The organism is Nocardiopsis algeriensis (assembly GCF_014203695.1).
GTDB classification, from domain to species: domain Bacteria; phylum Actinomycetota; class Actinomycetes; order Streptosporangiales; family Streptosporangiaceae; genus Nocardiopsis; species Nocardiopsis algeriensis.
This window is the reverse complement of the sequence record NZ_JACHJO010000012.1, coordinates 1-57,362: the sequence shown is the minus strand read 5'-3', so window position 1 is coordinate 57,362 and position 57,362 is coordinate 1. Positions and strand designations below refer to the sequence as shown.

General features: G+C 71.1%; 49 protein-coding genes, 1 tRNA gene and 1 riboswitch (1 of these 51 running past the window's edge). Of the genes, 19 read left to right on the top strand and 31 right to left on the bottom strand.

The genetic code is table 11. The features are described 5' to 3' along the window. The 4 genes in view from FHS13_RS18730 to FHS13_RS18715 are tightly spaced (each overlapping or abutting the next) and all read right to left on the bottom strand, a layout consistent with a single transcriptional unit that may run on beyond the window. On the bottom strand, positions 1–924 hold the 5' end (the start) of the coding sequence (locus FHS13_RS18730; protein WP_184293257.1) for a DUF5682 family protein. Its footprint begins 1,431 nt before the window's first position; only the first 924 of its 2,355 coding nucleotides appear in the window; the start codon lies at positions 922–924; its stop codon lies off the left edge, out of view. Continuing rightward, positions 924–2,045, bottom strand: a complete 1,122-nt coding sequence (locus FHS13_RS18725) for an AAA family ATPase (RefSeq protein ID WP_184293256.1) — start codon at positions 2,043–2,045, stop codon at positions 924–926. The genes FHS13_RS18730 and FHS13_RS18725 overlap by 1 nt, the downstream gene beginning before the upstream one ends. After that, positions 2,042–3,616: a DUF5691 domain-containing protein gene (locus FHS13_RS18720; protein WP_184293255.1), complete on the bottom strand. Its 1,575-nt coding sequence runs from the start codon at positions 3,614–3,616 to the stop codon at positions 2,042–2,044. Before FHS13_RS18720 ends, FHS13_RS18725 begins: the two co-directional genes overlap by 4 nt. Beyond that, positions 3,613–4,857 carry an SWIM zinc finger family protein gene (locus FHS13_RS18715; RefSeq protein ID WP_343065090.1) on the bottom strand — a complete coding sequence of 415 codons (1,245 nt, stop codon included), beginning with the start codon at positions 4,855–4,857 and terminating at the stop codon, positions 3,613–3,615. Before FHS13_RS18715 ends, FHS13_RS18720 begins: the two co-directional genes overlap by 4 nt. A gap of 492 nt (positions 4,858–5,349) precedes the next feature. Here FHS13_RS18715 and FHS13_RS18710 point away from each other — a divergent pair, with 492 nt between their 5' ends. Continuing rightward, positions 5,350–6,747, top strand: a complete 1,398-nt coding sequence (locus FHS13_RS18710; protein WP_184293253.1) for a cytochrome P450 — start codon at positions 5,350–5,352, stop codon at positions 6,745–6,747. A 77-nt stretch (positions 6,748–6,824) separates the two neighbouring features. Here FHS13_RS18710 and FHS13_RS18705 read toward each other — a convergent pair whose 3' ends face one another. Further along, complete coding sequence (locus FHS13_RS18705) at positions 6,825–7,181, bottom strand: ChaB family protein (RefSeq protein ID WP_184293252.1); 357 nt, start codon at positions 7,179–7,181, stop codon at positions 6,825–6,827. 308 nt (positions 7,182–7,489) lie between these two features. Between FHS13_RS18705 and FHS13_RS18700 the strand changes: the two genes are divergently transcribed. After that, positions 7,490–8,404 carry an alpha/beta hydrolase family protein gene (locus tag FHS13_RS18700; RefSeq protein WP_420221694.1) on the top strand — a complete coding sequence of 305 codons (915 nt, stop codon included), beginning with the start codon at positions 7,490–7,492 and terminating at the stop codon, positions 8,402–8,404. Between the two features lie 708 nt (positions 8,405–9,112). Here the strand turns inward: FHS13_RS18700 and FHS13_RS18695 are convergent. The 17 genes from FHS13_RS18695 to FHS13_RS18615 form a co-directional block, all read right to left on the bottom strand. After that, positions 9,113–10,423: an ABC transporter substrate-binding protein gene (locus tag FHS13_RS18695; protein WP_184293251.1), complete on the bottom strand. Its 1,311-nt coding sequence runs from the start codon at positions 10,421–10,423 to the stop codon at positions 9,113–9,115. Between the two features lie 14 nt (positions 10,424–10,437). Beyond that, on the bottom strand, positions 10,438–11,511 hold the full coding sequence (locus FHS13_RS18690) for a branched-chain amino acid ABC transporter permease (RefSeq protein ID WP_184293250.1): 1,074 nt from the start codon (positions 11,509–11,511) through the stop codon (positions 10,438–10,440). A 5-nt stretch (positions 11,512–11,516) separates the two neighbouring features. Next, positions 11,517–12,368, bottom strand: a complete 852-nt coding sequence (locus FHS13_RS18685) for a branched-chain amino acid ABC transporter permease (RefSeq protein WP_184293249.1) — start codon at positions 12,366–12,368, stop codon at positions 11,517–11,519. 12 nt (positions 12,369–12,380) lie between these two features. Continuing rightward, a complete protein-coding gene (locus FHS13_RS18680; RefSeq protein ID WP_184293248.1) occupies positions 12,381–13,085 on the bottom strand; it encodes an ABC transporter ATP-binding protein in 705 nt (234 codons plus the stop codon). After that, positions 13,082–13,870: an ABC transporter ATP-binding protein gene (locus FHS13_RS18675; RefSeq protein ID WP_184293247.1), complete on the bottom strand. Its 789-nt coding sequence runs from the start codon at positions 13,868–13,870 to the stop codon at positions 13,082–13,084. The genes FHS13_RS18680 and FHS13_RS18675 overlap by 4 nt, the downstream gene beginning before the upstream one ends. Before the next feature lie 75 nt (positions 13,871–13,945). Continuing rightward, complete coding sequence (locus FHS13_RS18670; protein WP_184293246.1) at positions 13,946–16,729, bottom strand: helix-turn-helix transcriptional regulator; 2,784 nt, start codon at positions 16,727–16,729, stop codon at positions 13,946–13,948. 407 nt (positions 16,730–17,136) lie between these two features. Beyond that, positions 17,137–18,087, bottom strand: a complete 951-nt coding sequence (locus tag FHS13_RS18665) for a carbohydrate kinase family protein (RefSeq protein ID WP_184293245.1) — start codon at positions 18,085–18,087, stop codon at positions 17,137–17,139. After that, positions 18,084–19,373 carry an AGE family epimerase/isomerase gene (locus FHS13_RS18660; RefSeq protein ID WP_184293244.1) on the bottom strand — a complete coding sequence of 430 codons (1,290 nt, stop codon included), beginning with the start codon at positions 19,371–19,373 and terminating at the stop codon, positions 18,084–18,086. The genes FHS13_RS18665 and FHS13_RS18660 overlap by 4 nt, the downstream gene beginning before the upstream one ends. Positions 19,374–19,451: 78 nt before the next feature. Beyond that, positions 19,452–20,261, bottom strand: coding sequence for an alpha/beta fold hydrolase (locus FHS13_RS18655; RefSeq protein ID WP_184293243.1), 810 nt, complete (start codon positions 20,259–20,261; stop codon positions 19,452–19,454). A gap of 79 nt (positions 20,262–20,340) precedes the next feature. After that, complete coding sequence (locus FHS13_RS18650) at positions 20,341–21,660, bottom strand: acyltransferase family protein (RefSeq protein ID WP_221443190.1); 1,320 nt, start codon at positions 21,658–21,660, stop codon at positions 20,341–20,343. 373 nt (positions 21,661–22,033) lie between these two features. Beyond that, complete coding sequence (gene nadE / locus FHS13_RS18645) at positions 22,034–22,864, bottom strand: ammonia-dependent NAD(+) synthetase (RefSeq protein WP_184293241.1); 831 nt, start codon at positions 22,862–22,864, stop codon at positions 22,034–22,036. Continuing rightward, positions 22,861–23,520 (bottom strand): putative glycolipid-binding domain-containing protein, encoded by a 660-nt coding sequence (locus FHS13_RS18640; protein ID WP_184293240.1) that lies wholly within the window; start codon positions 23,518–23,520, stop codon positions 22,861–22,863. The genes nadE and FHS13_RS18640 overlap by 4 nt, the downstream gene beginning before the upstream one ends. A gap of 152 nt (positions 23,521–23,672) precedes the next feature. After that, positions 23,673–25,211 carry a sodium/proline symporter PutP gene (gene putP, locus FHS13_RS18635; protein WP_184293359.1) on the bottom strand — a complete coding sequence of 513 codons (1,539 nt, stop codon included), beginning with the start codon at positions 25,209–25,211 and terminating at the stop codon, positions 23,673–23,675. A 323-nt stretch (positions 25,212–25,534) separates the two neighbouring features. Then, positions 25,535–26,617 carry a ribonucleotide-diphosphate reductase subunit beta gene (locus FHS13_RS18630; RefSeq protein ID WP_184293239.1) on the bottom strand — a complete coding sequence of 361 codons (1,083 nt, stop codon included), beginning with the start codon at positions 26,615–26,617 and terminating at the stop codon, positions 25,535–25,537. 84 nt (positions 26,618–26,701) lie between these two features. Further along, positions 26,702–29,164: a ribonucleoside-diphosphate reductase subunit alpha gene (locus FHS13_RS18625; protein WP_184293238.1), complete on the bottom strand. Its 2,463-nt coding sequence runs from the start codon at positions 29,162–29,164 to the stop codon at positions 26,702–26,704. Positions 29,165–29,318: 154 nt separating this feature from the next. Continuing rightward, positions 29,319–29,510: riboswitch (cobalamin riboswitch) on the bottom strand. Positions 29,511–29,617: 107 nt separating this feature from the next. After that, positions 29,618–30,181, bottom strand: a complete 564-nt coding sequence (locus FHS13_RS18620) for a hypothetical protein (protein ID WP_184293237.1) — start codon at positions 30,179–30,181, stop codon at positions 29,618–29,620. 35 nt (positions 30,182–30,216) lie between these two features. Next, positions 30,217–31,776, bottom strand: coding sequence for an NYN domain-containing protein (locus FHS13_RS18615; RefSeq protein WP_184293236.1), 1,560 nt, complete (start codon positions 31,774–31,776; stop codon positions 30,217–30,219). 927 nt (positions 31,777–32,703) lie between these two features. Here FHS13_RS18615 and FHS13_RS18610 point away from each other — a divergent pair. From FHS13_RS18610 to FHS13_RS18595, 4 genes are all read left to right on the top strand, one after another. Next, positions 32,704–33,492 carry an immunity 49 family protein gene (locus tag FHS13_RS18610; protein WP_184293235.1) on the top strand — a complete coding sequence of 263 codons (789 nt, stop codon included), beginning with the start codon at positions 32,704–32,706 and terminating at the stop codon, positions 33,490–33,492. Positions 33,493–33,674: 182 nt separating this feature from the next. Continuing rightward, the gene (locus FHS13_RS21570) at positions 33,675–34,130 is read left to right on the top strand and encodes an immunity protein YezG family protein (RefSeq protein ID WP_184293234.1); all 456 of its coding nucleotides are present in this window, start codon (positions 33,675–33,677) and stop codon (positions 34,128–34,130) included. Between the two features lie 132 nt (positions 34,131–34,262). Next, positions 34,263–34,919: a hypothetical protein gene (locus tag FHS13_RS18600; protein ID WP_184293233.1), complete on the top strand. Its 657-nt coding sequence runs from the start codon at positions 34,263–34,265 to the stop codon at positions 34,917–34,919. A 43-nt stretch (positions 34,920–34,962) separates the two neighbouring features. Next, positions 34,963–35,850 carry an immunity 49 family protein gene (locus FHS13_RS18595; protein ID WP_184293232.1) on the top strand — a complete coding sequence of 296 codons (888 nt, stop codon included), beginning with the start codon at positions 34,963–34,965 and terminating at the stop codon, positions 35,848–35,850. Between the two features lie 126 nt (positions 35,851–35,976). On the opposite strand, the gene FHS13_RS18590 is transcribed toward FHS13_RS18595, so the two are convergent. The 4 genes from FHS13_RS18590 to cutA all read right to left on the bottom strand — a co-directional run bounded on the left by FHS13_RS18590 (position 35,977) and on the right by cutA (position 37,957). Next, positions 35,977–36,231, bottom strand: a complete 255-nt coding sequence (locus FHS13_RS18590; RefSeq protein WP_184293231.1) for a hypothetical protein — start codon at positions 36,229–36,231, stop codon at positions 35,977–35,979. 87 nt (positions 36,232–36,318) lie between these two features. After that, complete coding sequence (locus FHS13_RS18585) at positions 36,319–36,978, bottom strand: GNAT family N-acetyltransferase (protein WP_184293230.1); 660 nt, start codon at positions 36,976–36,978, stop codon at positions 36,319–36,321. A 50-nt stretch (positions 36,979–37,028) separates the two neighbouring features. Further along, on the bottom strand, positions 37,029–37,619 hold the full coding sequence (locus tag FHS13_RS18580; protein ID WP_184293229.1) for a hypothetical protein: 591 nt from the start codon (positions 37,617–37,619) through the stop codon (positions 37,029–37,031). Next, positions 37,616–37,957 (bottom strand): divalent-cation tolerance protein CutA, encoded by a 342-nt coding sequence (cutA, locus tag FHS13_RS18575; protein ID WP_184293228.1) that lies wholly within the window; start codon positions 37,955–37,957, stop codon positions 37,616–37,618. Before cutA ends, FHS13_RS18580 begins: the two co-directional genes overlap by 4 nt. Positions 37,958–38,023: 66 nt before the next feature. On the opposite strand from cutA, the gene pyrE reads away from it, so the two are divergent. After that, positions 38,024–38,557, top strand: a complete 534-nt coding sequence (gene pyrE, locus FHS13_RS18570) for an orotate phosphoribosyltransferase (RefSeq protein WP_184293227.1) — start codon at positions 38,024–38,026, stop codon at positions 38,555–38,557. Between the two features lie 487 nt (positions 38,558–39,044). Here the strand turns inward: pyrE and FHS13_RS18565 are convergent, their stop codons facing one another. Continuing rightward, the gene (locus tag FHS13_RS18565; RefSeq protein WP_184293226.1) at positions 39,045–39,434 is read right to left on the bottom strand and encodes a DUF4115 domain-containing protein; all 390 of its coding nucleotides are present in this window, start codon (positions 39,432–39,434) and stop codon (positions 39,045–39,047) included. A 403-nt stretch (positions 39,435–39,837) separates the two neighbouring features. On the opposite strand from FHS13_RS18565, the gene fbaA reads away from it, so the two are divergent. The 8 genes from fbaA to FHS13_RS18525 all read left to right on the top strand — a co-directional run bounded on the left by fbaA (position 39,838) and on the right by FHS13_RS18525 (position 49,022). Next, positions 39,838–40,860 carry a class II fructose-bisphosphate aldolase gene (fbaA, locus tag FHS13_RS18560; RefSeq protein WP_184293225.1) on the top strand — a complete coding sequence of 341 codons (1,023 nt, stop codon included), beginning with the start codon at positions 39,838–39,840 and terminating at the stop codon, positions 40,858–40,860. 126 nt (positions 40,861–40,986) lie between these two features. Continuing rightward, a complete protein-coding gene (locus tag FHS13_RS18555; RefSeq protein ID WP_184293224.1) occupies positions 40,987–41,403 on the top strand; it encodes a DUF3151 domain-containing protein in 417 nt (138 codons plus the stop codon). Positions 41,404–41,710: 307 nt separating this feature from the next. Further along, entirely contained in the window at positions 41,711–42,994 is a 1,284-nt protein-coding gene (locus tag FHS13_RS18550) for an adenylosuccinate synthase (protein WP_184293223.1), read from the top strand. 53 nt (positions 42,995–43,047) lie between these two features. Next, positions 43,048–44,298, top strand: coding sequence for a phosphoribosylamine--glycine ligase (gene purD, locus FHS13_RS18545; RefSeq protein ID WP_184293222.1), 1,251 nt, complete (start codon positions 43,048–43,050; stop codon positions 44,296–44,298). Between the two features lie 25 nt (positions 44,299–44,323). Next, entirely contained in the window at positions 44,324–45,229 is a 906-nt protein-coding gene (locus FHS13_RS18540) for a phosphoribosylaminoimidazolesuccinocarboxamide synthase (RefSeq protein WP_184293221.1), read from the top strand. A 379-nt stretch (positions 45,230–45,608) separates the two neighbouring features. After that, the gene (murA, locus tag FHS13_RS18535) at positions 45,609–46,910 is read left to right on the top strand and encodes a UDP-N-acetylglucosamine 1-carboxyvinyltransferase (protein WP_246405439.1); all 1,302 of its coding nucleotides are present in this window, start codon (positions 45,609–45,611) and stop codon (positions 46,908–46,910) included. A gap of 271 nt (positions 46,911–47,181) precedes the next feature. Continuing rightward, entirely contained in the window at positions 47,182–48,432 is a 1,251-nt protein-coding gene (locus FHS13_RS18530; protein ID WP_221443189.1) for a transcriptional regulator, read from the top strand. A gap of 95 nt (positions 48,433–48,527) precedes the next feature. Beyond that, positions 48,528–49,022 carry a hypothetical protein gene (locus FHS13_RS18525; protein WP_184293219.1) on the top strand — a complete coding sequence of 165 codons (495 nt, stop codon included), beginning with the start codon at positions 48,528–48,530 and terminating at the stop codon, positions 49,020–49,022. 61 nt (positions 49,023–49,083) lie between these two features. Here the strand turns inward: FHS13_RS18525 and hisC are convergent, their stop codons facing one another. Next, positions 49,084–50,163, bottom strand: a complete 1,080-nt coding sequence (gene hisC, locus FHS13_RS18520) for a histidinol-phosphate transaminase (protein ID WP_184293218.1) — start codon at positions 50,161–50,163, stop codon at positions 49,084–49,086. Between the two features lie 211 nt (positions 50,164–50,374). On the opposite strand from hisC, the gene FHS13_RS18515 reads away from it, so the two are divergent. Then, a complete protein-coding gene (locus FHS13_RS18515) occupies positions 50,375–51,076 on the top strand; it encodes a hypothetical protein (RefSeq protein ID WP_184293217.1) in 702 nt (233 codons plus the stop codon). A 35-nt stretch (positions 51,077–51,111) separates the two neighbouring features. On the opposite strand, the gene FHS13_RS18510 is transcribed toward FHS13_RS18515, so the two are convergent. Together FHS13_RS18510 and FHS13_RS18505 are read right to left on the bottom strand one after the other, a co-directional pair. Beyond that, positions 51,112–52,269 (bottom strand): MauE/DoxX family redox-associated membrane protein, encoded by a 1,158-nt coding sequence (locus tag FHS13_RS18510; protein WP_184293216.1) that lies wholly within the window; start codon positions 52,267–52,269, stop codon positions 51,112–51,114. Position 52,270: 1 nt separating this feature from the next. Then, the gene (locus FHS13_RS18505) at positions 52,271–53,233 is read right to left on the bottom strand and encodes a hypothetical protein (protein ID WP_184293215.1); all 963 of its coding nucleotides are present in this window, start codon (positions 53,231–53,233) and stop codon (positions 52,271–52,273) included. Positions 53,234–53,560: 327 nt separating this feature from the next. On the opposite strand from FHS13_RS18505, the gene FHS13_RS18500 reads away from it, so the two are divergent. Together FHS13_RS18500 and FHS13_RS18495 are read left to right on the top strand one after the other, a co-directional pair. Further along, on the top strand, positions 53,561–54,085 hold the full coding sequence (locus FHS13_RS18500) for a SigE family RNA polymerase sigma factor (RefSeq protein ID WP_184293214.1): 525 nt from the start codon (positions 53,561–53,563) through the stop codon (positions 54,083–54,085). Positions 54,086–54,162: 77 nt separating this feature from the next. Continuing rightward, positions 54,163–54,251: transfer RNA gene (locus FHS13_RS18495), tRNA-Ser, on the top strand. A gap of 726 nt (positions 54,252–54,977) precedes the next feature. Here the strand turns inward: FHS13_RS18495 and FHS13_RS18490 are convergent. Beyond that, positions 54,978–56,060 (bottom strand): Fic/DOC family N-terminal domain-containing protein, encoded by a 1,083-nt coding sequence (locus tag FHS13_RS18490; RefSeq protein WP_184293213.1) that lies wholly within the window; start codon positions 56,058–56,060, stop codon positions 54,978–54,980. A gap of 665 nt (positions 56,061–56,725) precedes the next feature. On the opposite strand from FHS13_RS18490, the gene FHS13_RS18485 reads away from it, so the two are divergent. Beyond that, positions 56,726–57,064: a histone-like nucleoid-structuring protein Lsr2 gene (locus tag FHS13_RS18485; RefSeq protein WP_184293212.1), complete on the top strand. Its 339-nt coding sequence runs from the start codon at positions 56,726–56,728 to the stop codon at positions 57,062–57,064. Positions 57,065–57,362: the final 298 nt, after the last annotated feature.

Sequence of the window (57,362 nt, the reverse complement as noted above, 5' to 3'; positions counted from 1 at the left end):
CCAGCCCGGCGCGCTCACCCCGGCGCCGTAGCCGCTGGAGGAGGCGAGTCTCCCGTGCGTCCACGGCACCCAGGTGACGTTGACCTTGGCCTTGGGCAGCCCCTTGAGCAGGGCATTGTCCGCACCTGCGGGATGGTCGGCCACGTCGCGCAGCGCAGGGGCGTGCCAGGCGCCGCAGACCACGGCCACCCGCTCGTGCCCCTTCCTGAGGGTGGCACGCAGGACCTTGCGCATGTAGGCCTCGCGGCGCGCCTCGCGCCCCTCGGCCGGCCCGGTCTCCTCGCGTACGGCCGCCATGGCGTCGGCGATCGCGGGGAAAGGGGAGGGCTCGCCGTCGCCGCGCTGCTCGACGACATCGTCCCACCAGCGTTCGGCATCGTCGTAGCCGGCGGCCTCGGCCAGGACCCCGAGGGGGTCCAGGCGCATGCGCTCGGTACCGGGGGCGGCAGGGCCGTCGATCTCCCCGGGGACCTCCGGGGGATCGGCTTCCCTGTCCTCGGCCGCCTGCTCCTCGGCCTCGGCGATGCGCTCGGCGAAGGTGTGGGCGGCCGGAAGGTCGCAGAAGCGCACTTCGGCGCCGTGGGCGACGGCGTAGCGCAGGGCCTCCCACTCGGGGGAGAAGGAGGCGAAGGGCCAGAACGCCCACCCGTCACCCGCCGCCCTCGAACGCCGGCCTTCGGCCGCAGCCCCCTCCTCACCCGCCGCGGCTTTCCCCTTCGGGGTGTCGGCGAGGTAGGCCAGCAGCGCCACCGGCGGCTCCAGCTCTCCCACCAGCGGGATGAGCGCGTCCGCCTCGGGAGGCCCCTCGATCAGCACCGCGTCGGGCTTGATCTCCTCCAGGGCCGCCCGCACGGCCCGGGCCGAGCCCGGGCCGTGGTGGCGCACGCCCAGGACGTGCAGCCCGCTCGTGTCCAGCTTGGCCATCAGGCTCCCACCTCGCGGCAGGCGCGGTAGAACTCGTCCCAGCCCTCGCGGCCGCGGGCGACCGTCTCCAGGTACTCGCGCCAGACCACGCCGTCGGACACGCGGTCCTGCACGACCGCACCCTGGATGCCGGCGGCCACGTCGGCGGGGCGCAGGACGCCGTCGCCGAAGTGCGCCGCCAGCGCGATGCCGTTGGTGATGACCGAGATCGCCTCGGCGGTGCTGAGGGTGCCGCTGGGCGACTTGACCTTGGTGCCGTTGTCCTCGGTCATGCCCGACCGCAGTTCGCGGAACACCGTCACCACGCGGCGGATCTCCGCCAGGCTCGCGGGGACCTCCGGCAGTTCCAGCGACCGGCCGAGCTGCTCCACCCGCTGGGTGACGATGCGGACCTCGTCCTCGGCGCTGTCGGGAACCGGCAGCACCACGGTGTTGAAGCGGCGCCGCAGCGCGCTCGACAGGTCGTTGACGCCCCGGTCGCGGTCGTTGGCGGTGGCGATGATGTTGAACCCGCGCCGGGCCTGGACCTCGATGCCCAGTTCGGAGACGGGAAGGGCCTTCTCCGACAGGACGGTGATGAGGCCGTCCTGGACGTCGGACGGCATGCGGGTGAGCTCCTCGATGCGGCCGATCGAGCCGCGGGCCATCGCCGTCATGACGGGGCTGGGCACCATGGCCGCCTCGGAGGGGCCCTCGGCGAGCAGCCGGGCGTAGTTCCAGCCGTAGCGGACGGCCTCCTCGGAGGTGCCCGCGGTGCCCTGGACCAGGAGGGTGGAGTCACCGGAGATCGCGGCGGCCAGGTGCTCCGACAACCACGTCTTGGCGGTGCCGGGAACGCCGATCAGCAGCAGCGCGCGGTCGGTGGCCAGGGTGGCGACGGCGATCTCGACGACACGGCGGGCGCCGATGTACTTGGGCGTGATCTCGGTGCCGTCGTCGAGCGTGGTGCCCAGGAGGTACTGGGTGACCGCCCACGGGGAGAGCTGCCAGCCCGGGGGGCGCTGACGGTCGTCGGCCTTGGCCAGGGCCTCGAGCTCGGCCGCGTAGGTCTGCTCGGCGTGCGGGCGCAGGGCCTGCGCGGCGTCGGTGGAGAGGGCCGGGGTGGAGGGGGAGGCGGTCACATGAACTCCCTGTGCATGTCGAGGCGGAAAAGAAGGGTGTCGCGAAGAGCGGCGTAGGAGGGCTCGGCGTTGCCGTACGAGCCCCGGATCTCGGGAAGGTCGGGAGGAAGGTCGTCGATGCCGTCCACGGGCATGCGCTCGGCGGCGATCTCGCAGACGGGGCCGTAGGCCCTGGCGTCCCTCTGCCACTTGGGGGCGCGCAGGCGTCCGGCCACCTCGGCGGAGAGCTCCCTCGTCCAGGGGCCGGCGGTACCGGCGAGCAGGTCGTACAGGTCCTGCATGCTGCTCTTCTCGGTGAGGGAGCCCAGGACCCAGGCGCAGCGCTCCTCGACCGGCAGGAGCGACAGCAGCGCGCGCAGAGGGAACGAGGGGTGCCGGCGCGCGAAGTCGTTCGTCCGGCCGAGGGCACCGTCCCTGAAGACGGTGAGGAGGGCACGGGCCCATTCCGCGTTGCCCTGGTGGGTGATGGCGTTGGCGAGCGCGTCGAACAGCGGTCCCTCGTGCTCCTCCGCGTACCGGAAGATCCCGGCGGGGTCGCGGCCGGTCAGCTCGGTCCAGACGTCCAGGGGCGTGTTGGTGACCAGTGCCCACCGGTGCTCGCGGTCGACCTGCGCCCCGGGCTTGTCTCCCGCCGGGACGAGGGCGAGGTCCCGGAGCGCCTGCGGTCCCAGGGAGGCGACCTCGGCGCCGTCCATGAGGCCCTGGGGGAACGTGGCGAGGTCGCGGACGTAGCCGCGCAGGCGGTGGGCGTGGGCGCTGTCGGGCAGGCGGACCAGGAGGGACAGCGCGAGGCCGCGGACGTTGCCGCCCTTGTCGTCGAGGGCCTTCTCGACGAACTCCTCGTCGGCGGGGCCGAGGCCGGTCGACAGCGCCTCCAGGAGGTGCCGGCGCAGCTCGGCCCTGCCCAGGTCCGGCCATGCGGCGGCCAGGAGTTCCCTGGCCCGGTCGGGGTCCACGGCGCGCAGTGCGGCGAGGGCGTGGGAGCGCTCGACGGCGGAGCCCCGCTCCCAGGTGTGTTCGTCGAAGACCCTGTCCCGGGGGTCGAGGGCGTTCACGTACCCCCACCCGGGGTTGACCCGGGCCAGCCACCGGCCCCGGGGGCCGGCGACCGCGGCGATGGCGGGGCGCAGGCTGCTGTTGTAGGCCCCCTTGGCCAGGAGGGCGGGCAGGGTGGAGGGGGCGACGTGCAGGCCTGCGGCGCCGGCGAGGCCGAGCCATTCGGGCAGAAGCTCGGAGGGCCCGGCGAGGATGCGCTCCAGGCGCCGGGTCACCTCCGGGCCGGCGACGGAGGCGTCGTCCTCACCGTCGGGGGCCACGACGGCCTCGGCGGCCACGGTGGCGGGGACATGTCCCGCCAAACGGCGTACGACGGCCAGGGCCGCCCGGTCGAGGAGGGCGGACGCACCTGCCTCGGCGTCCTCGTCCGCGGGGGTCGGGGGGAGGTCCGGGGTGGGGGGCGCCGGGCGGCGCGAGGTCCCGACGAGCGCGGCGGAGACCAGCTTGTCCCAGGAGGTGTTCGCCTCCAGGGGGTCGGCGGGGGAAGAGAAGCCTGCGGGGGACGGGGTGCTCACAGGGACACCGCCTTTCCGTTCCGGTCCCACACGGTGAGGGGGGACAGCCCCGTGCGGGGCGACCACTCCGCGGCGACCGTGGAGGGCCTGCCGCCGGTCACGGCGAGAAACTCCCAGGGGTCGCCGCTCTCCAGCGGCAGTGCGTTCCCGGAGGCGTCGGCCAGGAACCAGCCGCCGTCGCGGGCGGGGACCGCGTCGGCCAGCACCACGGGCCAGGCGTCCAGCCACGGGTCCTCGGCGAGCGCGGCGGCGAAGGCGTCGAGGGCCTCGGGGACCGAGCTTCCCGGGGGCGGGCCCGAGGGCCGCATCTCGGGCGGCTCCGCCGGGGCCGCGCGGTGACCGTCGGGGTAGAAGGCCAGTTCGGTGTCGGTCTCGCACGCCGAACGGAAGGGGGTGGGCGGCGCCTGCTCCCCCCGGGCGTGGCTCAGCGACAGGGCGACGCGGCCGGTCCTCCTGCCGCGCAGCCACACCCGGCGGGTGGTCGTCTGCTCCTTGAAGGAGGAGCTCATGCCCAGCACCTGCCACGTGTCGCGCACGCGCTCCCCGTCGGCGAGGACCTCCTCGACCCGGGTGGTGATCCCCGCACGGGCGCGGACGGCGCCCCGGACGCGGGGGCCGGCCGCGTCACCGGCGCGGAACCCCTCGACCAGAAGGTGGAGGAGGGCGAACCGTTCGAGCACGCGCTCGGGCCAGTGGTCCCCGCGGGCCTCGGAGGGCATGTCGGTGACGAGTGTGGCCGCGGCACCCGCCTTGGCGTCCACCAGGCGCTTGGCCATCCGGTCCCAGTGGCCGTAGCCGTGCTTGGGCACCTCGGCGAGCCCCGCGTCGATCTGGTCCCGCAGCCACAGACCGAGTTCGTCCATGCCCGCGCCGACGGCCTCCTCACGCTTGCGCAGGGTGGCGGCGGCCTTCTCCGGGTCGACCGGCTTGGAGGCGGTGCCCGCGGCCCGCTCCTTGCGGGCGGCACGGCCGCCGAGCCACTTGGCCACCCACTCGGGCCTGTCCTCGCGGTCGGCGACCTCGCCGCCGGCCCACAGGGCGAGCAGGCCGAGGACGTGCTTGCAGGGGATCTTGCGGCTGGGGCAGCTGCACTTGTAGCCGGGCCCGGCCGGGTCGTCCAGGTGGACGGCGGACAGGTAGGGCTTGGACCCGCTCCCCTTGCACTCCCCCCAGACGGCGGCGGTACCGCCGGCCTCGGCGGCGACAGCGCCCCGCTGCGGCCAGGAGCCGTCCTTGGCCACCTTGAGGGCCGCCTTGCGGGAGGAGGCGTCCGGAGCCAGCGCCCATACGTCGTCGGTACTCCATCGATCGCTCACGGGAAGAACACTAGGGACCGGCGGTGACAAAAAAGGGGGCCTCCGAGAAGGCTGCGAACAACTGTCCGTGTCCGCCGGAGGGACCCGCACAAGGGTCCCCGGAACTGTCGCTGCGGGGTGGGAAACTCGCAGGGGGAAGCTGCGTCCTCGCGCTTCGAATACCGGAAGATCAACCCAAAAACTACTCACAAGCATTATAAGGGCTTTATCCGGAATGCGCGGGAGAGAGAGTGGAACTTCTCCGAATCTGTTGATGGACCGCTCGCCATCCTTCTAGAATGCCGTGACCAGGCAACACCGCGATCAGGCAATGCCGCGGTCAGAGAATATGCCCCTGCCTCCCCTCCCATTTCCCGCAGCACGTCTTGTCTCCTCGAAGGGAGGGAAGCGGTCCTCCCGGCCCGGGCCGCGCCCACGATGACTCTCCACTCCCCCGACGGATCAGCGGTCGGAGGTTGTCCCGTCGAGGTCTTCCGGCTCGGCGGGGGCCCCGGCGAAACCGGCGGTTCCGGTGACCACGACGACTGGTGGGACCGGCTGCGCGAGCAGCACGGACCCGTGGTCCCTGTCGCGCTGGAGTCCGGTGTGACGGCGTGGCTGCTCCTCGGCTACCACGAGAACCTCACCGTCCTGCAGAGTCCGCACCTGTTCTCCCGTGACACCCGGCGGTGGAGGGAGGTCACCGAGGGCCGCGTCGACCTGTCGGCCGGCCGCCCCGCGCTGTCCTGGCGCCCCAACGCCCTGTACGCCGACGGCAGCGAACACGCGCGTCTGCGCGCCCCCATCGCGGACAGCATCGCCAGGCTGGACATGGGCGCGACCTCGCAGCTGGTCCGGCAGATCGCCGACGACCTGGTGGACGCGTTCGTCGCCAGGGGCAGCGCGGACCTCATCGCGGAGTACGCCGATCCGCTCCCCGTCCTCGTGATCAACCGGCTCTGCGGACTCCCCGACAGCTACGGGCGCATGCTGGGCGACCTCACGTCGATCATCTTCGGCGAGGACCCGCGCGAGGCGGAGGACGCGGTCATCCGCCTTCAGCAGTACTTCGCGGGCCTGGTCGTGCGCAAGCGCAAGAGGCCCGGTGCCGACCTGGTCTCGTGGATGCTGGAGCACCCGGCCGGCCTCACGGAGCACGAGGTGGCCCATCAGGCGGCACTCATCAACAACTCCAGCCACCAGACCACAACGCACCTCATCGGCAACACGATGCGCACGCTGCTGACCGACACGCGCATCCGCTCGGCGTACGCCGACGCACGGATCTCGGCCCAGGACCTGCTCGACCACGTCATGTGGACAGACACGCCCTTCCAGATCCTGCCCGCCCGGTTCGCCCTCCAGAACATGCTGCTGGGCAACGCGCGGGTGCGGGCGGGGGACGCCCTGCTGATCGGGTTCCATGCCGCCCACCGGGACCCGGCCGTCTACAAGGGCCGCCGGGAGGAGACCGGGGTGGCGGGCGGCAGCCGGGCTCACCTGATGTTCGGTGCCGGCCCGCACGCGTGCCCGGCACGGGACCTGGCCAGGATGATCGCGGCGACCGCGGTCGAGGTGCTCAACGAACGGCTGTCGGGGCTCCGGTCGGCGGTGGCGCCGGAGGAACTGCGGTCGGTGCGGTCACCGTTCGTGCGGGGGGTGGAGGCTCTCCCGGTCCTCTTCCGGCCGGGAAACGCCGTCGGCGAGAAGGCGAAGGGCGAAGGGACCGGGACGGCCGGGCGGAACGGGACGTCCGGGCACGAGAAGGAGTCGGAGGACGACATCCTGGGGCGCCTTCTCCGGTGGTGGCGCGGGTCCGGTCGCGGACGCAGGTAGGGGGCCGCGAAGGGACCGCTTCCCCTACCTGCGGTCCACCGGGGCCCGCGCGGCCACTGCGGCCGCGCTCCCGGCGACTAGTGCGGCTTCGCCTGCCGGCGGCTCGCCTTGCGCAGTGCCTCCACCAGCTCCTGCTTGCTCATCGTGGAGCGGCCCCTGATGTCGAGGTCCTGGGCGAGCCGGTACAGGTGGCTCTTGCTGGAGGCCGCGTCCACACCGGCGTCGTTGTCGTCCGAGGTGCCGGACCGGGGTTTGGGCACCCAGCGGTCGCCCTTCTTCTGAAACCTGTGCTTGACCGCCGCGAAGGCCACGCGGTGGGCGCGCTCACCCTCTCCGTACTGCTCGACGGCGGAGTCGTGCGCCTCGATCCAGGTGCGCTGGGCCTTCTCCGGGGACCTGCGGAGAGTACTGGGCAGTTCCTTGCGGCCTGGCACGGCTCTCACCTCCTCTTCCACCGCCCCGGGACGGACGGGTACACGGCCCACTGCCCCGGCACCCGGCGGACAAACACGGCGGGGAGCGTAGCAGCGGGTGCCCGCTCCCTCACAGCGCACTGGTGAACCAACCGATGCACATTCACCCTTTCGTCATCATAGTGAAAAGAAGAAAGGCAACGGCTTTACAGTCGGACGCAAATGCGGTACAGCGTTCCTTTCTTTGCACATCGACGCCGCATTGCAAATACCCCCCGGTCCGCGTGCCGTGAAAAGCGCGTGGATTCCCGCTAGAAACAAGGTGGACCGTGCAGACCCAGACCCCCTCCCCCGAAACGGAGACGCGCCCCCCGCGCCGCTCCTTGGTGGCCCGGATATTCATGGCCGCGGCCCTCAGCATCGGACTCGCGGCCGGCGCCGCCGCCCCCGCCCAGGCGGCGAACCCCTACGAACGCGGCCCCAACCCGACCGAGCAGAGCGTCACCGCCCTCCGCGGCCCCTTCAGCACCAGTGAGACGTCCGTGTCCTCGCTCCGGGTGCGCGGCTTCGGCGGCGGCACCATCTACTACCCGACCACCCGCAGCGAAGGCACCTTCGGCGGCGTCGTGATCTCCCCCGGGTACACCGGAACGCAGTCCTCCATCGCCTGGCTGGGCCCCCGGCTCGCCTCGCAGGGCTTCGTGGTGTTCACCATCGACACCAACACGATCTACGACCAGCCCAACAGCCGGGCCCGCCAGCTCGACGCGGCCCTCGACTACCTGACCGAGGACAGCTCCGTCGCCGACCGCGTCGACCCGAACCGCCTCGCCGCGATGGGCCACTCCATGGGCGGCGGCGGCACCCTCGCCCTGTCCGAGGACCGCCCCGAGCTGCGGGCCGCGATTCCGCTGACCCCCTGGCACACCCAGAAGCGCTGGTCCTCCCTCCAGGTGCCGACCATGATCATCGGCGCCGAGAACGACGCCATCGCCTCGGTGCGCACGCACTCCATCCCGTTCTACGAGAGCCTGCCGTCCTCGCTGGACCGGGCGTACGTGGAGCTGCGCGGCGCGAGCCACTTCGCCCCGAACCTCTCCAACACCGTCATCGCCAAGTACAGCATCTCCTGGCTGAAGCGGTTCGTGGACGAGGACACCCGTTACAACCAGTTCCTGTGCCCGCCGCCCCGTACCGGCTTCGGCACGGACTTCTCCGACTACAGGGACAGCTGCCCGCACTAGGGGAGAGCAGCCCGGAGGGGCGGTACCCGGCCGCAAGGCGGGGTACCGCCCCTCTCGCGTGTCCGGCAGGGGGGCCGCCCCGTACTGCCCGCCCCGTGCTGCCCCCGGCCGCGGCGCCGCGGGCAGGCAGACACTCCTTCCCCGGCCGGGGCCGCGGAATCCGGCCCCCTCGGCTCCGGTGGCAGGCCAGACCCCGGTGGCGCGTCAGGGCCTTCCGGCCGGGGCTGCGGGAACGGCGCTCCCCCGGGTGCCTGAGGACGAAGGCGTGTACCGGGACCGCCTCCGCCCGCCTCTGGGAAGGTGCGGCCGGCGGCTGCCCGAGGCCCGGCGGCAGGGGACGGTGCAGAACGGCCCGGGGACACCGGCCCTCCGGAAGCGCGGCGGCAGGTGCCGGAACCCGTCCGCCCCCGGTACCGGGGCCTCCTGCCGGGGGCGGATCCGGGGTCTCCGGCCCGGGAAGAGAGGCGGCGGTCCTTCCCCTCCTCCGCGGCCGGGCGCCGAGGCGCCGGCCTCCGGTCCCTGGTGCGGTTCCTCTCCCGCACGGCTCCCTGCCTGTGCCGAAAGGCGCGAGGCAGGACACAGGGACAACCACGCGGACCCGCCGCGAAGGCGCGGCCCGAGGTCTCCGGTCGGCCCCGGCCGCAGCGCCGGACACCGGGACATGGGAAAGGGCGCCGGCACGCCGGCGCCCTTTCAGTCGGTTGTCACTCAGTCGTGGAAGTCCAGCTCCGTCGGGGGCAGCGGCTCGTAGTCCGTGGCCTCGATCGGACCGCCCTCGCGGTCGGTGACCATCGGGTCCTGGACCATCTCGATCTCGCCGCCCGCGTTGTAGCGCAGGACGTACACACCCTGGTGGCCGCCGCGGTCGTCCTCGGTCGAGGAGAACGGAACCGGGCTCGGGCCCTGCCACTCCTGGGTGTGGAGGGCGTCGATCAGGCTCTGGCGGGTGAGGTCCTCACCCGCCGACTTCAGGACCTGGGAGAACATGACCGCCTGGGTCATGCCGAACACGTGGGTGTTGGTGAGGGGACCGCCGTCGCCGTACTCCTCCCAGACCGCGTTGAAGAACTGGGACCACTCGTCCTCCTGGTCCTCCACACGCGGCATGTAGCTGGTGATCAGCACGCCGTCCAGGAACGCGTCCGCGGGCACGTCCTCCGCGTCGGTGTCCTTGGTGAAGTTCGCGAGCAGCGCCTGGAGCGTCGCGGTGTCGCCGCCGATGCTGGACAGGACCCACTGCGGCTCGTAGCCGATGCTCGCCGCCTCCAGCATGGCCAGGGCGACGAAGGCCGGGATGCAGGAGCAGACGACGACCTCGGCCTCCGCGTCCTTCAGGGAGGAGAGCTGGGCGCTCAGGTCCGTGACCTCGGACTCGTAGTGCTCGCGCGCCACGACCGTGTCGGCCAGGTACTGGTCCAGGCCCGCCTGGGAGTCCTCGCCGACGTCGTCGTTCTGGAACAGGTAGCCGACCGCCTGGCCCTCGAAGTTGTCGGCGATGTACTGACCCTGGATCTTGGCTTCCTTGGTGTAGTCGGTCTGCCAGCCGTAGGTCAGCGGGTGCTCTTCGGGGTTGTTCCAGGCCAGGGCGCCCGAGGACGGGAAGACGTCGGGGACGCCCTCGTCGTTCAGGTAGTCGAGGACACCGCTGTGGGTGGGGGTTCCCAGGCCGCCCATCATCGCGAAGATCTCGTCCTCGATGACCAGCTGACGGGTCACGTCGATGGTCTGCGCCGGGTCGTAGACGTCGTCCTCGACCCGGTAGTCGATGGTGCGGCCGTTCACGCCGCCCTGTGCGTTGACGTGGTCGAACACCGCCCTCGCCCCCAGGGAGATGGACATGTATCCGGGAGCGGCGGGGCCGGTCAGGGGCTGGTGGGTGCCGATGATGATGCTGTCGTCGGTCACACCGGTCGACACGTCGAGGTCGGCCGCGTCGGATTCGGCGACCTCGCCTGCACCGGTGCAGGCGGTGGCCGTCAGGGTGAGGGCGAGTGCGATTGCGCCCGCTTGTTTCTTCATCTCGGGTCTCTCCTTCAACGGGGGGCGGACTTCTTGCGGAGCGGGGCGGTAAGGCGCTGGACCGCTCCGTGGACCCCGAGGGGCCAGAAGCGGAGGATGAGGATGAGCAGGACACCGAAGACGACGACGGGGAGGTTGTTCTCCACGTCGCGGTCCAGGTTGAGGGCCCGGGTGGCGTCGGAGGCCCAGATCTCCAGGTAGACGACGGCCAGGCCGGCCCACAGCGCGCCCCACATGCTGCTGATGCCGCCGAGCACGAGGGCGGCGATCAGGGTCAGGGACAGGGCGAGGGTGAAGCTGCCCGGGGTGATGGTGCCGAGGACGTAGGCCTGGAGGCCCCCGGCCAGGCCTCCGGCGGCGGAGGCGATGACGAAGGCGACGACCTTCGTCCGGCCGACGGGGATGCCGGCCATCGCGGCCGCGTTCTCGTCGTCGCGGATGGCGCGCAGGCGCCGGCCGAGCCGGCCGCTGTTGACGGTCGCCAGCAGCGCCATGGCCAGGAGCACCGTCGTCCAGACGACGAGGGCCTTCCACTCGCTGTTGGTGACGACTCCCTGGAGGAAGGGCGGCGCGCCCGCCGTGCGGATGGTGAGGCCGTTGCTGCCGCCGAGCACCTCGTGGTAGCGGTGGGCCAGTCCGGGCAGGCCCACGGCCAGGATCAGGGTGGCGCCGGCGAGGTAGGGGCCGTGCAGGCGCGCGGTGGCGGCGCCGACGGCGATGCCCGCCACGACCGCGACGAGGACGACCAGCAGGAGGTCGGCCGCCAGCGGCAGCATCGGCATGTGGATGACCAGCAGTGCCGTCGTGTAGGCGCCGATCATCATGAAGGCGCCGTGGCCCAGCGACACCTGGCCGCTGCCGCCGACGAGGAGCTGGAGCCCCGCGATGGAGAGCATCGTGTAGCCGACCGCCGCCATGCGCAGGGCGGTGAGGTCGCCGGTCACCAGGAGGAACCCGGTGAAGACGGCGAGCCCGAGCGCGGCCAGCAGCAGGTGGCGGACCGGGGAGGGGAGCGCCCGCCACCCGCGGGGCCGGGCGGGGGGCGCGGGTGCCTCGACGGCGTTCGAGGAGGTGGAGGTGGTGGTCATGGCAGCTACACCTTTCTCGCGGCCGGGCGGGACAGGATGCCGTCGGGGCGCACGCTCAGGACCAGCACCACGATGGCCAGGGCGGCCAGGGTGGCCAGCTCGGGGCCCGCGTAGCCGGACACGTAGGACATGCCGAGGCCGATGAGGACCCCGCCGAGCACCGCGCCGAAGGGGTTGTCGAGGCCGCCGATGACCGCTGCCGTGATGCCGTAGACGAACACGCCGTCGAAGGCGTTGGGGGAGATGAACGGGGGCCCGGCGAGCATGCCCGCGAGGGCGCCGATGAGGGAGGCGATCGCCCACCCCGCGGTGAGCATGAGGCCGACCTTCACCCCGCTGAGCCGCGCCGCCTCAGGACGGAAGGCGGCGGCCCTCATCCGCAGGCCCAGCGGTGTGAACTGGTAGAGCCCGAACAGCAGGAGCGCGGTGACCGCGACAGACGCAACGGCGAAGACGTCCGCCGGGGAGAAGCGCCCCACGTAGTCGAACGCGTAGGGGAACCCGTGCTGCCGGTTGCCCCAGATCATGCCGACGCCGCCCTGCACGATCAGGAGGAGCCCGAGGGTGACGATGATGGCGTTGAGCTCGGAGCTCTTGGCGATCGGCCGGATGACGACCCGTTCGACGAGCGCGCCGGCCACCAGGCCGCTGAGCAGGCCCGCGACGAAGCCGATCCAGTAGGAGCCGGTCATCTGCGAGACCGTGTAGGCGATGTAGACGGCCACCAGTGCCAGGGCCGGCTGGGCGAAGTTCACCAGGCGGGTGGCCTGGTAGATGATCACGAGGGACAGCGCGAGGGCCGCGTAGACCGCGCCCGTCGCCAGCCCGTTGAGGGTCAGGTTGAGAAATGTGGTCATGGGGGTCTCTCCTCAGAAGCCCAGGTAGGCGTGGCGCGTGCGGTCGTCGGAGAGGAGTTCGGCCGAGGGCCCGGAGGCGACCACGCTGCCCTGGTTGAGGACGAAGCCGCTGTCGGTGACGGCGAGTGCGCCGTTGGCGTTCTGCTCGACGAGGACCACCGTGAGCCCGGTGCTGCTCCTCAGTTCCCTCAGGAGGTCGAAGATCTGCCGGGTGACGAGGGGCGCCAGGCCGAGCGAGGGCTCGTCCAGCAGCAGGACCTTGGGGCGGGACATCAGGGCACGGCCGATGGCGAGCATCTGCCGCTCGCCGCCGGAGAGGGTGCTGGCGGACTTGGAGATCCGCTGCGCCAGGGGCGGGAAGAGGTCGAGGACCTCGTCCAGGGCCACCCGGTCGCGGCGGCGCCGCCACAGGCCGCCCAGGCGCAGGTTCTCCTCGACGGTGAGCTCGGTGATGACGCCGCCGCCCTCGGGGACGTGGGCGAGACCGCGGGTCACGACGCGCTCGGCCGGGAGCCGGGTGAGGTCCTCGCCCTCCAGCAGGACCCGGCCGCCGGCGGCGCGGTGGAGTCCGGTGAGGGTGCGCAGCAGCGTGGTCTTGCCCGCGCCGTTGGCGCCGAGGACGGCGCAGAAGCCCTTCTCGGCGACGCCGAGGGAGACGTCCTTCAGGGCGCGGACCGCCCCGTAGGAGGCATTGAGGTTCTGGACTTCGAGGATCATCGACCGCTCCTCTCGGCGGTGCCGAGGTAGGCCTGCATGACCGCGGGGTCGGCGCGAACCTCGTCGGGGGTCCCGGTGGAGATGACCTTGCCGAAGTTGAGGACCACGATGTGGTCGCACACCTCCATCACCAGGTCCATGTGGTGCTCGACGAGCACGACGGCCATGTCCTCGCTGAGGCCGCGGATCTGCGCGGCCAGGTCGTCCAGCTGCTTGCCGGACAGGCCGCTGGCGGGCTCGTCGAGCAGCAGGAGCTCGGGGGCGCCGACGCAGGCGCGTGCCAGCGCGACCTGCTTCTGGATGCCGTAGGGAAGGGTGGAGGGGTAGTGGTGGGCGGTGCCGGCGATACCGAAGCGCTCCAGGGCCGCCAGGGCCCTGTCCCGCAGCTCCGCCTCGTCGCGGTGGTGGTGTCCGAAGCCGGTGAGGAGGGAGAGGGGCCCTCCCCTGGCCAGGCGGTCGGCGCCCGCGACGACGTTGTCGAGCACGGTCATCTTGTGGAAGAGGTTGAGCCCCTGGAACGTCCGCGAGATGCCGGCCCGGGCGAGGCGGTGGGACTTCTGCCCCGAGACCGTGCGGCCCTTCCACGTGAGGCTGCCGGCGGTGGGGCGCAGGACCCCGGAGAGAACGTTGAACAGGGTGGTCTTGCCCGCACCGTTGGGTCCGATGAGTCCGACGACGGTGCCCGGGGCGACCCGTAGCCCCACGTCGTCGAGTGCGGTGAGGCCCCCGAAGCGGACGGTCACTCCGTCCGCTCTCAGGAGGTCCTCCGTTGCGATCGCTGTCATGACTGCCTTTCTGCCCCACCTGCATACCGACTGGTTGGTATTGGCAGGTGACTCGTTCTTTCCGCCGGATCCCTGTCAGTTGAAGAGGCGGGCCAGGTCGACCCGGGAGCGGATGTTGAGTTTGCGGAAGATCCCCCGCAGGTGGTGCTCGACCGTCCTCGGGCTGATGAAGAGGTGGGCGGCGACCTCGCGGTTGGTCGCGCCCTCGGCCACCAGTCGGGCGATCTGCTGCTGCTGTGCGGTCAGCTCGCTGATCATCGACGAGTCGGCCTCGCGTTCGCCGCGCCCGATGGCGCGCAGTTCGGCGCGCGTCTGGCGGACCCACAGCCGGGCGCCGAAGCGCTCGAAGGTCTCCAGCGCGTTGTGCAGGTGCTCGCGTGCCCGCCCCGGAAGGCGGGCCCGGCGCAGGAAGGCGCCGAAGAGCAGCTGCGTCCTGGCGTGCTCGACGTCGTCGTCGCCGCAGGAGCGGTGCAGCGCCAGGGCGTTCTCGAAGTGGTCGGCGGCCTCGTCCGGAGGGGCGAGCAGCCCCGATCCGCGCGAGGCGAGGGCGAGCGCGCTGGGGCTGCCCACCGACTCGGCCCAGCGCCGGTATCCGGACAGGGAGGCCCGGGCCCACTCGGTCTCGCCCATGCGCACCGCCGCCTCCACGAAGTGCGGCGCGGTGACCAGGCGCATCGTCGGGTGGCCGTAGCCGGGCCCGGCGTGGACGAGGGAGCGGAGCCGGAAGAAGGCCTCCGCGGCGTTGCCGCGCGACAGCTCCAGGACGGCGAGGGCCCAGGAGGCCACGGCCGCGGCCAGCCCGATGCTGTTCTCCCCCGCCTGGGTGGCGACGGCGCGGGCGCGGATGCGGCAGGTGTCCACGTCCCCCTGGATGGCGGCGACCATCGACAGGGCGGCGAGGTGGTGGGTGACCCAGATGCTCTGGCCCGTCTCACGCGAGATCCGCAGGCCCGTGAGCGCCGTCCCCGCGGCGGAGGGGAAGCGGCCGGTCCAGAACTCGGTCATCACGAGGAACCCGAGGGCGGCCGGGACGGTCGCGAGTTCGCCGCGCGGGCGCGCGTTGTCCACGGCCCGGGTGACGGCCTCGCGGACGAAGGGCGTCTCACCGATGCGCATGCCCGCGATGCCCGCCCAGATGAGCTTCGAGGGGTCGTCGTACTCGGCCAGGCGCATCGCCTCGCGCAGCAGGGGCGTCGAACGCGGGTAGTCACCGCGGAAGGAGATCTCGCAGCCCCGGAGGAAGTCGCCCACCAGGCGCATCTGCTCGGGGTCGTCGGGCCGGATCAGGGACACGGCCAGTGCGGACGCCCGCGCGTGGCGCTCGGGGTCGCCGGCCAGGGAGGCGGAGTCGGCCGAGCGGGCCAGGGTGCGCACCGCCAGGTGCCGGTCGTGGGCGACGAGCGCGCGGCCCACGGCGTAGAGGCGTTCGGCGGCGTCGATCGTGTTGCTGCCGCGCATGGCGATGTGGGTGTCGACGAGCTCGACGGCCGCGCGGTGCCGTTCGGTGACGGACAGGGGCCGGGCCCGGTCCAGCAGGCGCAGGGCCCGGTCCGAGCGCCCGGCCATGTAGGCCTCGTAGGCGGCGTTGGCCAGCCGGTGGGAGCGCATGCCGGGGTCGGGTGTGATGCGCGCGGCCCCCTCGTGGGCGTGCGAGGCGGCCAGGCGCCCCGCCAGGCGCCCGGCCCGACGGGCGGCGGCCTCGACCGCGTCGGCGAGTGCGCTGTCGGGGGCCAGGGCGCCGGCCGCCGTGTGCCGGGCGAACTCGACGGGGGTGTGGTCGGGGTCGGCCACGGAGGCCAGGCGGCGGTGCGCCTCGCGCAGCCGGGCGTTGGGGGCGCCCTGCACGATCGCCTCCCGCAGGAGGGGGTCGGGGAAGCGGAGGGTGTCGTCGGAGATCCGGACCAGTCCGAGTTCCTCGGCGGGCTCCACGTCCTCCAGGGACACGCCGTCGCCGGCCCGTACGAGCGTGTGGAGGTCGGGGTCCTCGCACAGGGCGGCGAGGAGGAGCAGGCTCGCGGTGCGCTCCGGCAGCGCGCGGCAGGGGGCGAGGAGGCTCTCCCGCAGCCGGTCCGGGAGCCGGAGGGGGTCGGGGAGCGGGTCCCGGCCGCGCAGCTCGGCCTCGTCCAGGGAGGAGAGGTGTCCGAGGACCGCCGCGGGGTTGCCGTGCGAGGCGCGGACGAGAGTGGCGCGCACGGCGGGGTCCAGGGTGGTGGGCGAGTGGTCCGTGAGGATGTCGTGGACGGCCCGGTCCTCCAGAGGGGCCAGGACGTGCTCCTCCACACCGGGGACGAGCTCTCCGGCGGTTCCCTCCTTGCCCCGGCCGCCGCGGGCCGCCAGCACCACGGCCAGGGGCGTTCCGGCGACCCGGCGCGCGACGAAGGCGAGCGCGTCCAGGGAGGGTTCGTCGAGGAGGTCGGCGTCGTCCACGCACACCAGCACCGGGCCCGTCCCGATGAGGAGGTCGAGGAGGGCGGTGTGGAGGGCGAGCCGGTCGCCCGGGACACCTCGCTCCAGGGCCTTGCCGAGCACCCCGTCGTGGGGGGCGAGGGGGAGCAGGAGCCGCTGCAGGCCCGCGAAGGGGGTCCGGGCCTCGTCGGCGACCCCGGTGCAGCGGAGGACGGTGATGTCACCGGCCTCCTCCGCGGCGTGGTCGAGGAGCGCCGTCTTTCCGGCTCCCGCCGCTCCGGTGAGGATCAGGGACGTGCCTCTTCGGGCCCTCACCCCCGCCAGTGCGTCGGTGAGGACCTGCAGCTCTGTGTCTCGGCCCCGGAGCCGAACGGGTCGGGGGCCGGTGGTCCCGCCGGTCACGTGCCACACATTCGCACAGTGTGTCCAGAAGCGGCAGGTGCGGACACACATACTGGTCGTTTCACCGATACCCGCACCGAGTCGCACGAGACGCCGCGAAAGGGACGTTCAGCCCCTCCTCGGAGAGACGTGCATCACACGGGAACGCCTGCCCCACCTGGGCTTCGACACTGTGCGTGTGTGACCGGCCTCACCGGAAACGAGCTCGGGGGAGCGCTCCCGGCGGCAGGCGGGGTTTATCAAGACGTGACGTCGCGACGGCCCGCACCCGCGAACCCGGCAAAGCGGACTAAATACTTATATCGCGCGAAACAGGGGCGTGCGCGGCCCCGCTCCCCCGGCGCGGCGCCCGGCGGCCACCGAGGCGGCGGCCGGGAAGCGGGTGTGCCCCGCGGGCACCCCCTGCCGCGCGGCGCACCGGTGTGCCGCCCGCGGCGGGCGGCACACCGGGACACGCCCTACAGCTCCGCGCTCGTGGGCGGATCGGCTCCCTCGCGGGTCACCGTCACCGCGGCCACCGCGCAGGCGAAGCCGAGCAGGGACTCCAGATCGGCCTCGGACAGCCCCGCCAGCCGGGCGCGGGGATCCTCGCCCAGGCGGCCGTGGCGGTCCAGCCAGTTGAGCAGCGCCCCCATGAAGGAGTCGCCCGCGCCGACCGTGTCGACCACCTCCACGCGGGGCGCCGCCACCTCGACCTCCGTCCCGCCGGCCAGGGCCAGCGCGCCCTCCCCGCCGCGGGTGACCACCACCAGGGACGGGCCCAGCCCGGCGACGGCCCGCGCCGCCTCGACCGGGGACAGCCCCGGGTACAGGAACTCCAGGTCCTCGTCGCTCGCCTTGACCACGTGCGCCCGGGCGATGTGCCCGCGCGCCAGTTCGCGGGCGTGCCCGGGGTCGCCGATCACGTCGGCGCGGATGTTGGGGTCCAGGGTGACGGTGACCCCGCCCCGGTCGTGCTCGCGCCGCAGCAGCTCGCCGACCAGCGAGGCCCCCGGCTCGCGGAACAGCGCCAGGGAGGCCGCGTGCAGGGCGAGGACGCCCGGCTCCAGCTCCTCGGGCAGCTCCTCGGGCCGCCACCGCCAGTCGGCGGCGTCGTCCATGCGGAAGTCGTAGCGGGCCGACCCGTCGCTCCGGAGCGTGGCCAGCGCGAGGGCGGTCGGCTCCTCGGCCGCCACGAGCCCGGCGGGGTCGAGCCCCTCGCCGACCAGGCGCTCCCGGATCATCGCGCCGAACCCGTCCGACCCGATGCGGGCCAGCAGCCGTGTCGGCGTGCCCAGCCGGGACGCGGCGACGGCCGTGTTGGCCGGCCCGCCTCCCGGCGCCGCCTTCAGCGTGCCGGGCTCCGCGCCGGGCAGCAGGTCCATGACGTTCTCCCCGACCACCGCGAGCCGGATCCGCTCCGCGCTCATGCGGGCTCCTTCCCCGTCGTTTCCAGGACCCCGGCCGCGAGCGAGGTCGACAGAGCGGTCTGGGGCAGCAGAACCGCCTGATAGGCGTGGTAGACGTCGGGCTTGCCCGGCCACACCGTCCCCGCCGGGCGGTTGCCGGGGTCCAGCTCGTGGTGCCAGCTGCCGTGCTCGCGGTCGACGTGGTGGCGCTCGGCGTAGTCCCACCAGCGCCGGGCGTGCTCGGCGTAGGCGGGGTCCCCGGTGCGGGCGCCCAGGGCCCAGGCCGCCATGACCGCCTCGGCGACCACCCAGTGCATGCGCTCCCGCACCACGGGGGCGTCCTGCCAGTCGAGGGTGTAGACGAACCCGTCGGCGCCGTCGACCGCCCAGCCGCGGCGGACCGCGTTCGAGAACAGGCTCTCCGCGTCCGCGCGCAGCCAGCCGGGGACGGGCTCCCCCGCGCGCTCCAGCGCCACCTCGAGGTGGACGAGCAGGCGCGCCCACTCCAGCAGGTGCCCGGTGGTGCTGCCGAAGGGCCGGAACGGGTGGTCGGGCCGGTCCCGGTTGTAGTCGGGCAGGGGCTTCCAGTCGGCCGTGAAGTGCTCGGGCAGCCGCCAGTCGTGCTCGGCGGCCACACCGTGGACCAGCCGCTCGGCGACGGCCAGGGCGCGCCGGGTCCACAGCAGGTCACCGGTGGCGTCGGCCGCGGCGAGGAAGGCCTCCACGCAGTGCATGTTGCTGTTGGCGCCCCGGTAGTCCTCGGTCTCCTTCCAGCCCGCGTCCCAGCTCTCCAGGACGGCGCCGGCGGACTCGTCCCAGAACCGGGTGTCCACGACCCTCAGGGCGTCGTCGAGCAGCTCACGGGCTCCCGGCCGTCCGGCCAGGGTCGCGCTGGAGGCGGCCAGGACGACGAACGCGTGGGGGTAGGCGGCCTTGCGGGGCGCTTCGGCAGCCTCCCCGGCTTCGCCATGGGAGCGCTCCCGGAAAGACGCGGCGCCCGCCGGGACCTCCTCGAACCAGCCTCCGTGCACCGTGTCGCGCAGCGGCCCCTCGGCCAGCGCGGCCACGCCGTGGTCGGCCCAGCGGGCGGCCCCCTCGTCCCCGCGCAGGTGTGCCAGGGAGAACACGTGCGTCATCCGCGAGGTGATCCAGGCGGCCGTTGGCCGCCCCTCCTCCACCTGGCCGCGCGCGTCCGTCCAGCCGAACCCGTCGGCGACCGCGGACCCCTCGGCGAAGGCTCTCAGCCTCCGCTCCTCGGCGCGCAGCCACCCCGGTCCACCGGGGTCCGGTCGTGTCGATGCCGTCACTGCTCCTCCTCAGGGCGTCGTTACGCTGGTACACGCTATCCGCCCCGGGATCACCGCGGTAGTGCCGGACCCGGCAGGTCAGCGCCCGGCCCGCCGCTCCGCCGAGCGGCAGGTCCACCGGATGTGCCCGGCCACCGACACCGGGTCGTCGGCCATGGGGATGTGGCCGCTGCCCAGGAGCGAGACCATCCGCGCGTTCGGCACCCTGCGGTGCGCGTGCTCCGCGCTGGAGGGCAGGAGCGTGCGGTCACGGTCCCCCCACGCGATGGTGACCGGGCAGTCGATCGGTCTCTGCTCGAACTCGTACTCGGCGATGCTCGGCAGCATCCGCACGAACGGCGCCCCCTTCTCCAGGCCCCGGACGCTGAACCGGACCGACTTGGCCCGGGGGGACGCCGGATCCCCCCTCAGCACGGTCCGCGCGATCGCCCTCGCCGGGGCGGTGCTCGCCAGCCGCTCCTTGACGTGCAGGGGGATCCGGGTGGCCAGGTCGGCGAGGGAACCGAGCACGCGGAACCCCAGGCGGGCGAGCTCGCCGGAGAATCCGGCCGGTGAGAACACCGTCACCGACCCCGCCCTGCCGCGGACACCCAGTTCCAGGGCGATCGACCCGCCCAGGGAGTTGCCCGCCAGGTGCGGCCGCTCCAGCCCGTGCAGTTCGCAGAACGCCTGGACGTCGTCGGTCATCGTGAGGATGTCGTAGGGGTCGCCCTCGGGCGGGGCCGGGGTGCGCCCGAACCCCGGCAGGTCCACGCACACCACCCTGTACTCCTCTGCCAGGAGCGGTACCACGGCGCTCCAGCTCTGGCGGCGGTCCCCCAGCCCGTGCAGCAGGATCAGGGGCGGGCCGCTCCCCCACTCCTCGAAGGCGATACGTGCGGCGTCCATATCGACTGTCTACCGCGGGACGGCCGCCCGACACCGCACGCACGGCCGGTCGCGGGCGGATCCGTTCTCGGGACGACCGTCACGCCCTGCGCAGCGCCCGGGTCAGCAGCAGACCGGACAGGACCGCGAGCAGGCCCAGCAGGGGCATCCACCCGACCCCGAGGCCGGACACGGTGAGCAGCAGCAGACCTCCGGCGACCAGCGCCGCCGCGGCCAGGGCCCGCGGCAGCCCCGGGGAGCCCTCCAGGGCACGCGGCGGGGTCTCGAACCGCATCGCCCAGTGCGCCAGCGGGACCACCATCGGCACCAGGACCGCGACACCCAGGACGCCCCACAGCAGCCACAGGCCGGTCATCGGCTCGGGGGTGTTGATCTCGAGGCCGTAGACCAGGACGCCCGCGACCACGCTGATGGGCAGCATGTGCCACAGGTAGACCGTCATCAGCTGCGGGCAGATCCGGTCCAGCAGCCGGGCCGGTCCGGGCCGGTTCACCCAGGCCGAGACGCGGTCCCGCAGCAGTGCGGCGACACCCACCTGCATCGAGCCGAGTGCGGCCAGGACCAGGGTCGGCGGGGCCACGTTGGAGTCCTCCGCGGCGAACACCCCCGTCATGTTCGCGGAGTAGGGCCCGAACACCGTCAGCAGCACCGCGGCGGCCGCGCCGGTCACGGCCAGCGCCACCGCGTACCGGCGGCGGATCCCGGTGGTCGCGTAGCAGAAGCCCAGCTGGTGCACGCCCAACCAGACGAACGCGACGTTCAGGTAGCCGACCCAGTCGGCGCCGGTGGTGAAGCGCACCAGGTCGACGGCGACCGCACCGGTCAGCAGCGCCGCCGGGACCAGCCACCCGAACCGCTCCTGGGCCCGCGCCAGTACCGGGGTCGACACGACCACGAGCACGTAGGCCGCCAGGAACCACAGCACCATGCCGGCCGCACCCGCGCCGACCAGCACCGGCTGCACCGGGGCCCCCATCAGCACCAGCACGTGGCAGGACACGATCCACACCAGCGCCAGCGGGACCACCGGCCAGGCGAGTCGGCGCAGTCTGCGGGCGAACCAGGTCCCCGCCGGGACCCCCTTGGCGGAGGCCGACCGCCAGCTGATGAGGTTGGCCGCACCGCCCACGAAGAAGATCAGGGGCATGACCTGGGCGACCCAGGTCAGCAGGAACCCGCCCTCGGTGGCGAGCACGCTGCCGGCCTCCAGGCCGTCCTGCTGCTGGACCAGGACCGGAAGCCACCAGTGCTGCACGACCACCAGGACCATGACCAGCAGCCGAACGGCGTCGAGGAAGCGGTCCCGGCCGGGCGGCCGCTCCGCCCCGGGCCGGACGGGGGCGGGAACTGAATGCACCGGCGGCGTATGCCAAGGGCCGGTTTCCGTGGTGGCGGTCATCGGTGGCTGCTCCTCGGAGGTGTTCCGGCGGGCGCGGCCGCGGACACACTGGTGTCCGTGCCTGCCGCGCTGACCGGGATGAGGGGATGACGACACGCCTGCGCGCCCTGCCGAGGGTGCACCGAGGGCCGGGGGGACCGGGTGTCCGCGCCGTCGAGTACGACCCTAGGGGTTACCGACGGGTGTACGCGATGGATCGGGCCCCCCGTTACGGAGGGCAGCCCACCCGACCCCGGACGGTGGTGCACGCACCACCATGCCCCGCCGAGGAGCCGGAGCGAGGGCACGCTGCGGCCGAGCAGGCCCACCCCATGCCCGTGATCCTGCCTCCAGGAGCAAGACCACCGAAGTTCGGACGGAAGCCGGACACACTCTAGGGAGCTGTGGGCACGGAGCGCTTGTGCGCCGTGGCGCGGTAGCGCGCCACCAGGGTCTCCTCGACCTCGGCGGACACGGGCAGACCCTCCAGGAAGTCGTCGATCTGATCGTATGTCAGACCGAGGGCCTCCTCGTCCGGCTTCTGCGGGGAGAGCGACTCCAGGTCGGCGGTCGGCACCTTGTGCACCAGGTCCTCCGGCGCGCCGAGCTCGGCGACGAGCGCGCGCACCCGGCGCTTGGTCAGCCCGGCGAGCGGGACGATGTCCACCCCGCCGTCGCCGTACTTGGTGAAGAACCCGGTGACCGCCTCGGCCGCGTGGTCGGTGCCCACGACCAGGCCGCCCAGGCCGCCGGAGACCGCGTACTGGGCGATCATCCGCTGGCGGGCCTTGACGTTGCCGAGGACGAAGTCCTCCGAGGCCCCGCCGGTGTACCCCATGCCCGCCTCGCGCAGGGAGGCGGCCATGGCGTCGGTGGCGGGCCGCACGTCGACGGTGAGGCAGAGGTCGGGCTCGGTGAACGCCGTGGCGCGGGCCGCGTCGTCCTCGTCCTTCTGGGTGCCGTAGGGCAGGCGCATGGCGACGTACTCGGCGCTGCCTCCTCCGGCGCGGACGCGGTCCACCGCCAGGCGGCACAGGCGGCCCGCGGTGAGGGAGTCCACGCCCCCGCTGATGCCCAGGACCAGGGCCCCGGATCCGGTGGCGGTCAGGCGCTCAGCGAGGAAGGCGGTGCGCCGCTCGATCTCGGCGTGCACGTCGAAGGACGCGGCGACCCCGAGGTCGCGGATGATCTCGCGTCGGGCCTGGCTCAGTTCGGTACCGGTCACGTGCGTTCCCTCGTCGATGCGGTGCTCGTACCCGTCCAATTATCCCGCTCGGCGTGTTTCCTGCGTGTATCGGGGGCATCACCGGCGATGCGGCGCGCGAAGCGCTCGTAGTCGACGACGAGCCCGTCGCCGTCCACCGTGAGCAGGTACTCCCCGTGGAGGGGGTCGCGGTAGGTGTAGCGCTCCAGCCCGTCCTCGGCGGGGTGGCGGGTGTAGCGCTGGCGGACGCGGCGCACCCGCAGCGAGGGGATGTCGATCCAGGCCACCGCGATGTCGCGGTACTCGCCGGGCCGCAGCCCCAGGCGGCGGATGGGCAGCGTGTTGGTGAGGGGGGTGGCCGCGACGTCGGCGTCCAGGCAGCCGACCAGTTCGGGGAGGGGCTGCCCGTCGGTACCGGTCCAGTGCCCGCCGCGCATGGAGAGGAGGAGCGTCCGCGGCCCTCGGGCGGACAGGACCTCGACGCGCACCTCGCGGGTCGCCCACGCCAGGTCGGTCCGGACGCTGAACCGGGTGAAGTGGTGCTCCGCCCCCTCCGCCACGGCCTCCCCGGCCTCCAGGCGGTAGCCACCGGGCTCGGGGAGGAGCGCGCCCAGGCCGAGGCCCTGGAGGACGTCGGTCCGCGACCAGGCGGCCGAGTGTTCGATCGGTGACGGCATGCCACCGTTCTACCGTTCCCTCCCAAGTCACGCCAGTGCGGAAAAAGGGCACAGACCAGTCTCCGACCCCAGGAGTATCCCCACGTCACACCAGAAGACAAAAAGGTGTGCCCGGGGCCCGTGCGATGCGGGCCCCGGGCAGCACAGGGGGATCAGACCTCGGCGCCCTTGACCTCCGCCTCGACGCGGTCGAAGTCCTCCACCATCTGCCTGGAGGGCCTGGCCAGGCCGTTGAAGACGACGATCGCGACAAGGCTCAGCGCGACGGCCGGGACCATGGCGTACAGGCCTGTGCCCAGGACCCGCTCGTCGAGGACGTCCCACGCGATGGCGGTCGCCCCGCCCGCGATCATCCCGGCGAGGGCACCCGCCCAGGTCATGCGCTTCCAGAACACCGCGAGCAGCAGCACCGGGCCGAAGCCGGCGCCGAAGCCCGCCCAGGCGTAGCCGACGAGGTCCATGACGGACGCGTCGCCCCACAGGGCGATGGCCGCGGCGGCCAGGGCGACGGCGACCACCGTGACCCGGCTGACCCACAGCAGGACCTTCGGGTCGGCGTCCCGGTTCACGAAGGCCCGGTAGCCGTCCTCGGTGAGGGCGGAGGCGGCCACCAGGAGCTGGGAGTCGGCGGTGCTCATGACGGCGGCGAGGATGGCGGCGAGCAGCACCCCGGCCACCAGCGGGTGCGAGAGCGCCTCGATGAGCTGCGGGAAGACCTGCTCGGGGTTGCCGAGCGGGGTGTCGAAGTAGGCGATGCCGATGAAGCCGACCGCGACGGCCAGTGCCATGGCGGTGACCGCCCAGGTCACACTGATCGCGGCGGCCTTGGGGATGTCCTTGGCGGAGCGGATGCCCATGTAGCGCGCGAGGATGTGCGGCTGGCCGAAGTAGCCCAGGCCCCAGGCCAGGCCCGAGACGATGACGACCCAGCCGAGGGTGTCGGTGGAGACCCACTGTCCGAGATCGGCGTCGAGGGAGGTGCCGCCGACCGCCGAGAGCAGGCCGTCGCTCTTGGCGGCGACGCCGTCGGTGAGACCGCCGAATCCGCCCAGGGCGGTGATGGCCAGGACGGGCACGATCAGCAGGGCCAGCCACATCATGGCTGCCTGCACCACGTCGGTGAAGGACACGGCGAGGAAGCCGCCGAGCACGGTGTAGAGCACGACGATGCCGACGCCGATGCCGATGGCGGGGGCCGGGTCGAGCCCGAAGACCTGGTCGAACAGGGCGGCCATGGCGACCAGGCCGGAGGCGACGTAGAAGAAGTAGAAGACGATGATGAGGACCGCCGAGACGCCGCGCAGCAGGCGGGTGGGGTCGTCGAAACGGTTCTCCAGGAACGAGGAGAGAGTCAGCGAGTCGGAGTCGCCGCCCGTCCGCGCGTCGGTGACCCTCTGGGTGTACACGCGCAGGCGCGGGGCCAGCAGGATCCAGCTGCCCGCGAATCCGCAGGCCAGGCCGACGGCGATCCAGGCCTCGCCGAGGCCGGAGACGTAGACGGCACCGGGCAGGCCGAGCAGGAGCCATCCGCTGAAGTCGCTGGCGTTGGCGCTCAGTCCCGCCACCCAGCTGTTGAGCTGCCGTCCTCCGAGAACGAAGTCCGACTGGGAGACCGTGCGTCTGTAGGCCCACAGGCCGATGGCCACCATCGCGGCGAGATAGACGCCGAAGGTGGCGACCGACCAGAGCATGGACTCGTTCACGGGCATTTCCCCTCTCCGTTGCCGTGTGCGCCGACGCGCACATGTTCCTTGCGGATCCAGCCCGGCCCGCGAGCCTTATTTGTCCACTGGCGAGGCTCTTATGGGGAAAAGCGCATGTTCGAGACCGCATCGAGTCCTTGGTCGGCACCGGTTGTCCCCCCGGCCAGATCCGGAGCGTGACATATGTCCTTCCGGACAAGGGATGTATCCGATGATCGAATCTTTTTGCCGTTCCCGGTATCCGTCCCTCCTGTTCCGCCGCAACGCGGGGGCGGCCCGGACCACCGGTCCGGACCGCCCCTCGGCCCCGCTCAGTCCCAGTCGAGGCCGCCGCCGCTCTGGTACTCGATCACGCGGGTCTCGAAGAAGTTCTTCTCCTTCTGCAGGTCCATCACCTCACTCATCCACGGGAACGGGTTCTCCGTCTCCCCGAAGACGGGCTCCAGGCCGATCTGCTCGGCACGGCGGTCGGTGATGAAGCGCATGTACTGCTCGCACAGCTGCGCGTTGAGCCCCAGCACGCCCCGCGGCATCGTCTCGCGGCCGTAGGCGACCTCCAGCTCGCACGCCTCCACGAGCATCTGCCGCACCTCCGCCCGGAACTCCGGCGTCCACAGGTGCGGATTCTCGATCTTGATCTGGTTGATCACGTCGATGCCGAAGTTCAGGTGGATCGACTCGTCGCGCAGGATGTACTGGTACTGCTCGGCGATACCCACCATCTTGTTGCGCCGGCCCAGCGACAGGATCTGCGCGAACCCCGTGTAGAACCACATCCCCTCGAACACCACGTAGAACGCCACCAGGTCGCGCAGGAACGCCTGGTCGGCCTCCGGTGTGCCCGTGCGGAACCCGGGGTCCTCCAGGTTCCGCGTGTACTCGAGCGCCCAGGCGTCCTTGGCGGTGATGGACGGCACCTCGCGGTACATGTTGAAAAGCTCGCCCTCGTCCAGGCCGAGGCTCTCGCAGATGTACTGGAAGGTGTGCGTGTGCACGGCCTCCTCGAACGCCTGGCGCAGCAGGTACTGGCGGCACTCGGGGTTGGTGAGCTGCCGGTACACCGCCAGGACGATGTTGTTGGCCACCAGCGACTCCGCGGTGGCGAAGAAGCCCAGGTTGCGCTTGAGCATGAGCCGCTCGTCCTCGGTGAGGCCGTCGCGCGACTTCCAGAGCGCGATGTCGGCCTGCATGGCGACCTCGGTCGGCATCCAGTGGTTGTTGCAGCCGGCGAGGTACTTGTCCCACGCCCAGGTGTACTTGAGCGGGAGGAGCTGGTTGACGTCGGCCCGGGCGTTGATCATCGCCTTGTCGTCGACGCCGATGCGCGCCGCGTCGCGGTCGATCTCGCCCAGGCCGCTGCCCGTACCCGCGGGGTTCTCGGTGGTCGCGGTCATGGTGTCCTTCCTTTCCCGGCCGGGGCCGGGGTCGAGCGGCCGGGGCCGTCCGCGGAGGGGCGGACGGCCCGCACGGCCGGAGGGTCACTGGCAGGCTTCGCACTCGGGGTCGTCGATCGAGCAGGCCGCGCCCGGGGCCGGGTCCGCGGGGACCGGCGCGGGGGCGGCCGACACCGCGTTCAGGCGGCCGTCGGTGCCCTTGAGCGTGCTCTTCTCCACGTGCGTGGCACTCTGCGAGCGCAGGTAGTAGGTGGTCTTGAGACCGGAGCGCCACGCCCGGCGGTAGAGGGCGTCGAGCTTGCGTCCGCTCGGCTCGGCCATGTACAGGTTCAGCGACTGGGCCTGGTCGATCCACTTCTGGCGGCGGGCCGCGGCGTCCACCAGCCACTCGGGGTCGATCTCGAACGCGGTGGCGTAGAGCGCCTTGAGGTCGTCGGGCACCCTCGCGATCTCCCCGAGGCTGCCGTCGTGCAGCTTCAGGTCGGAGACCATCTCCTCGTCCCACAGACCGCGTTCGCGCAGGTCTCGGACCAGGTGCGGGTTGACCACGGTGAAGTCGCCGGACATGTTCGACTTCACGTACAGGTTGCGGTAGACCGGCTCGATCGACTGGCCGACACCGGTGATGTTGGCGATGGTGGCGGTCGGTGCGATGGCCATCACGTTGGAGTTGCGCATCCCCGTGGCCCTGACGCGCTCGCGCAGGGAGTCCCAGTCCAGGGACTGGCCGAGGTCGATGTCCGGCTCACCGCCGCGCGCCTCGGCCAGCAGCTGCACGGAGTCGATCGGCAGGACGCCCCGGCTCCACAGCGAGCCTTCGAAGGTCGCGTAGGCGCCGCGCTCGGCGGCCAGGTCCACGGACGCCTCGATGGCGTGGTAGCTGATCAGCTCCATGCTCTCGTCGGCGAAGTCCACCGCGTCCCGGGAGGCGTAGGGCAGGCGCAGCGTGAACAGCGCGTCCTGGAAGCCCATGAGCCCCAGGCCCACGGGGCGGTGGCGCATGTTGGCGCGGCGCGCCTCCGGAATCGTGTAGAAGTTCACGTCGATGACGTTGTCGAGCATGCGCACGGCGGTCCTGACGGTCCTGCGCAGCCGCTCGGCGTCCAGGCCCTCGGGACCGACGTGGCGCGCGAGGTTGACCGAGCCCAGGTTGCAGACGGCGACCTCGTCGGCGTCGGTGTTGAGCGTGATCTCGGTGCACAGGTTGGACGAGTGGACCACACCGACGTGCTGCTGGGGGGAGCGCAGGTTGCACGGGTCCTTGAACGTGATCCACGGATGCCCGGTCTCGAACAGCATCGTCAGCATGCGCCGCCACAGGTCCACGGCCCGGACCCGCTTGAACACCTTGATCCGCCCCTCGTCGGCGGCCGCCTCGTAGGCGGTGTAGGCCTTGGCGAACGCGGTGCCGTACGTGTCGTGCAGGTCGGGGACCTCGTCGGGCGAGAACAGCGTCCACTGCCCGTCCTGCTCCACGCGCTGCATGAACAGGTCCGGCACCCAGTTGGCGGTGTTCATGTCGTGGGTCCGGCGTCGGTCGTCACCGGTGTTCTTGCGCAGGTCGAGGAACTCCTCGATGTCGACGTGCCACGTCTCCAGATACGCGCACACCGCCCCCTTCCGCTTTCCTCCCTGGTTGACCGCGACGGCGGTGTCGTTGGCGATCTTCAGGAAGGGCACGACACCCTGGCTCCGGCCGTTGGTGCCGCGGATGTGGGCCCCCAGGCCCCGGACGGGGGTCCAGTCGTTGCCGAGGCCGCCCGAGTACTTGGACAGCATCGCGTTGTTGCCGATGCTGTGGAAGATGGACTCGAGGTCGTCGCCGACGGTGGTGAGGAAGCACGACGACAGCTGCGGACGTGTGGTGCCGGCGTTGAACAGGGTGGGGGTGGAGGCCATGAAGTCGAACGAGGACAGCAGTTCGTAGAACTCGATCGCGCGGGCCTCGCGGTCGTCCTCGCGCAGGGCCAGCCCCATGGCGATCCGCATGAAGAACGCCTGCGGCAGCTCGTAGCGCACCCCGTCGTCGTGGAGGAAGTAGCGGTCGTAGAGGGTCTGCAGACCGAGAAAGGTGAACTGCCCGTCGCGCTCGGGGCGCAGCGCGCGGCCGAGCCGGTCCAGGTCGAACCCGGCCAGGGCGGGGTCGAGCCGGCCCAGCGCGATACCGCGTTCGACGTAGGCGGCCAGGTAGGAGGCGTAGCGGTCGGCCATCTCCGCCTGCCCGGCGGTGTCCGGGGCCCCGGCGAGGAAGGTCAGGGCCTCGCGGCGCAGCTTGTCCAGGAGCAGGCGGGCCGCGGCGTGGGAGTAGTCCGGATCGGCCTCCACGTAACTGCGGGCGGCCATGACGAGGGCGAGTTCCACCTCGGCGTCGGGAATGCCCGGGTAGAGGCCGCGGCGGGCCTCGGCCAGGATCCTGTCCGCCGAGGTACCGGGGAGCCCGTCACAGGCCTCCGCCACGACACGCTCCATGCGGTCGAGCGCGGACGGGGGCCCCGCTTCGGCCGTGGGGCGGGCGAAGGCGGGCAGGGCCTCGGCGTCAAGGGTCATACAGCGGCTCCAGCTTCGTCGGAAGAGATCCCGGGGGGACGGGGAGACGAGAAGCCGGGCAGGCGCGAGACACACCGGAGGACCGCGGTACCGGGTACCCGGCCGTCCGGAACGGATCGCGGCGGCTCGCTCTCGAAGCCCCGTCGACGCGCACTCTGGGTGCGCGCTGATGGCAGGTCTTCGGACTCGTGGGCCACCTACGTCCGTCGCTTCCCAGGACCTCGGAGGTCCCAGTGCCTGTGACGGCTTCGCTCCCACTCACCGCTGCGGGCCAGTCCCGGATTCGCACCGGGTTCCCTCTTGCCTCACCCCGGAAATGGGGTGAACCACCAGCGGGAGCGATCCTACATCTTGTGGGAGGAGAACGGCACCGCCACAAGATGAGGGCGCGCCGCGGCCTGTTGCCCTGTTTTCAGGCATGCCGAAAGGCCTCGGGAACCGGGCCGGAGCCGGTCAGTCCGTGTCGGTGCAGCGGTCCAGCGCGTCCTCCGCCAGGCCGAGGTCCGCCCGGATGCGGAAGCGGATGCGCAGCAGCTCCTGGAGCAGGTCGTCGACGTAGGGGTCGCCGACCTGGTCGAGGAAGAGCCGCGCCCCCTCCGTCGCCCAGCGCTCCGCCCCGGCGAGGTCGTCGTGGGCGTACAGCGACTCGGCCACGTGCAGGTAGGTCTGCAGGCTGCTCGGCTCGTCCGCCTCCAGGCGCTCGAACTCGGCGTAGGCCTGGCCGATCTCGTCCAGGTGGAGCAGCGCGCCGGCCCGCAGGGCACGGGCGTCGACCACGGTGGCCGCGCCGTCGTCGATCGCGCGCTGGTACGCGGCACAGGCCCGCTCGTACTCCTGGGTGAACTCCCACTGCTCACCCGCGCGCACGAACAGCTCGGCGCGGCTGATCTCGCTCCCGGCGTCGACCTGGTTGGCCAGCTCCAGGAGCTGGGCGGCGACCTTCGCGTGCTCGCCGGACCGGACCGCGTGGAATTCCAGCCGGTCCAGTTCCGCCGTCGTGACCCGGGTCAACCGCATCGCCCCATCCCTACCTTCCGCGCTCGGGCGCGGTTCTAGCGCCGGGCACGCTCCAGTGACTGCCAGAAGCCCTGGCGGAGCCCGTCCCGGACCTCGTCGCGCAGCAGATGGTCGATCGGCAGCGAGGACCCCTGGAGCAGGCGCGCCTCCAGGTCCGAGGGCATCCTCGGACGGCGGGCGAGCACGGCCTCCACCCAGAGGGCGGGTGCCTCGCGTGCGATCGACTCAGCGAAATCGCCCCCCTCGCGGTGGGCGACACGCACTGCTTCGTCAACGGTATTCGGGACGGCGCCCGTCCGTTGGGGATATCCCGGACCGGGCCGGGTTTCCTCGTGGCCGGCCGGGCCGAACCGGTTGTCGTGTTCGGGACCAGTAGGTGGCGCTCCCCTGTGTGCGGGGCCCGCCCCACCGCTGTGTGCGGTGTCAGTTGCCGTACTGGTCCCATAGGTAGGGTTTGCGTCGTTCGCACCCCCATAACCGGAATTTTCACCGGTCCTGAACCGTGGATCGGGGGCCTGTCCGCCTCGTGGTGGCGCGTGGCCCGGCTGTCCGTCGGCGAAGGACTGCTGCGGGCCCGTCCCCATCGCGAAGGACTGCTGCGGTCCGGTCATCGCCTGACCGGGTTCCTGCCGGTCCGAAAATCCGTAACCGCCCTGGTCACGCATCGACGCGTGACTCCCGGTCGGTGGATAGGCGGGCTGCCCGTTCTGCGGCGGGTAACCGCCGCCTCCGTGCCGGGACTGCCCACCGGAGGGGAACCCGTTGGAGTCGATGCCGCCGGAGGGCTGGTCGTCGTTGCCCGCGAGGTGGTCGCCGCGCTGCTGGGCCAGGGAGCGGCGCATGGCGCGCAGCTGGTCCATCGCGCTGCCCTGAGGAGCGGGCTGGGGCCCCGTCCCCGCGAACATCGCCTCCAGGCCGTCGGTGGAGACGGGCTCGACCCGGCCGCTGCCGGCCTGCGGCGTGGCGACGGGGCGGCGGGGGGTGTCGGGCGCCGACTGGGCGCGGCCGTTGGTGAACGGCGTGGTGCTCTTCGCGGCGTTCTCCTGGGGGGCGCCGCTGCCGGAGAGCAGGCTGACGTGCGGACGCAGGTGCCCGGCACCGATCTCGATGAGGTCGTCGCACTCCCGGCGCAGGGCGCGGGAGATGGTCCAGTTGCCCTCGACCGAGATGTGCACGACGGTGACGCGCAGGCCCAGTTCCTGGACGTCGGCGACGACCGGTGCCATGTCCTCGTCCCCGCTGACCAGCACGGCATCGCACACCGCTCCGGTCCGGGCGAGGGTGGTGAGGTCGCGCTGGACGTAGCTCTCCACGCCCTCGCGGCGGCCGGGCCGGATCCGGGCCGCCCGGAACTTCACCCCGGGGATGTCCGCGATCCCGTCCTGCTCCTGGGTCCGCCTGTCGTCGGCCACGGCCTCGTACCAGTAGCAGCGCAGCAGCGGCAGGCCTGTGCGGTCCCGCGCCACCTCGTTGAGGAACTGGACGAGACCGGAGTAGTCCCAGGAGACGGAATCCCGGTTCCGGGTTCCGTGCACGGCCATCGCACCGTCTGCGAGAAGGTAGCCCGCGTCGACGAACAACGCGCAGCGGTCCACGTGCCACCGCCCCCTTCCCTTTGTTCTGGGCCGTGTCCACGACCGGGGCACAGCCTAACCAAGTCTGTCTGGTTTTGCGTGTCCGCTCCTGAATGCGGACGGTTACGGTTCTTGTACGCCGACGTGTTCCCCGGGAGCAATGAGAAGCCCCCTGGCGGCGGTCCGCAAGAGGCCTTCCGCCCGAAACCGGGGGCCGGGACCGTACCGAGGCCGTCAACGCGACGGTACCGGCCCGTGCAGCGTCCTGTGCGAGCGGGATTCGGTTAGCCGTTTTCCGTCCGGGCAGGACGCCGAATCCCGGAATCCCGCCTTCTCCGGCCCCGTCGTCGACAGTGCTCCACAACCTTCCGCCCGCTCCGACCGGACCTGAGCCGCCGGCGCGGGAGACTCCTGCGGGCACGGTCCACCGCTCCCGCGCCGAGGATTCGGGGACACCTTCCCCCAGCGGTCTTCACCGAAGGCGGACCGGCGTCCTCGAGAAAAAGGACCCACACGAGCACCGAAGTCAGCAGCCTCGCCGCGAGAATCCAGGTGACCGACCGGAGTACCGACGTCGGCTCGCCCGCTCTCCGGTCCCTGCACGGACAGGGGGAAGGACTGAGTTCGCGGACTCGACCGGGAGAGCCCGAAGAACCATGCCGGAAGACACGCCCCGGTGAATTCGCGACGAGGAGGCAAAGAGAGTACAACTTTCGGAAGTATTCGACAGAAAACAGGTGAGACGCCTCGGAAGTCGGCTCAGACGGAAACCTCACCACCGAGGCAATCGATCTTCCGAAGGCCACCGACCTGCTGAACAGAGGAACGCACCCGCGAGCGGAGACCATCAGCTGGACCCGACCCGCCTGATTTATGGAGGCAGATCATCGCCGTGGAGGCAAAGAAGACCGAGGGAAGGAGAGACCACTTCCGTGCGACTTCGACAACATGACCGAACACGGAAAGACCGACACCGGAAAATCGGCAAGCCATTCGGCCTGGGATACATCGAAGAACGAGACACGATCTGAGAATTATCCATACCTTGGACCCGGAAAAACCGCTATTCGAAGACCGAGGACCCTTCCATTCCCGCGGGGAGCGCAAACGGGTGAGACCGTCGAGCACGCCATCAACCAGAAGCGCCGCACACTGCACCACCTGCCCCCGGACCCCGAGTGCGATGCGGGCACCTGGCTGACCGCGTTCTTCCTGGCCGTCTCCTGCCGTGACGAGAACCGAGTCACGTCCCTGTGCCGGATCACGCCCGCCTTCCGCAAAGAAGCGAGAGAGAAGCGCGGCGGAGCCTACGACGAGTACGTCTACCCCTTCATCGCGGCCCTCCAGCACTTCGTCCTCAATCAACCCACACTGGGCGGCAACCTCCTCCGCACCATGGATCTGTCCCGCCCCGAGAACTCCTCCGTCAGCAGCCCGGAGAACCTCGACCACCTGGTCTTCCCGGCCATCGACTGCTTCTACCGGCTCGCCGAGCAGAACACCGAGAAGTTCGACGAGGCCATGGAACAGGGCATTCGCCTCTTCCGTACCTACTACACCGCCAACGAGGAGCGTTCCAAGGACACCGCCGACGCCGTTCCCCTCCGCCTCCTGGGGGTGGCGTGCATGACCTACGACCTGGCCCAGGTCGTCCCCGGCTTCAACTCCGACCTGGAGAGCAGATACCTGCCCGAGTACATCCTCGAACGGCCCCGGTACGGTGAAATCGAACTCTGACCGGTCTGCGCGGGCGCCTTGCGCCACACGAGGTACCGCGTCGGAAACCGGTCATGGGAGCACGGAGGCAGAAGGCGGCCTCCCTCTGCCTGCGGTGTTCACAGCCGCCGGCTTCCGGACCGGCAAGACCCCCGATCCGTATGTCTGTCCTCGCGACGCTTCCACCGGACAGGAGACGGCTGATGAACCGAGGCCATTTGGCCCCCCGAGAGCAGCAGGAACTTCTCACGAAGCTCGGCATGGAGCTGCTCCCAGCCGCCAGTGACGACTGGGAGACGGTCACCTACACCTTGTGTGCCCTCATCGGGCAGTTGTCCGAGCGGTTGGAGGAAGTTCGGCAGGACGGCACGACCTCACGCAAGCACGCCCCGCTCGGGGTGATCGACCTGGTCAAGGAACTGCGTGCAGGCATGTACCGCGAGGGAAGGGGAACCTGGTACTCCCTCACGTACACCATCAGCCGTCCGGGGAGTTTCAAGGCCGACTACGACTACGACAGCCGCCCCGGTTTCACCTTCTACCCCGAGGCCTCGGCTTTCGCCGCAGACCTGGAGTTCTTTCCCCGCAACGACGAGCACATCCCCGACTGGCTTCAGGAACACCTGGACGAGGCCCGGCGCTCGGGTGAGGATTCGTAGGGGCAGCCTGTCGGCCCATTCTCGTAGCTGCGGTTCCGGTAACGGGTCCACCATGTGGTGGCCCAGGTGTCATTCCGGACAGGAACGCACCTTTCCCTACGTCATGCCCGGCCGTGGCAAGAAAGGACCATGATGAGCACCCTCCCGAGGGCTCCCGAAGCAGTCGGGTCATGGACATGGTTCGTCAACGCAGGTGGGAGAGCAGAGACCTCCGACTGCCTCGCCGCCCTGGACACCGCTGCCGAGGTCCTGGAACGCCACAGGCTACTCATGGCCGAAATCGTCGAGATCTGCTGGGAGCACCCCCGGAGTGACAACAGACCCGACACCTTCCGAACCGTCGAGGCCACGGGCCCCCTCGACAGCCCCGAGCACACCCGCCTCCTCCTGAACACCTGCCCCCAAGACGCTTCCGATGCCCGCATGAAGCTGCTGCGGGTACACGGCAGCGGCAAATGGGTCGACGCCTCGGGGAACACCCGTTCAGAGCCCGATCTCGTCGTTCTGGAAGCCATGCCGCTGTTCGACGACGTCTCCGTGGAGATAGCCGTACACCACGACGTCTGGGCCCATCACGCCTTCTCCGGCGAGCCCCATCCCGAGGTTCACTTCGCCAACGCCCCTCGCCTGGCCGCCGCCCTGAAGGAACTCGAAACCACTCTGCGGGCCGAGACCGAACCAGGTGGACCCACCTACTTCGGCGCGGTGGACGGCTACGGGATCCAGGCACCCGCCCCCTACGAGATCGTCGACGGACGGGCCCCGGACCTCACGGACAAGATCCCCTGACCGGCCTGCTCAGGATCATGCCGACCTCGTCGAAGGGGAAGCATTGAAATATCGTGTTCCGAGCCACAGAATCGATGAACCCGCCTACAGGCTCAAGGAGAAGGAGTTCCAGGAGAAGCGGGCCGAGAAGATCGACAGCCTCTCCCAGAGCACGCTCTCCGCCTCCATGACCGCTTCAACGGTGTACCGGTACGCGCAGATCGCACTCACCCTGGACCCCGAGGCCGGAGAACTGGAGACCTGGGAGGCCTGGACAGCCGCGATGCAGGTCTACAACGCCCTCTTCGAGCTGAGTAGCGCACCCGAGGGCACCGAGGTCAAATGCATGATCGACCACGGGACGCATACTCTCACCGCCACTGGACCCCGTCACTTCACCAACGCCGGGAACTGGGAGGTCGCATTCTTCCTCGCCCTCACCTGCCGTGACGAGAAGCGCCTGCGCGCGCTGTGCGAATTTCCTGTCGATGTCCTGCGTGAATCCGCCCGGAAGGGCGGGATCTCCTACAACGAGTACGCCTACCACTGGGTGTCCGCACTCCAGGCGTTCGTTCTGAACCGCCCTGGAACGGCCGAGCACCTGGCCAGGGCCATTGAGCTCTCCGACCCCCGAAACGGGGCTTTCGGCGGCGATATCTTGGACAAGCTCGTCTTCCCTCAGATGAACGCCTTCCGGCACTTCGCCGGCGGGGATTCCGCCGCGTTCAACGAGGCGCTTGCCGAAGGGCTCACAGCGTTCGGCTCTTACCACACCGCGACCCCCGAGCGGGCCGAGGACATCGACGGAGTCGTACCCCTGGGCCTGCTCGCTCTGGCCTGTTGGGCACATGACCACCACCAGCACCACCGCGAATTTACTTTGGAGGTCGAATCCGGCTACCTGCCCAAGTACATTCTCGACGGCGGCTGGGTCGGCGAATTTCCCGTCTGAAAGGCGATGCCCGATGTCGGTGGACATCCCGGCGCATTGCAGGAGTCCCGTGCAACCGCCAGTCGGCGAAGAGCCGCAGGCACAGCGGTTGTCAGGACCGTGCACCGAAGCCTTCCCGAACTGTGGTCAGAACCAGGTGCCGGAGCGTGCGCGGGGCCGGGGCATCGGCTCACCCGCCAGGAAGGCGGCGGCCACCGCGTCGGCCGCGTGGACGCGCGGTCGGCGCGGGATCCGGTACACCGCTCTCGGTGCCGACCGGGCCGGCGGTGCCCCCGGCCCGGTCGGTTCACGGGGTGCCGGGCGGTGGATCGCGTAGGGGAACTGGAGGCCCGGCGGCAGCAGCGGTACCGCCGGGCGACCGGCGGGCTCGTTCTCGTACAACGCCTGTGCTCCTTCCGGCCGGCCCCGGGATCGGGCGGTCTCGGCAGCCCTGTCGGCGATGAACGATACCCTTCCGTGTCCGATCCGTCACGGGGTGTCGGCGTCCTCCGCGGCGAAGAAACTCCGACAGGCCTCCAGGCCCTCCACGGCGACCGCGACGGTCCTGTGTCCCTCCCAGTCCTCCCGGGACAGTCGCATGCGGCGCTCCAGGGCGCGGCGTCCGCGGTTGGAGATCACCTCGACGCCGTCGTGCCGGTATCCGAGGCGGCGCGACACCCCCTCCGAGCGGGCGTTGCCCTCGATCAGCGCCGTCTTGGCGGACACCGCCCCCAGTTCCGCGAAGGCCAGGTGCAGGACCGCCGCACGCATCTCGGTGCCGATGCCCTTGCCCTGGTGGGCGCGGCCGAGCCAGGATCCGGTGTGCACCTGCCGGGCGACCGCGAAGTCCCGCGCGCCCAGGTCCTGGATCCCGACGGCCTCGCCCTCGTACAGGACGGCGAGGTTGAGGCTCCACGACTGCGGGGTCCACTCGGCCGCCTTCTGCAGGTGGTGCTGGACCACCGACAGCCCGAGCCGCTCCGGCGGCTGGTCGGTCCAGGGCTCGGAGAACGGCTGGTCCTCGGGAGGGTGGATGCCGGCGCAGGCCACCGAGGCCAGCTGCCCCAGTTCGTCCAGGGTGGGCAGGCGCAGCTCCAGGCGCGGTGTGCGCAGCCGCAGGCCGTATAGCGGGAGGTGCTCGGTGATCATGCGTCGATGATCACCGACGGCACTCCGGCTGTCACCGGGTTTTTCCTCCGTCAGCCCCTGCCGCGCAGCTCGCGGAGGAGGCCGGCCAGGGCCTCGGGGGCCTCCTCCGGCCGCGTTCGCCGCACGGGCCAGCCGCGCATCCGGGCCAGACGCGCGAGGTGCGCACAGGCGGGGTCGGTGAGCAGGTAGCCGCACGGCGCGTCGGGCCAGTCCGCGACCGCGGGCAGGTGCTCGGTCCGGTAGCCGGGCGGTTCTCCCGGCTCGGCGGGCGAGGCCTGCGCGCCCTCGGCGCTCTGCGAGGCGGCGATCTCCGCGCGGGTGGAGCCGCCGGGTCGGGGGAGGAGCGCGTCCACCAGCACGTAGCCGAGCACGGGCCGGTGTGCGGCCCGCTGCGCCGCGCCCACGGCGCCCACCAGCGGTCCGGCGTCCCCCTCCGCGACGAGGGCGACGGGGGTGCCGGGGGCCGCCAGCCGGGAGATCTCCAGGCTGGCGCGGGCGACGTAGCGGGCCGCGTGCGGCGGCAGTTCGTCGCCCTCGATCCGGGGGCGGACCGCGGAGACACCGTGTGCGTCGAGCCGGTCGGCCAGGGCGGGCAGGCGCGAGGGGCGGCCCAGGGGCGGCGGGAGGAGGACGGCGATCATTCGGCGACGTCCCGCCGCGTCTCGTCGCACACCCACTCCAGGTACGCGGGGTTGCCGCCGGCGACGGGCACGGCGACCACCTCGGGAACGTCGTAGGGGTGCTCGGCCACGACGTGTCCGACGAGGTCGTCCAACCGGTCGGCCGCCGTCTTGGCCACGATCATCCACTCCTCGTCCCGCTGGTTCTCGCCCTCCCAGCGGTAGTGGCTGGTGATCGGCCCGCCCACCTGGGCGCAGGCCGCGAGCCGCCGCTCGACCATCGAGGCGGCGAGCCGGTCGGCGCCCTCCCGGCTGTCGACGGTGATCTCGACCCTGAGGACCTGCGGGGAGCCTGACATGTCGTCCCTCCGTCCGGGCACCGCCGGTGCCGTGCCGCGTCGCCCGGTGCTCTAGGCTCATGCGTCATGAGCGAACGTGATGAACTCCTGCGTCACATCAACGATAAGGCGGTCGTGCGCGGGAAGGTCGTGCTGTCGTCCGGGCAGGAGGCCGACTACTACGTCGACCTGCGCCGGGTCACCCTGGACGGGGAGTCCGCGCCGCTGGTCGGTTCGGTCATGCTGGACAGCGTCGCCGACCTGGAGTTCGACGCGGTCGGCGGTCTGACCCTGGGCGCGGACCCGGTCGCCACCGCGATGCTGCACGCGGCCGCCGCGCGCGGACGCAGGCTGGACGCCTTCGTGGTGCGCAAGGCGGGCAAGGCGCACGGCCTCCAGAAGCGGATCGAGGGACCCGACGTCCGCGGCCGCCGGGTGCTGGCGCTGGAGGACACGTCGACGACGGGCGGTTCGGTGCTGACGGCGGTGGAGGCGCTGCGCGAGGCCGGTGCCGAGGTCGTCGCGGTCGCGCTCATCCTGGACCGGGGCGCGCGCGGGCGTGTGGAGCAGGAGGGCCTGGAGTACCGGGCCGTCTACCAGGTCTCCGACCTGGACATCTGACCCCGAGCGGAACAGCGGAAACCCGCCCCGCCCTCCCTTGCCTGTGAGGACGTCGGGCGGGCCGAAGCGAAGCACCGGTTCCCCGCAAACCCACCCGCGCCCCAGGGGGTGTGCCGTGAGGGCGCCGACGGGCGACGAGCGGGCCGAAGCACCGGTTCCCCGCAAGCACACCCGAGCCCCAGGGGGTGTGCCGTGAGGGCGCCGGCGGGGTTCCGCAGGAGCACAGCGACGAAGAGCCCCGTCCTCAGGCCCCGCTTGAGGAAGCTACGGCCGAAAAGACCGACGGGCGCGGGGCGAAGCGCCGGTTCCCCGCAAGCACAGCCGCACCCCAGGGGGTGTGCCGTGAGGGCGCCGGCGGGGTTCTGCAGGAGTGGAGCGAACATCCGAGGAACGAGGATGTGAGCGCAGCGACGAAGAACCGCGCCCCAAAGGCGCCCGAACCGGGGCCAAAGCGAAGCGGAGGCCCCAAGAGGCAGGGCTGCCCGAATCAGCCGTCGATGGTGAAGCTGTAGTCGGCCCCGCGGTCGGAGATGTCGCGCTCCTCGCCGTGGATGTAGAGCTCGACGGCGGCCGGGTCGCTGATGGTGACCTCCAGCCCTTCGTCGGGGACCGAGGCGTAGCTGATGGAGCTGCCCTGTCGGATCTCCTGGTCGTGCATCACGTCGCCACCGGGAACGCGGACGAAGACGTTGCTGGACTCCCCGATGACACGGATGTAGAGGGCGCCCATGTTCTCGGGCTCCTCCCCCTCCGCGGCGGCACCGGAGGCGTTCGCGCCCACGTCGGTTCCGGAGTTGCCGGGCAGGGCCTGGTACAAGAAGTACCCGCCGAGGGCCACCAGTGTGACCAGGAGCACCACGGCTCCGACGACGGCCATCACCTGACCGACGCCACGAGGATCATTCCTATGCCTACCCACGGCGTTGAATGTAGCGCGTATCACGGCAAAAAGCGACAGTAGCCGTCTGCAACCACCCCATCTCCAGCAATCCAGTCAAGTCGGGGCAAAGTTAACCTCGCCACACGGACGCGGAGACCCCGCACACTTCACCTCTCCCTTCTGAACTGGGACGACGCCGGAGCCACTTCGTAGTTTGGTCTAGACCTTTCATGCACCCAGGGGATTCGGGATACTGGTCCACAACGCCTGGTGGACACATCCGGCCACACTGCTCCGGAGGCCCTTTCCGACGGTCGGGGCCGTCCGCCCGGCAACGCACGCGGAACGCCGCCGGCCCGTCCGGCGGACGCTCGCTCCAGGTCGAATCCAGGGAGAACCCATGCCCATCGCCAGCCCCGAGGTCTACACCGAGATGCTGCGCCGCGCGAAGTCCGAGGGCTTCGCCTACCCGGCGATCAACGTGACCTCGAGCCAGACGCTGCACGCCGCCCTGCGCGGCTTCGCCGAGGCGGAAAGCGACGGCATCGTCCAGATCTCCACGGGCGGTGCGGAGTTCCTCTCCGGCGCGACGATCAAGGACATGGTCACCGGGTCGGTCGCCTTCGCCGAGTACGCCCGCGTCGTGGCCGCCAAGTACCCGGTCAACGTCGCGCTGCACACCGACCACTGCCCCAAGAACAAGCTCGACGGGTTCGTGCGCCCGCTTCTCGAGATCTCCAAGGAGCGTGTGGCCAAGGGCCAGGAGCCGCTGTTCCAGTCCCACATGTGGGACGGCTCCGCCGTCGAGCTGGAGGAGAACCTCCAGATCGCCGAGGAGCTGCTGGCCGCCTCCAAGGCCGCGAACACCATCCTCGAGATCGAGGTCGGCGTGGTCGGCGGCGAGGAGGACGGCATCGTCGGCGAGATCAACGAGAAGCTGTACACCACGCCGGCGGACGCCCTGCGCACCGCCGAGGTCCTCGGCCTCGGCGAGAAGGGCTACTACATGACCGCCCTGACCTTCGGCAACGTGCACGGCTCCTACAAGCCGGGCTTCGTGAAGCTGCGTCCCGAGGTGCTGAAGAAGGCCCAGGAGGCCGTCGCCGAGAAGCACGGCAAGGAGAAGGCGTTCGACTTCGTCTTCCACGGCGGCTCCGGCTCCAGCATGGAGGAGATCCACGAGGCCATCAGCTACGGCGTGGTGAAGATGAACGTCGACACCGACACGCAGTACGCCTTCACCCGCCCGATCGTCGACCACGTCATGAAGAACTACGACGGTGTTCTGAAGATCGACGGCGAGATCGGCAGCAAGAAGGCCTACGACCCGCGCTCCTACGGCAAGGCCGCCGAGGCCGGCATGGCCGCCCGCGTGGTGGAGGCCGCCCAGCACCTCAAGTCCGCGGGCAACAAGATGAAGTAACCGCGCCGCCACCGGACAGGTGGGACGCGGCGGGTGCCCGGCTGCCGGAGACGGCCGCCGGGCACCTCCGTGTCCGGGAGCGCTCGGCTTCCGGCGGCGCCTCGGGCACGGTGGCAGGATGGGGCCATGAACCTGCACCAGAACCTGCTGGGCGAGCCGCCCGCCACCCGCCTGCCCGACAGCCCCGAGGCCCGCGAGGCCCTGGCCGCCGCCGACGACCCCACCCCGGTCGCCGGCCGGTTCCCGGAGTACTCGGCCGCCTGGGCGCGGCTGGCCGAGCTGGCCCTGGCCGACGGCCGGCCGGTGACCGCCTACGCCTACGCACGTACCGGCTACCACCGGGGCCTGGACCAGCTGCGCCGTGCGGGCTGGAAGGGCCACGGGCCGATTCCGTGGGAGCACGAGCCCAACCAGGGCTTCCTGCGCGCCCTGCACTTCCTGGGCCGCGCGGCCGGGGAGATCGGCGAGACCGAGGAGGCCGAGCGCTGCGCGACCTTCCTGCGCGACTCCAGCGCGGAGGCCGACAAGGCCCTCAACGGCTGACCTCTCCGGAGCACTCCGGAGCACACCGCCCTTCCGGCCGCCTTCGAGGCGCTGGAAGGGCGGTGCGGCCTCCGCCCCGGAGCGGGTGCGGAAGGCCGGAGGGGCCGTTCCGCCTCCGCCGCGGCGGTCCCCCCGCCCGGCGCCCTGCCGCCACCGCGAAAAGCGCCCTGTGCCCCACTCAACCCGGATGGGCTGGTCGTGTAACCTCAAGACGCAAAGGCCCCTGTCGCTGCCTTGCGTCAGGGGCTGTTCCATGTCCCGGGGCAGAAGACCCCGGTACAGGTGTCGAGCGAAGAGGTAGAGACCAATGCCGGCGATCACGCTCGTAGGCGCCCAGTGGGGCGACGAGGGCAAGGGCAAGGCGACCGACCTTGTCGGCGACCGCGTGGACTACGTGGTCCGGTACCAGGGCGGCAACAACGCCGGGCACACCGTGGTCATCGGTGATCAGAAATACGCCCTCCACCTGCTGCCCTCGGGCATCCTCTCCCCGAACGTCGTCCCCGTGATCGCCAACGGCGTCGTCATCGACCCCGGCGTCCTCATGGAGGAGCTGGCGGGCCTCCAGGCGCGCGGGGTGGACACCTCACGCCTGCTGATCTCGGCCAACGCGCACCTGATCATGCCCTACCACCGGGCACTGGACAAGGTCAGCGAGCGCTTCCTGGGCAAGGGCAGGATCGGCACCACCGGCCGCGGCATCGGCCCCACCTACGCCGACAAGGTGTCCCGCCAGGGCGTGCGCGTCCAGGACATGTTCGACCCCAAGATCCTCCGCAAGAAGATCGAGCTGGCCATCCACGACAAGAACCAGCTCCTCACCAAGGTCTACAACCGGCGCGCCCTCGAGGCCGAGCCGATCATCGAGGAGTACCTGGGCTACGCCGAGCAGCTGCGCCCCTACGTCGCCGACACCGCGCTGCTCCTCAACAAGGCGCTCGACGAGGGCAAGACCGTCTACCTGGAGGGCTCGCAGGGCACCCTCCTGGACATCGACCACGGCACCTACCCCTTCGTCACCTCCTCCTCGCCCACCTCGGGCGGCGCCGCGGCCGGGTCGGGCATCGGCCCCACGCGCATCACCAAGGTCGTCGGCATCCTCAAGGCCTACACCACCCGCGTCGGCTCGGGCCCGTTCCCGACCGAGCTGCTCGACGAGCAGGGCGAGTGGCTGCGCAAGCAGGGGCACGAGTACGGCGTCACCACCGGACGCGACCGCCGCTGCGGCTGGTTCGACGCGCCCATCGCGCGCTACGCCACCCGGATCAACGGCATCACCGACTTCTTCCTCACCAAGCTCGACGTGCTCACCGGCCTGGACCGCATCCCGGTCTGCGTGGCCTACGAGGTCGACGGGGTCCGCCACGACGAGATCCCGATGACCCAGACCGACTTCCACCACGCGAAGCCCGTCTACGAGTACCTGGACGGCTGGAGCGAGGACATCACCGGCGCCCGCAGCTTCGACGAACTTCCCGGGAACGCCCAGGCCTACGTGCGTACCCTGGAGGAGATGGCGGGCGCTCCGGTCTCCGCCATCGGTGTCGGCCCCGGCCGCGACCAGACGCTGGAACTGCGCTCCCTGGTCTGACCCCTCCCGGGCCGCCTGTCCCTCTGTCAGCCCTCCAACACGAAGAGGCCCCCTTGAAAGCCCTCGTCCTCGGCGGCGGAGGGCGCGAGCACGCCCTCGTTCGCGCCCTGTCCCTCGACCCGGGTGTCACCAGCATCCACTGCGCGCCCGGAAACCCCGGTGTCTCGGACCTGGCCGAGAACCACGTCATCAACGTGACCGACGGACTGGCCGTGACCGAGCTGGCCGCCCGTATCCGGGCGGAGCTGGTCGTCATCGGTCCCGAGGCACCCCTGGTCGCGGGCGTCGCCGACGCGCTGCGGGAGCGGGGCATCCCGGTGTTCGGCCCGGACAAGGAGGCCGCCCGCCTGGAGGGCTCCAAGGCCTACGCCAAGGAGGTCATGCTCGCCGCGGGCGTGCCCACCGCGAGGGCCCGGGTCTGCCGCAACGCGAGCCAGGTGTCCGACGCGCTGGACGAGTTCGGCGCCCCCTACGTGGTGAAGAACGACGGCCTGGCCGCGGGCAAGGGCGTCGTGGTGACCGAGGACCGCGCCGCGGCCGAGCGCCACGCCCGCGAGTGCGGGCGCGTGGTCGTCGAGGAGTACCTCGACGGCCCGGAGGTCTCCCTCTTCGTGCTGAGCGACGGCGCGCACGCGCTGCCGCTGCTGCCCGCGCAGGACTTCAAGCGCGCCTACGACGGCGACCAGGGCCCCAACACCGGCGGCATGGGCGCCTACGCCCCGCTGCCGTGGGCCCCGGCCGGCCTGGTCGACGAGGTGATGGAGTCGGTCGTCCGGCCGACCCTGCAGGAGATGAACCGGCGCGGCAACCGCTACCAGGGCCTGCTGTACGTGGGCCTGGCGCTCACCTCGAAGGGTCCGCGCGTGGTGGAGTTCAACGCCCGCTTCGGCGACCCGGAGACCCAGGTGGTGCTGGACCGGCTGGCCTCCCCGATCGGCGCGGTGCTCCAGGCCACCGACACCGCCGGTCTGAAGGAGATCGGCTCCCTCCAGTGGAAGCCGGGCGCGGCGGTCACCGTGGTGGTGGCGGCCGAGGGCTACCCCGGCGACCCGGTCAAGGGCGACGTCGTCGGCGGACTGGACGCCGCGAACGCCCTGGAGGGCGCGTACGTGCTCCACGCGGGCACGTCGTGGCGGGGCGCGAGCGACGTCGTCGCGAGCGGCGGCCGGGTGCTCAGCGTGGTGGGAACCGGAACCGACCTGCGTCAGGCCCGCGAGCGGGCCTACGAGGCCGTGTCGAGGATCGAGCTGCGCGGCTCCTTCCACCGCACCGACATCGCCGAGCGCGCCGCCGCGGAACTGTAAGAGCCACGAGGAACCTGGGAACGCCATGAGCGGTTTCGTCGTCACGCCCGAGCCCGTCCGGGTCGAGGGCCTCACCCACCTGCACACCGGCAAGGTGCGCGACCTGTACGCCACCGCCTCCGGTGAGCTGGTGATGGTGGCCAGCGATCGCGTGTCCGCCTACGACTGGGTGCTGCCCACGGAGATCCCGGGCAAGGGCCGGCTGCTCACGCAGCTGTCCCTGTGGTGGTTCGACCAGCTGGCCGACCTGGTGCCGAACCACGTCCTCTCCGACACGCCGCCGGAGGGCGCCCCCGCGGACTGGGCCGGCCGCACGCTCGTGTGCCGGAGGCTGGACATGGTGCCGGTCGAGTGCGTGGCCCGCGGGTACCTGACCGGCTCGGGCCTGGCGGAGTACCGCGTGGACGGCACGGTGTGCGGGATACCGCTGCCCGAGGGGCTGGTGGACGGTTCCGAACTGGACGAGCCGATCTTCACCCCGGCCACCAAGGCCGAGGTCGGCGACCACGACGAGAACGTCTCGTTCGAGGAGGTCGCGCGGCACCACGGCGGGGAGCTCGCCGCAGAGCTGCGCGACCTCACCCTGCGGGTGTACGCGCGCGGCCGGGAACTCGCCCGGGAGCGCGGGGTCCTCCTGGCCGACACCAAGTTCGAGTTCGGCCGGGACGCCGACGGCTCCCTGGTGCTGGCCGACGAGGTCTTCACGCCCGATTCCTCCCGGTACTGGCCCGCCGACGCGTGGGTCCCGGGGCGCCCGCAGGAGTCGTTCGACAAGCAGGTGCTGCGGGACTGGCTCACCTCCGCCGAGTCGGGGTGGGACCGGGCCTCGGACACCCCGCCGCCGGGCCTCCCGGAGCCGGTGGTCGAACACACTCTGGGCCGCTACACGGAGATCTACGAGCGCCTGACCGGGGAGAAGCCGCGTCTCTAGGGGGTCCGGCGCCGTGATACCGAACACCTGCTCGGTATCACGGCCGGCGGAAGCACGTATGGTTGAAGGCACTGTGTGCGGCCCCGCGGCGCCGGTCGGCCAGTCGCACGGTGATCCCCTCCGAACTCGGTCTTTCCCGTCAGGCGAATACCTCTTTGGACGATTGGCAGGGCTCCGTTCCGGTTCTGCGGGTACAACCCGTTCCGGGCCGGTCCCGGCCGACCGGTGCTATAGAGTCGTCGCGAATCAACGGTTCACTGGCCGCGCAGGTCACACACGAGATCGTCGCAACGTTCCAGGGGAAACCCGCGTCTAAGAAGCACATAGGCGAAACCCGACGAGGGTGACCTTTTTTCACATCTGCCTCACAAAGGAGCACATGAGCATGGGCCAGGAGGTTCGTTACCGCGTCCGCGGCGGACGCCCCCTCAATGGAACGGCGTTCGTCCAGGGCGCGAAGAACGCCGTCCTGCCGATGATCGGGGCCGCCCTCCTCGCGGCCAAGGGCCGTACGGTGCTGCGGAACGTCCCAGTCATCGAAGACGTCTACCGCTCCCTCGAGCTCGCCGAGCACGTGGGCGCCAAGGTCGAGTTCCACGAGGCGGAACGCACCGTCGTCATCGACGCCTCCTGCCTGAACGACCCCGAGCGCGCGGTCCTGCCCGCGGACATCGCGGCCCGCTTCCGCGGTTCGGTGCTCTTCGTTCCGGCGCTCATGCACCGCACCGGTCGCGCCCGCATCGAGGGCGTGGGCGGGTGCAACCTCGGCAGCCGCAACCTCGACTTCCACTACCGGGGCTTCGCGCGCCTGGGCGCCGAGGTCACCGAGGACCTCGAGCTCAACCACATCAACGTCGTGGCCGACAACCTCCGCGGCGGCCGCCTCTACCTCGACACCCCCTCGCACACGGGCACCGAGAACCTCATCATGGCCGCGGTCCTGTCCCCCGGCACGACGGTGATCGAGCACGCCGCGCTGGAGCCCGAGGTCCTGGACGTCATCGACTTCCTGACCGCCATGGGCGCCAAGATCAGCGGCGGCGGCACCGGCCTCATCACGGTCGAGGGCGTCGAGGAGCTCACCGCGGTCGAGCACACGATCATGTCCGACCGCATCGACGCCGGCGTGTTCGCGATGGCCGTCGCGGCCACCGGCGGCGAGGTCAGCCTGGTGGGCGCCCACCTGGACCACCTGGGCGTGGCCCGCTGGAAGATGGAGCAGATGGGCGTCGAGTTCGCCCAGCAGGGTGCCGTCCTGCACGTGCGGCGCGACCCGCAGGCCCCGCTGCGCCCGATCAACGCCGTCACGTCGCCCTTCCCGGGTTTCGCCACCGACCTCCAGTCGCCGCTCATGGCGCTGGCCACCATGGCCGAGGGTGAGAGCTACATCCACGAGGCGATCTACGACGGCCGGTTCGCCCTGGCCGACGAGCTCAACAAGATGGGCGCGAAGATCGAGGTGGAGGGCACCCGCGCCATCGTGCACGGCCCCACCAACCTGCGCGGCACCGAGGTGATCGCCCACGACCTCCGTACCGGCGCCGCCCTGGTGCTCGCCGGACTGGTCGCCGAAGGTGAGACAATCGTGGCGCCCGGCTATCTGGTGGACCGAGGTCACGCACAGTTCGCGAACCGTCTCGCTGCGCTGGGTGCCGACGTGGAACGCGTCAGCGCCTCCTAGCGGGTCGAAAGCGCAGTTCAAGCCGGGGTGGGGGGTCTCCTCCCACCCGGGCCTTCGGCGTTGATATCGAAAACGATCTTCTTTGGCCCCGCACAATGGGTACGATCTCGGCAATCATGCCGTGACAGAGATCGGATCGGGTCGGAAAACCAGTGGGCGCACATAGTGAAGAGCGTGGAATGGTAGCGGGGAGCAACCCGAGGTGAGTGCCCAGCGTACTGGCGATTTGACGATCGGCGTCATAGGGCCCCATGAGGTGGTCGAGCGGGTCATGCTCATGGGTCCTGGGTCCACGGGCCCACTCAACGCCAGACTCATCGCCGCCGCGTACCGAGATGAGCAAGAGGCGACCGACAAGGTCGTCAGGCTGGGGTCGGCGATCGACGCCTACCTGTTCGCCAGCCCTGTCCCCTACGAGTTCGCGCGCAAGGCGGGCGTTCTCACGATGCCCGCCACCTACGTACCGCTCGGCGGGGCGAGTCTGCACGAGGCACTGCTTCGCGCCACCCTGGACGAGCGCTACGACCCGACCAGAGCGAGTCTGGACGTGCTCAGCCGCGCCGACGTGGTGGAGGCCTACTCCGAGGTCGACCTGCCCGTGGACGGGATCCACGTGCACGAGGAGCTGACCAACACGGCTCAGCTCACGTCGTTCCACGAGGGGCTGTGGCGCCGCAAGGCCACCAAGATGGCGATCACGTGCGTGCGCGGGGTCGCCGAGCGGCTGGAGGCCATCGGGGTTCCCGTGGTCCGGCTCCGGCCGACCAACGCGGGTGTGCGCAGCGCCCTGCAGACCGCCGGTCTGCTGGGGGCGCACCACCGCCTGGAGGAGGCGCAGCTGGGCGTGGTCATCGTCGACGTGCCCACCCTGCGCGACTCCTCCCGGCGCTCCACCCCGCGCTACTGGAGGGAGGAGCTGCGGCTGTCGCTGCACCGCCTGCTGCTGCAGGAGGCGCACCGGATCAACGCGACGGCGCACCGGTTGGACGACCACACGTTCATGATCACGGCGACCCGCGGGTCCCTGGTCACCGCGACCGAGGGCTTCAGGCAGCCCCCGTTCGTGGAGCGGATCAAGGCGGAGCTGGGCATCGCGATCGAGGTGGGCATCGGCATGGGCCGCACCACCCAGGACGCCGAGGCCCACGCCCGGGCGGCTCTGAACCGCGCCCAGGCGTCCCGTCAGAGCTTCGCGGTGGACCGCGAGGGTCGTTCCCTGGTCCCGGCCCAGCGCGCGCCCGCACGGCAGTCCTCGGAGCCTCTCAGGACCAAGGGGCGGGAGACCCTCGTCCGCCTCTCGGAGAAGATCGCGGAGGAGGACGGCCCCCTCGTCGTCGACGCGGAGAACGCCGGGCGGATGCTGGGTGTCACCTCCCGGACCGCGCGCCGGCTCCTGCGCACCCTCGTCGAGGAGGGGCTGGCCTGGCCCCTGCCCCCCAACCGCACCCTTCAGCCGGGGCGCCCCCGCCAGCTGTACCGGCTGATCGTCGAGAAGCTCGACAAGGACTCCGCGGGCAAGTAGCCGCGGACGACGGAAAGGAGCGCCCCGAGGGGCGCTCCCTTCACGTGCGCGGACCCCGCCGCGCCTGGTCCCGAACCCCCTGGAACACTTCTCGCATGCGCCGACGCCTCGTCTCCCTGGCCGTGCTGGAACTGGTCAACATCCCGCTGTTCGCGTTCGTCCTCTTCGGTCTGCTGGACGTCCCGCCCTCCGCCGCCAACCTGGCGGGCTTCGGGCTGTTCGCGCTCCTGCTGGTGGAGGGGAGCGCCTACTGGTGGCTCAAGCTGCGCCAGCTGCGCACGGGCACGCCGCTGCCGGCGGGGACCGGGGTCTTCCGGGTGCTGCTGCGGGTCAACGTCGCCCTGCTGGCCGCCGGCGGCGCGCTCGTGCTGTGGCAGCTGTCCGGCGGTGCCCGCTGGATCCAGGTGCTCCCCGGACTGGGGCTGTGGCTGTTCGCGATCCTGGAGCACGTCAACTACTTCCACGTGCAGTTGATGCACGACACCCGCGCCGACCTGTCCCGCCTGCTGCGCTCGGGCCTGCACCGCTCCCACCTGTGGCGCGACATGGACCGCCACCGGAGGGCGTCCGCCGCGCGGACCGCCGGGTGAACGCGGGCGCCTCCGTCCACAGGCTGTGGACGGAGGCGGATCCAGGCTCAGGAGGGTGCCGTCAGCGGCGCTTCCCGTAGGCGGTGGCGACCGACAGGAACAGGTCGTTCTCCTCCGGGGTGCCCAGGCTCACCCGGGCGCCCTCCCCCGCGAAGGGCCGCACGGACACGCCCACCTCGGCGCAGGCGGCGGCGAAGTCCAGGGTGTCCTCCCCCAGGCGCAGCCACACGAAGTTGGCCTCGGTGGGCGGAACGGTCCACCCGGCCTCGACGAGCGCGTCGCGGACCCGGCCGCGTTCCCCGACCGTGGCGGCGACCCGCTTCAGCAGCTCTCCCTCGGCCTCCAGCGAGGCGATCCCGGCCGCCTGGGCCAGGTGGTTGACCGCGAAGGGGACCAGGGTCTTGCCGACCGCGGCGGTGACGTGCGGGTGGCCGACCAGGAAGCCCAGCCGCAGCGCGGCCAGGCCGTAGGCCTTGGAGAACGTGCGCAGCACGGCGACGTTGGGGCGGTCGCGGTACAGCGTGACTCCGTCGGGCACCTTCGGGTCGCGCACGTACTCGCGGTAGGCCTCGTCCAGGATCACCAGGACGTGCTCGGGAACCCGGTCGAGGAAGGCGGTGAGCTCGTCCTCGCGGACGGCCGTCCCGGTCGGGTTGTTGGGGTTGCAGACGAGCACCATGCGGGTGTCGGCGGTGATCGCGTCCGCGATCGCGTCGAGGTCGTGCACCTCGTCCTTGAGCGGCACCCGCACGGAGGTGACCCCGGCCAGCTCCGCCAGCAGCGGATAGGCCTCGAAGGAGCGCCAGGCGTAGACGACCTCCGCACCGGGCTCGCCCACGGCCTCCAGCAACTGCTGGAGGAGGCCGACGGAACCGGCGCCGAGGGTGACGTGCTCCTCGGGGACGTCCAGGCGGGCGGCGAGCGCGGCCTTGAGCTCGGTGGCACCCGGGTCCGGATAGCGGTTGAGGTCGGCGGCGGCCCTGGAGACGGCCTCGCGGACCGAGGCGAGCGGCCCGTGGGGGCTCTCGTTGGAGGACAGCTTGACCGAGCGACCGTCAGGCCCGACGACCTTCTGTCCGGGCTTGTAGGCGGGAATGCTCTCCAACACCGACCGCAGATATTGCGGTTTTGACTGCGACACCGTTGTCCTTCCTCAATACTTTGAGTTACCCCCGCTGCACAGTGAGCGATCGCACGCGGAATGCACGCCGCTCCCAGCGGAAATATCGCACAAACGAGGAGATAACACCATGCAGTTGCGCCCCCACCTCATCATTGGGAAGCACGTTTCGGCTGATCAGGCCACCCCCGAGCCGAAGCGCCGCACGGCTGTCCGGTCATGGGCCCTCCCGGTGATCCTCCCTCTGGCCTTCCTCGCCAGTGCGTGCGGCGGGGCCGAGGAGACCGGGTCCGAGCAGGAGCAGAACACGGCCGCCGTCGGCGAGGAGGCCCCCGCCGAACCGACCGCCGACCTGCACGCGGCCCAGCCGGCGGAGTTCGACGGCGCCACCCTCGTGGAGGAGAACAGCGAGAGCGGCGTCTACTCCGAGCTCGCCACGGTCAAGTACGGGGAGGAGCTCAAGGCCTCCACCGAGCTGGACAAGCCCGAGTGCCTGGAGGCCGCGCCCAAGTGGGCCAGCCTGGACACCGTGCAGTCGGCTCCCGCGTCGGTGGCCTCCTACGAGTGGTCCGAGGGCACCGTGACCCACATCTTCGTGCAGATGGGCGAGGAGAGCGCCGCCCAGGAGGCCATGGCCGCCGAGGTGGAGAGCGACTGCTCGACCTACACCGCCACCTACGAGAACGGCACCACCGCGGAGTACTCCCTGACCGACCTGGACACCGTGCCGCAGGTGGCCGACGAGTCGCGGGCCTTCTCCGTCGAGACGTCCTCCGACGCGGGCGACAGCCGCATGTACAGCATCACCTACCGCAACGGCGACATCCTCGGCACCACGACCGTCATGGGCTCCGGGGAGCTGGCGGACTACCAGGAGATGCTCGTCGGCTTCACCGAGGCCGCCGTCGAGCTCCAGCAGCAGAAGCTGGGCTGACGCCGACGGCGACCCCGCGTGCCGAGGCCCTCGGGTCAGCCCTGCACCAGCGGATCCCCGGAGGCATCGGTGCCGACCGCCTCGCCGGTCCCCGGACCGGCGAGGCGCCGCTCCGCGGATTCCGACGGGTCCGCCGAGGCGGCTCCGGACGTCTCCGCCGGGACGGGCGCGGGCTCTTCCGCGGGCCGACCCGCCCTGCCGACACGTCTCACACCGGACTCCATGCCATCGGTGCTTCCGGACAGGCCCCGGCCGGACGGATGCTCCCGGGCGGCCCTGAGGCTCGCGGCCGCCGCGTCGGCGTCGAAGCGCTCCTTGTCCCTGCGCGCCGCCACCCAGGGGTCGGGCAGCCCGCGCGAGGGCCAGGGAAGGTCGTCCGCGGCCGCCGCACCGAACGAGGCGAGCAGCGCGGCACTCTCACGGTCCACCACGACGGCGCGCACGTCCGCGCGCCGCGGGCCGTCGACGTGCACCGCGTACACCACGTCCACGGGACGGTTGTCCCGCATCCCGTCGTAGCGCAGGAAGCGCCAGCAGCCGTGCCGCCACACGTCCTGGGCCTCCTCGGAGGTCATCACCTCCTCGTTGGCGCGCCACACCGGGCTCCGGCGCAGTCGGCGCACGCTGGTGTTCAGCGGCACCTCGCGCAGCTCGCACGGCTCGCGGTGGCGGATCCGCCGAGCCGCCTCCCGCAGTTCGGGGCTGAGCAGGCCGAGGACGAGCAGTTCCACGCCCAGCACGGCGGCGTGCACCGGCGTCGGCGAGACGACGACCTCCCACCCGGAGGAGGCGATGCCGAACGTGGCCAGGGCGGCCGCCGACAGCAGTCCCGCGCGGGTCAGCGTGCGCCATCCGATCGGGGCCCGGCTGAGCCCCCCGAAGCAGCCGCAGCTCGCCTCCGGGTCGCGTCTGCGCGCCAGCAGCAGCACCGCCACCGACGCGGCGAACACGACCGCCGTGAGGATCCTGGCGGCCTCACCGGGCAGCCCCGCCAGGGCGAGCAGGCCGACGCCCAGCGCGCCCTCCAGCAGGCCCGTGCCGGCCGCGGCCGGCCTGCGCAGGCGCTCGGGCAGCAGGACCGCCGCCCCGGATCCCGTGTTCCGGGACACCGCCTTGGCCGCGGCTCCGAGCAGCAGCAGCACCGCCAGGAGCGGCAGTTGGACCTCGCGTGCCGCCTCGACGATCTGGAGCATGTCATTCCTCCCCGTTGTGGACCGTCATGGTCGCGTTGAAGCACCCGTCCTCCAGCCGCCCCCCGAGGGCGACGAAGGCCGTCATGGTGAGGGAGGCGATCCGGCCGGCTCCCCTGCCGCCGCACGCGGGGCACAGGTCGCACAGCCGGCTGTCGGCGGAGGCGCAGCCGGTGACGGGAACGGCCGCGGACGCCCTCGTGCAGTCGTTGCGCAGGTTCAGGACCGCCCCCTCGGACAGCAGCGGCAGCGGGAGGCACGGCGTGCCCCGGTCGCAGGCGGGATCGTGGCCCGCCCGGTCCAGGGCGGGGTAGGCCGCGCCCCGCACGTGCGCCCGGGGGTCGGTGTGGGAGGAGCGCCCCCAGGCCGGGTCGTACCAGGTGGCGATGCCCGAGAGCGTCGGGGAGAAGCGGCGCACGGGCGGTCGGCGGGGGGCCGCCGCCAGGGGGTGGGGCGGCTGGGTGGTCGCGGGCCGCACGGCCCACACGGCGCCGTCGCGCCACACGCCCACGGCGTCGAAGACGTAGCCGGGTTCCAGGCGCGGATGGCGGACGGTGATCCGGCCGGAGGAGCGGTAGGGGATGACGACGGTCAGCGGCGGGCGCCCGTGTCCGGGGTCGATCGACAAGGTGTCCCCGCTCCGGTCGGTGATGACGCCGGTGGCGCGGGCCGCCCGGGCCCACACGCGCTCGGCCACGAGGCGGCTCTCCGGCGAGCAGCGCACCACGGCGTCGTCGCCCGGCCGCAGTTCGCGGGGCCGGACCTCTCCCCCGCGCCAGAACACGGTGCCGGGCTGGAGCAGGAAGCGCTCCTCCCCGCCCGGTACCGCCAGGAGGAGCATGCGGTCGGTGGCGTCGACGACCACACCGCGCGCCACCCGGCCTCCCAGTTCGGTGGGCTCGGGCGCGGTCCCGGCACCCAGGAGCACGGCGGTGAGCCGCCTGCGGTCCCCTCCGGTCACCGTCATCTCCCCACCCCTTGTCGCCCGGCTCGTCCCATGTGCCCATTGTCGCGACCGGGTGCGCAGCCGGCACCGGCACGGGCCCGGCCGCACATCAGGACGAGCACAGTGGGTCACGGAACGCCTACAGCATGTTCCAGGAGAAGGCGCAGAAGCCAACACCTCCTGGCAAGAAGTCCGAAAAATACACAGAACCATGCACCGCGCACGCCTTGCGACTGCCGCGTTTGTCGGCACCTGGGACATATCTGCCTGTGTGTTTGCCTTTGCTGTGTGACAGTTGTGGGAAGGGGCGGAACGACAGGGCAGCTCAGCAGAGGTCGGTGGTCGAACGTGGCGGGAGGAGCGACCCACAGCCCCCGGTACGAGGAGTTCAGCCGCTACGTGTCCGAACACGGCCCCGCCCTCCTGCGCATGGCCCGCTCCCTCACCGGCAGCCACGCCGACGCCGAGGACCTGCTCCAGGCAGCCCTGGTCAAGACCTTCCTGGCCTGGGACCGCATCGCCGACGCGCGTGCCCGCGACGGATACGTGCGCCGGGCGATGGTCAACACCCAGATATCCGAGTGGCGCCGCAGCCGCCTGGACGTGTACCCGACCGACGAGATCCCCGAGCAGCGCGTCGACGACCCCACCTGGCGCAGCGACCTGGCCGACGTGGTCGGCCGGGCCATGGACAGGCTGCCCGAGCGCCAGCGCACCACGGTGCGCCTGCGCTTCTACGACGACCTCACCGAGGCGCAGATCGCGGCCCGCCTGGGCGTCACGCTCGGCACGGTCAAGAGCACGCTCTCCCGTGCGGCCGACAAGCTGCGCCGCGACGCCGACCTCGTCATCGAACGCACCGGCAGGGGGTGACACCGCCGGCCCCGGTGCGGTGCCGGAGTGCTCGTTTTGCACAGCACCCCCCAAGGTCTGTACTCTGGGTACCGCCAGGAGGATTCGCCTAGTCAGGTCTATGGCGCCGCACTGCTAATGCGGTTTGGGTTTACGCCCATCCGGGGTTCAAATCCCCGATCCTCCGCGCACCGGCCTGGGGCTTCCGTGTCACGGAAGCCCCAGGTCTCTTTTCTGGGCGGTTGGCACGCACGAGGCACGCGCATCAGTCGACATCGAGGACCTCCTCGGCAGCTTCCCCCAGCCCTCGGCTCGGCTTCACGGTAGCCTCTACACCGAGACAGCGCGCTGTCCTTCAGCAGCCTCGCGCTCCTGGTGTGGCATCGAGCACCCGCAGGAGTCGCCGGTGAAGCTTGGCTGCGCGTGTCCCGGAGTCCTGCTGATGACCTTCGTCCGGACATTGGCGGCCAGGCTCGGACTGGCAGATTCGTGCCTCGACCCGTGAGGGTCACCGGCGGCATCCCGGACCGACGCACCGACTCGGCCATCTGAGCAGTGACGTTTCCCAGCCGCAAAGGGCTGCCCGGTTCCGCAGTGAAGACGAGGCCGTTCTCCTCCCACAGCTCACCGACTGCTACGCGCTCCTGTGCCTGGCGATCCTTCCATGCACGCCGCACATCGACAGTCGTGGTGTCCAGATCGATGTAGCGGTAGCCCGTTTCGCTCTTGGGCTCCCCCACCTCGCCATCACCCTGGCATGCCTCACGTATCGGCACGGAGGCGTTCTCCAGGTCCACGTCCGGCCACTCGAGCGCCAGGAGCTCACCACGGCAAGGGACCCACGGACGATCGCGATCCGGTACGCGCCAGGCAACTTGAGCGACCGTCATCGCTGATCGTCGCCCGTGTCCGCTCACTCGGGGCGCGTCAACACGTCCAGGAACTCGTGGTTCACGAAGAGGCGTTCGCGACCGACCTTGACATCGCGGAGAAGCCCTGCTTTGACCAGGGCGTGTAGCCAGGACGACGCGGTCTGGCGCGAGACCTCGCATCGGTCGGCGACGGTGTTGATGCGGCAGTAGGGCTGTTCGAACAGGACGGCCAAGAACTGTGCGTCCCGACCGCCCGGGGTGGCGGCACGAGCTCGCTCGGCGATGTTCTCCTGGCACGTGCGGATGGCTTCGATCTTTCGCGTCGTCGATACGGCGGAGTCGCGGACCACGTCGAGCATGTAGAGGACCCATTCGATCCAGGCACCGTCAGCCGTCACGGCTCGCAGGAGCCGGTAATAGTCGTTCTTACGGGCGATGACAGCGCGTGAGAGATAGAGGATCGGGTCGTCCAGCAGACCGGCCTCGATCAGCATCAGGATGTTGATGACGCGGCCGGTGCGTCCGTTGCCGTCATGGAAGGGGTGGATCGCCTCGAACTGGTAGTGGGCCACCGCCATGCGCACCAGCGGATCGAGGTCGTCCTCGGCGTGAACGAACCGCTCCCAGGCCGACAGCTTCTCGCGGATGAGGTCGGCGCCCTCGGGTGGGGCGTACACGACCTGCCGTGTGGTCGGGTTCGCGATGCGCGTACCGGCCACCGCGCGGATGGTCATCTCCCGGCCCTGCAACTCGGAACAGATCCGGACAGCTGTCGCAGACGTGAGTGGCCGGTTCCTGATCGATTCGACTCCTGCGAACAGCGCGCTCCGGTAGCGCAGTGCCTCCTTGGTGGCGTGGTCTCCCCCGCCCGAGTCGGCGTGCTTGAACAGTTCATCGGCCGTGGTCACGATGTTCTCGATCTCGGAGCTGGCTTGCGCCTCGAGCAGCGGAACGGCGTGGATCAGGACGTTGGGGTTCGGCAGCAGTTGGCCGGCCTGGGCAAGTGTCGCCAGCGCCGTTCGGGCTTGGACGGTCGACTTGAGCACGGGCTTGGGCTCGAGGTCAAGGCCGGCCGGCGGCAGCGGGGGCAGATCGTTGAAGGGAACGTCGGGGCTCCAGGACACGCGTCAACTCCTTCGACATGCCCACACCACGTGTTAAGAATCCTGGATAAACCTAACACGTTCTTGGGATGTGTCAGGTGTCTCGACATGTCCTCATCACGCGCCGATCCGTCCCGAGTGATACACGAAGCCCCGTCGCCTGCGGCGGGACGGTACTCGGCCTGAGCCGGCACCCCCACCCAGAGGCGTTCGGACCCCGCCGCGGCCAACAGCAGCTCCAGGAACTGGTCCGACATCAACGTCTCCCTCACACGGCAGGAGGGTTGCGTGGTGATGGCGGTGACCAGCGGGGTGGGGTCCTGCCGAGGATGTGGGGAGCACCGGACCACACGGAAGGAGCGAGGTCCGACAGAACCGAGCGTTGGCCTGCCGATCCGACAATCACCGTGTGCCCGGCGGAGCGAACCGATCCGCGCGAACCTGGAGTGAGCATGAGAGCCCCAGAAAGTCCCCAAGCAGCAATACCTGAGGAAACCGGGGGAGGCAGAGAAACTCCTGAAAGGACCGGGGAAGCAGGCCCACGCCGACATGAAATGGAATGCTTTTCTTCTTCCGGCACCTCGGAGCGGGAGCAAGACAGCAGAACATCCAGCGGCAAAATTTGACGCCACACCGTTCTTGTGTGCTATTTTCCTTCACGTATCCGAAAAGACACGGGGGGTACCATGGCACAGAGGGTCCAGGTATTTCTGATCGACGACCTCGATGGCAGTGACGCAGAGGAGACGGTGACGTTCGGGCTGGACGGGTCCGTCTACGAGATCGACCTGAGCAGCGCCAACGCCGCCAAGCTCCGGGAGGTCCTCACACCTTTCGCCGAGGCAGGACGCAAGGCGCCCGTCAAGCAGGCCAGGGGCGGCAAGCGGCGATCGCGCGCCACCGCATCGCGTGAACGCAGCAGCGAGATCCGCGCATGGGCCAAGGCCAACGGCAAGCCCATCAACGAAAGGGGTCGTATCCCGCAGTCCATCGTGGACGAGTACGAGGCGGCCCAGAAGTCCTGACTCCGCACAGTGGTGGGGGAGGGCACATCATGTGCCTTCCCTCACCTCCGGAGACCCAGGCACCTTTTGCCATGGCATGGCGAAACTCCGACCCCGAGCACCCAGGGAGGCCACCGATTTCCCTGTGAATGCCCACGCCGGGCATGTCAATTCTTTCCTTCTGCAACGGAATTTCTTTCCAGGAAATCACACCCGGGAAGGGCCAGGGCTGTTTCAAAGTCGGGATCGTGAGCCATCGGCTCTGATCACGGCCTTGTAGCGATCTGGTCGAAGCCCTCACCAACGAACAACGGAGCCC

Excerpts from the sequence above, each read along its gene's own strand:
- FHS13_RS18650 (WP_221443190.1), bottom strand. The coding sequence starts at position 21,660 with ATGACCGCCACCACGGAAACCGGCCCTTGGCATACGCCGCCGGTGCAT.
- FHS13_RS18685 (WP_184293249.1), bottom strand. The coding sequence starts at position 12,368 with ATGACCACATTTCTCAACCTGACCCTCAACGGGCTGGCGACGGGCGCG.
- FHS13_RS18620 (WP_184293237.1), bottom strand. The coding sequence starts at position 30,181 with ATGCGGTTGACCCGGGTCACGACGGCGGAACTGGACCGGCTGGAATTC.
- FHS13_RS18695 (WP_184293251.1), bottom strand. The coding sequence starts at position 10,423 with ATGAAGAAACAAGCGGGCGCAATCGCACTCGCCCTCACCCTGACGGCC.
- FHS13_RS18640 (WP_184293240.1), bottom strand. The coding sequence starts at position 23,520 with ATGCCGTCACCGATCGAACACTCGGCCGCCTGGTCGCGGACCGACGTC.
- FHS13_RS18670 (WP_184293246.1), bottom strand. The coding sequence starts at position 16,729 with ATGTGTGTCCGCACCTGCCGCTTCTGGACACACTGTGCGAATGTGTGG.
- pyrE (WP_184293227.1), top strand. The coding sequence starts at position 38,024 with ATGAGCGAACGTGATGAACTCCTGCGTCACATCAACGATAAGGCGGTC.
- FHS13_RS18525 (WP_184293219.1), top strand. The coding sequence starts at position 48,528 with ATGCGCCGACGCCTCGTCTCCCTGGCCGTGCTGGAACTGGTCAACATC.
- FHS13_RS18690 (WP_184293250.1), bottom strand. The coding sequence starts at position 11,511 with ATGACCACCACCTCCACCTCCTCGAACGCCGTCGAGGCACCCGCGCCC.
- FHS13_RS18510 (WP_184293216.1), bottom strand. The coding sequence starts at position 52,269 with ATGCTCCAGATCGTCGAGGCGGCACGCGAGGTCCAACTGCCGCTCCTG.
- FHS13_RS18710 (WP_184293253.1), top strand. The coding sequence starts at position 5,350 with ATGACTCTCCACTCCCCCGACGGATCAGCGGTCGGAGGTTGTCCCGTC.
- FHS13_RS18550 (WP_184293223.1), top strand. The coding sequence starts at position 41,711 with ATGCCGGCGATCACGCTCGTAGGCGCCCAGTGGGGCGACGAGGGCAAG.
- fbaA (WP_184293225.1), top strand. The coding sequence starts at position 39,838 with ATGCCCATCGCCAGCCCCGAGGTCTACACCGAGATGCTGCGCCGCGCG.
- FHS13_RS18675 (WP_184293247.1), bottom strand. The coding sequence starts at position 13,870 with ATGACAGCGATCGCAACGGAGGACCTCCTGAGAGCGGACGGAGTGACC.
- cutA (WP_184293228.1), bottom strand. The coding sequence starts at position 37,957 with ATGTCAGGCTCCCCGCAGGTCCTCAGGGTCGAGATCACCGTCGACAGC.
- FHS13_RS18665 (WP_184293245.1), bottom strand. The coding sequence starts at position 18,087 with ATGAGCGCGGAGCGGATCCGGCTCGCGGTGGTCGGGGAGAACGTCATG.
- FHS13_RS18630 (WP_184293239.1), bottom strand. The coding sequence starts at position 26,617 with ATGACCGCGACCACCGAGAACCCCGCGGGTACGGGCAGCGGCCTGGGC.
- FHS13_RS18585 (WP_184293230.1), bottom strand. The coding sequence starts at position 36,978 with ATGATCACCGAGCACCTCCCGCTATACGGCCTGCGGCTGCGCACACCG.
- FHS13_RS18485 (WP_184293212.1), top strand. The coding sequence starts at position 56,726 with ATGGCACAGAGGGTCCAGGTATTTCTGATCGACGACCTCGATGGCAGT.
- FHS13_RS18565 (WP_184293226.1), bottom strand. The coding sequence starts at position 39,434 with ATGGCCGTCGTCGGAGCCGTGGTGCTCCTGGTCACACTGGTGGCCCTC.
- FHS13_RS18625 (WP_184293238.1), bottom strand. The coding sequence starts at position 29,164 with ATGACCCTTGACGCCGAGGCCCTGCCCGCCTTCGCCCGCCCCACGGCC.
- FHS13_RS21570 (WP_184293234.1), top strand. The coding sequence starts at position 33,675 with ATGAACCGAGGCCATTTGGCCCCCCGAGAGCAGCAGGAACTTCTCACG.
- FHS13_RS18505 (WP_184293215.1), bottom strand. The coding sequence starts at position 53,233 with ATGACGGTGACCGGAGGGGACCGCAGGCGGCTCACCGCCGTGCTCCTG.
- FHS13_RS18680 (WP_184293248.1), bottom strand. The coding sequence starts at position 13,085 with ATGATCCTCGAAGTCCAGAACCTCAATGCCTCCTACGGGGCGGTCCGC.
- FHS13_RS18580 (WP_184293229.1), bottom strand. The coding sequence starts at position 37,619 with ATGATCGCCGTCCTCCTCCCGCCGCCCCTGGGCCGCCCCTCGCGCCTG.
- putP (WP_184293359.1), bottom strand. The coding sequence starts at position 25,211 with ATGCTCTGGTCGGTCGCCACCTTCGGCGTCTATCTCGCCGCGATGGTG.
- FHS13_RS18540 (WP_184293221.1), top strand. The coding sequence starts at position 44,324 with ATGAGCGGTTTCGTCGTCACGCCCGAGCCCGTCCGGGTCGAGGGCCTC.
- FHS13_RS18530 (WP_221443189.1), top strand. The coding sequence starts at position 47,182 with ATGCTCATGGGTCCTGGGTCCACGGGCCCACTCAACGCCAGACTCATC.
- FHS13_RS18655 (WP_184293243.1), bottom strand. The coding sequence starts at position 20,261 with ATGGACGCCGCACGTATCGCCTTCGAGGAGTGGGGGAGCGGCCCGCCC.
- FHS13_RS18610 (WP_184293235.1), top strand. The coding sequence starts at position 32,704 with ATGACCGAACACGGAAAGACCGACACCGGAAAATCGGCAAGCCATTCG.
- FHS13_RS18600 (WP_184293233.1), top strand. The coding sequence starts at position 34,263 with ATGAGCACCCTCCCGAGGGCTCCCGAAGCAGTCGGGTCATGGACATGG.
- murA (WP_246405439.1), top strand. The coding sequence starts at position 45,609 with ATGAGCATGGGCCAGGAGGTTCGTTACCGCGTCCGCGGCGGACGCCCC.
- FHS13_RS18555 (WP_184293224.1), top strand. The coding sequence starts at position 40,987 with ATGAACCTGCACCAGAACCTGCTGGGCGAGCCGCCCGCCACCCGCCTG.